Below are 56,525 nucleotides of genomic sequence, written 5' to 3'. Positions count from 1 at the left end.
GTCGTGGGCACCGAGCGATCCCAGCATGTGATGGGCGCCTGCATGGCGTCGGCGACGGCGTCGGCGACCCACTGCATCCGCTCTGCGGGATCGGGGCCCGGAACGAGGATCGCGAACTCGTCGCCGCCCAGCCGATAGGCCCGGCCGTCCGGAGCGCAGGCCTGGATGCGGCGCCCGACCTCCCGCAACAGTTCATCACCGCCGGCGTGGCCGAGCGTATCATTCACAAGCTTCAGGCGATCCACGCCGACGAGGAGCAATCCGAACGAGCCGACAGCCTCCGCCTCCAAAGAGGCGAGGTCGAAGCTCGCGCGGTTCGGGAGTTGGGTGAGCGCGTCGAAATAAGCGAGCCTGTGGTTCCTGGCTTCGACGGCGTGCCGTTCGAGCGCGATGGCGCACAGGTTGACGCACGTCTCGACGATGCCGGTCTCGATCGCGTTGGGGCCGCGCCGCTCGGAGTAGTAGAAGGCGAACGTGCCAATCACCTCTCCGGCGGTCCCGAAGATCGGACTCGACCAGCAGGCCAGCAACCCAATCGGCAGCGCAAGATGCCGATAGTCGTCCCACAAGGGATCAGTTGCGATGTCGGTCGCGGCGACCGGGCTCCGTCGATAGGCGGCGGCGCCGCAGCAGCCGACGGACGGACCGATCTCGAGGCCGGTGATCGCGTCGCAGTACGCCTGCGGCACGCTCGGCCCCGCGAGCGAGTTCAACCTGCCGGACTCGTCCACAGTAAGGATCGTGCAAAAACAATTTGCGGACAAAGCTTCGGCTTCGAGGCAAATCCGCCGCGCCGTTTCGTCCAGAGGCCGCCCCCGCGCCACCATCTCGAGGATCACGTTCTGCAGCCCGAGCAGCATCAATATGCTGGCCTTTCCTCTCCGGAACGCTTCACGGCCGAATTCTGCCGCGTCCCGATTAAATGCTCACCTTCATGCTTACGCTGTGCTCCCGCTACGGGATCTTACATCTCAATGTTACCCTCTAACAGACGAGATGTCAGGGTCGTTCCACCGGCGACGACGGCGGCGCGCGCGCTCTACCGGCCGCGTGGGGCGGCGCCGTCATAACCTTTGCAGGTTCCGCGGATCGTGCGGGCGACGTCGGGAAAGGCCGAGGCGTCGTCCGCGACGTCGCGCACGATCGCCCGGACGAGCGGATCGCCGCTCGGAGGCCGCCAGGTCTTGGCGAGCCGGAAGCGCTTCGCGACATCCCCCAGCGCCTCCTTCTCGGCTGCGACCCCTGCGCCGCGCGCCTGGACGCGTTCCTGGTGGAAAACCGCCGCTTCGACGTCCCGCTTGGGGGGAAGGCGCCGCGCGATCCGCACCGCGCTTTCGTCGGCCGCGGTGGCGACGGCGTCCGCGGCCGTGATCAGGCCGGGCGACATGTCGCGAGCGACCATCGCCCAGGGCAGGTCTCCGCGCACCATCACCACCGTGACGCGCGGCCGCTTGCAGATCGCGACGTAGCCCCGCGCGAGAAACAGCGCGGTCGCTCCCAGCACCTCCGGCGCGTCCAGCGTGGCGTAGGCGCGGACCTCGCTGGCGCCGTCGCCCTTCGAGACGACGAGATCCAGGGTCGTGTCGGACAGGTCCGGGGAGACGCGGCTGAGATGCAGCCGTCCCGCGGCGCTCGGCTCGTCGGCCCAGACGACAGCGACGGGCGCGAGGCACGCGAGCAGCAGGCAGCAGCGCGCCGCGCGTCGCGCGCTCGCAGATAAGGGGCCGGCCATTCGCCCGCCCGTCCGCATGCCCTGACGCAACATCCGTCCTCGCAATCTTGCGCTGCGTCCCCGCCGCGCCCTCGGCTCGAAGGAGGCGCTCGGGCCGTTTAGAAATCATTAGCATCCGCCCGCACGGATCCGTTCGTCCTTTGACCACCGGAGAACGAATCGCGCGCTGCCGCTTTGTTCTCGCGGACGATGCGACGGCGCGTCCCGACTCGCCGAAGGGAGCTTCGTCCAGCCGTCACGTCGGCGCCCGCGCGGCCTCGGCGAGCGGCGGGGCGGCGGATGCCGCCGCACGGCGGCGCAGAAGCGCGGCGACGAGGCCGCCGAGCAGCAGGAGGGCGGCCGCCGCGAGGGTGCTCATCGTGCCTATGGCCGGCACCATCGGGGTGTAGCCCGCGACCATCTTCGCGTAGAGCCATTCGGGAACGGTGGAGTCCGCGCCCGTCGTGTAGAGCGACAGCGGAAAGTTGCCCCACGACAGCAGAAAGGCGAACAGCGCGCCCGACCATACGCCCGGCCACAGGATCGGCAGCGTGACCTCGCGCAGGATGAACAGCCGCCCGGCGCCGAGGTCGGCCGCCGCCTCCTCGAGCGCCGGGTCGAAGCCGTAGACCTGGATCGCGATCACCAGCGTGACGACCGGGATGATCCACACCAGGTGCGCGAAGATCGCGGTCTGCCAGGTCGGCTGCACGCCGATGGCGTTGAACCACAGCAGCAGCGCAAGCCCGAGCACCGGCTGGGGGAAAAAGATCGGAAGCAGAACCAGCTTCTGATAGAGCCTCCTTCCCTTCCAGTCGTAGCGCGCGAAGGCGAGCGCGCCGAAGAAGGCGACGAGCACCGCGACCACCGTCACCGTCAGCGCGATCGCGAGCGAGGTCTTCACGATCGTCTGGACCTCGATCGAGGCGACGGCCCTGCCCCACCATTCGGTGGAGTATTTCGCAACGGGAAATCCGAAATACCGGCTCTTCGACAGCCCGGCGAGAGCGCCGCAGGCGATCGGAAGGTAGACGACGACGAGAACGAAGATCGTCCAGGCCCAGACGAAGGCGTTCGAGCGGCGAACGGACCGGTTCATCGCCTCACCTCCTTCCCAGGATTCGGTCGAGGTCGAGCTGCGACATCGCCACGAGCGCGAGCGCCCCGACGATGAGCGTCAGCAGCAGCGCGAGGGCTGAGCCGAGCGGCCAGTTCTGGGCGTAGGTGAAGGCGATCTCGATGTCGTGGGTGATGACGATGACCGACTGCCCCCCGAGCACCTTCGATTCGGCGACCGCCCCGACGGCCAGCACGAAGGTCAGCAGCATTCCGATGAGAATGCCGGGCATCGCAAGCGGCAATTCGATCTCGCGCCAGATCGTCAGGCGCGAGGCGCCGAGGTCGCGGGCGGCCTCGACCAGTTCTTTCGGGATCATGGCGAGACCGAGCGACATCGGGAACAGCATGAACGGCAGGTAGACATAGACCATGCCGAACAGGATCGCGGTCGGCGTGTAGAGCACCTCCGGCCCCGAGCCGCCGACAAGCTTGAGCGTGCCGTCGAGCACGCCGTTCTTGATGAAGAACAGCGTCCAGCCGTAAAGCCGGACGTTTTCCGACACGAACAGCGGGAAGACGAACAGCACGCCGACGAAGCCGGACCATCGGCCGAAGACCCGCGCGAGCCCCCAGGCGATGGGATAGGCGACCACCGCGAGGACGACGACGGTGAGGACCGCCAGGACGAGGGACCAGACGAACGACGTCCACACGGTGTTGGCGGGATCGAAGATCGCCGCGAAGTTCGCGAAGGTGAAGGAGCGGAACACGTCGAAGGTGCGGGGCGTGGCGAAGGCGTAGGCCGCGACCGTCGCGAGCGGCGCCACGAAGCCGAAGAGCAGCGTCAGCGCGACGGGCAGCGAGCAGAGCAGGCCGCGGGAGAGTTTCGGCCGACGCGCCGCGTTCGCAGGGGCGGCGCCTTGCGTAGGCTCGGCGGAGACGGCGATCGTCGCGTCCGCCAACGCCTCAGGCCCCGACCACGATGGCGTCGTCCGCGTCCCAGCCGATGGTCGCGGGCGCGCCGGCCTCTCCCCGCCAGGCGCTGGCCCGAGAGAGCTCGAGGAGGAAGGTCTTCTCGCCGACGCGAACCTGGTACTGGATCCGGGACCCCAGCGCGTATTCGTTGAACACGACGCCGCTCAGGCAATTGTCGGCCCCGCCGGGACCCGAGACGAAGCGCAGGAACTCCGGCCGGATCACGACGGCCGCCTTGTCCGCGGCGGAGAGCGCCGGCGGCACCACGAGCCTGAGGCCGTCGATCCCCTCGGCGCTCCAGACGCCGTCCCGCCTTACGGCGTCGACCACGTTCACCTCGCCGACGAATTCGGAGACGAACTTGTCCGCCGGCCGCGTGTAGATGTCCTCCGGCGTGCCCACCTGCACGAGCCGGCCGTCGCGCATGACGCCGATCCGGTCCGACATCACCATCGCCTCCTCCAGGCTGTGGGTGATGTACACGAAGGTCTTGCCGCTCTCGCGGTGCAGGTCCTTGAGCTCCTTCTCCATGGTTTTGCGGAGCTTGTAGTCGAGCGCGGACAGCGGCTCGTCGAAGAACAGGATCTCGGGGTCGTAGGCGAGCGCGCGGGCCAGCGCGACGCGCTGCCGTTCGCCGCCGGAGCAGGTCATGACGTTCTTGCCATAGTGGCTTTCGGGAAGCCGAACCATCCGCAGAAGCTCGAGCGCGCGGGCGCGGCGAGCGGGCGGCGCGATCCTCTTCACCTTGAGCGGGAACTCGATGTTCTCGCCGACCGACTTGTGGGGAAACAGCGCGAGCGACTGGAAGACGAGACAGGTCGGACGCCGGTTCGACGGCAGCTCGTTGATCCTTTGGCCGCGCAGCGTGATATCGCCCGAGGTCGGACTCTCCATCCCCGCCAGCATGCGCAGCAGCGTGGTCTTGCCCGAGCCGGAGGGGCCCACGATCGTCAGGAACTCGCCGTCGCGGATGTCGAGGTCGATGCGGTCGACGGCGACGAAGTCGCCGAACGCCTTCCGCACGCCGACGAGCTGGAGAATGGGGGGCGCCGCGCCGGGGACCATGGCGGACCCGGCGGGCGTGGCGGCGATCGTCATGCGGCGGCTCCGGCACGCATTGTCCGGGCGCTAGCGGCGGCGGAGCCGCGCCAAGCCGGGACCGTCATCCGGACGAGGCGGTTTCTGCGCACGGACCCGGCTCTCGCTCCGCTCGGCCGGGACGACGCCATCGCGTCGCTCAACCCTTGGCGCGCTTCGCGGCGGTCATGAGCTCGAGCGCCTTGTCGTAGTCCGGCACGATGTCGTACTCGGCGCAGCGCGCCATCTCCTCGGTGAGGCTCTCATACTGGATGGCGTCGAGCTCCTCCTTCGTGAACAGGTCGAAGCACGCCTTGTTTCCCATCTGCGCGACCGGGTTGAAGGTCCCTTCGGCGAAGGCCACGGTGTGGGCGACTTCAGGGTCCTGAACATATTTCAGGAAGTCCGTCGCGAGCGGCGAGAGCGCCGGATTGTTCACGGTCGAGGTGATCTCGATCCAGGCGACGCCGCCCTTGCCGTCGATCGGCCCTTTCAGCGGCGTGATCGCGCGCAGCTCCGGATGGCCGTCCGCGCGGGCGGGCGAGACGGAATAGGTGCCGCCCGTCAGGTGGAAGTCGATTTCGCCGGAGACCAGCGCCTGGTTCATCGCCGCGATGTCGCCGACCAGCTTGGCGCCGCCGAAGACCTGTTTCGCCGTCTCCGCGAACTTCGCCATCTCGGCGTCGTCATGCGTCTTGAACGGGTTGATCCCGGCGACGAGGAAGATGTTGAACACGTTCCAGTCGTCGGATTCGAGGATGCCGTATTTACCCTTGATCGAGGGATCGTTGAACAGATCCCAGCCCTGCTCCTCCGCGGTCTTCCGGCTGACCTTGTCGGTGTTCACGACGAAGCTGTAGGGGCCGAAGCGCTGGGCCATGCCGAGCAGTTCGGCGCCGTCGTCGCTCATCGCCCAGCGGTAGGGCGCCTTGAATTCGGGCAGCATCTTGTCGAAGAACGGCTCGAACTCGGCCTTCGGCAGCGGCTTGATCAGCCCCTCCGGGTACATCGCCTTGCGGGCCCAGGGATTGTTGACGTTGATGAGGTCCCAGACCTTGGTCTCGCCGGCCCGGAGCCGGTTGATCATGGTCGGGTCGTTGGTCAGGCTCTCCGCCTTGACCGTGGCGCCTTTCGAGCTGCGGAACGGATCGAGCACCTGGGCTGAATTGTAGCCCTCCCAGCACAGGATGTTCAGCTCCTTCTCGCGCGCCGCCCGGGCCGGCAGGGCGCCGAGAAAGGGCGCGGCGAGCGCCGCGCCGCCCATCATCTTCAGGGCGTCGCGTCTGGACAGCGTGGTCATCGGATCAGTCCCCCGTCATTCGCCGCTCGAAGCCGCGATCGCCACAGGCCAACGTTGCAAGTCCGTCATTCCACCCCGCGAGTATCGCCGGTTCTGTTGGGTTTACAACGCGCATTTAATGAGCAGGTCCGCACGCTCCGCGCTCAGTCCGGCGTCACGCGATCATCCCGACCCGGTCGGCCCGCGGGCGGAAAACGCCCGCTATCCGGCCGTCAGGACCGCGTCGAGCGCCTCGAGCAGCAGGTCCGCATGCTCCCGGTCGAAGATCAGCGGGGGGCGGATCTTGAGCACGTTGCCGTAGCGCCCCGCGGCGCCGATCAGGATGCGGCGGTCCCGCAGCGCGTTGATCGCGCGGCTGGTGGCGTCGGCGTCAGGCCCGCCATCGGCGTCGACGAACTCGACGCCGAGATAGAGCCCCGACCCGCGCGCTTCGCGAATGACGGAATGGCGTCGCATGAGCCCGCGCAGGTTCTCGAGCAGATAGAAGCCGACCTCGGCGGCGCTGCCGATGAGCTGGCGCTCTTCGATCTCGTCGAGCACGGCGAGCGCCGCCGCAGAGGCCACCGGATTGCCTCCGAAGGTGTTGAAATAGCCGACGCTGTCGGCGAAGCCCTGCATGAGGTCGCGCCGGGCGACGACGCCGCCGATCGGAATGCCGTTGCCCATCGGCTTGCCCAGCGTGACGACGTCCGGCGTCACCCCGTGCCGCTCGAAACCCCACATGCCTGCGCCCGTCCGCCCGAAGCCCGGCTGCACCTCGTCGGCGATGAACAGGCCGCCGGCCGCATGCGCGACGTCGACCGCGGCGGCGAGGAAGCCGGGCGGGTCGGCCGCGATTCCGTCGCTCGAAAAGATCGTGTCGACGAGGAAGCCGGCGAAGCCGTGCCCGCTCTCCTCCAGGCTCGCGATCGCGGCCGTCAGGTCGTCGGCGAGCCGGCGCCCGACGTCGCCGCCGCCGATCGGGGCGGGGATCGCGCGCACATGGGGCGCCAGCGGCTTGCCCGGACGCGACGAGGGCGAGACGTCGGCCACCGCGGTGGTGTTGCCGTGATAGGCGGCCTCGGTGACGACGAAGCCGCGCTTGCCGGTCGCGGTGGTCGCAAGCCGCAGCGCGACGTCGTTGCTCTCGCTGCCCGTGCAGGTGAACGCGACCCGATCGAGGCTCGCGGGAAACGTCGCGAGCAGACGCTCCGCGTAGGTGTGCACCACGTCGTAGAGATAGCGGGTGTGGATGTTGAGGGTCGCGGCCTGCGCCGCGACCGCCGCCACGACGCGGGGGTTGCAGTGCCCGACGGACGGCACGTTGTTGTAGACGTCGAGATAGCGCGTCCCGTCCGCCTCCGTGATCCACACGCCCTCGGCGGAGACGACGTGGAGCGGGCGGTCGTAGAACAGCACCGACGTCGGCCCGAAGGTGCTTTGGCGCCGGGCGACCAGCGAGGCCGTCTCCTCCGCGAGCGTCGCCGCCCGGCTGGCGTCGAAAGCGTTCAGCTTGAGGATCTGGCGGCTCGCGGTCATGCCCGTCCCTGCTCCTCAACCGCGCTGCGCGAGATGGCGTTCCGCGAGCTCGATCGTGCCCTGCGTGAAGGGTACGCCCATCGCCTGGGCGGTCGGCGTCTCCGCATGCGAGGCGATCCAGGCGGTCAGCTGCATGCGGCGCAGCATCAGGAAGGTCGGCAGCATCCGGACGTCCTTCGCGAGCACGGGCGCCACGGACGCGTAGCCGTTGAGCCAGGCCTCCTCGAGGTCCGGAATGAACGGCTCGTGCTCCATGAAGCTCACGGCGGCGACGAAATCGTACATGAACCAGCTGAAGCCGCAGTCGTCGAAGTCGATGACGGCGAGGCGGTCTCCGTCGACCAGAAGATTGGCGGGGCGGAGATCGGCATGGATCAGGCCAAAGGTCTCCGGAGAGGCGCCATAGGCGCCGACCTCGCGCCGCAGGAGGTCCGCGACGCGCTCCAGAACGGCGCGCCCCGCCGGGTCCAGCCCGAGCGCCGAGCGCCAGTCGCCCCAGAGCGGCCGATCGCCGATGATGGCGTCGAAATCCCACGTCTTGCGGCGGAAGCCGGGTCCGGGGGTCCAGCCGCGGACATGGGCGTGCAGCCGGGCGGTGATTTCGCCCAGAACGCGGTACCAGGAGGCGAGATTTTCGCCGGGCTCCGGTTCGCGGCCGGCCATGAATTCGAAGGCGGCGACGTAGCGGAGGCTGCCCTCGTCGTCGAAGGCTCCGAGCAGTTCGCCGTTCGCCATGCGGATGGGCTCAGGCGTCGCGGCCACCCCGTCGGCGCGCAGCGCGGCGATCCAGGCGAGCTCGGAGCGGATCTCCTCGAGCGAATGATAATCGGGCCGGTGGACGCGGAAGACGACCGGCCCGCCCTTGTCGCGGTCCGCGAGGAACGTCGCGTTTTCGGAGATGGTCAGCAGACGGAGCGGCGAGTCCGGGGCTAGCCCCCAACGCGGCAGGGCTTCGCGCAACCGCAACTCCAGCCGGGCGAGAAATCCGTCGTCGTACATAACGTCTTCCCGTCAGACCGACGACGACACATCCCACGCCGATGTGGCGAATGCAACATCGGCGTGGCTCATCTCCCACACCCGGAATCAGGCCGCGACCACCTCCACACGGCAGCGGTCCAGCGCCTCGGCGAGCGCGCCCCGCGGCGGCTCGTCGGTCACGAGGGCCGCGAGTTCGCGCCAGGACGCGTAGCGCGCGGCGAACATCCGATCGAACTTCGAATGATCGGCGACGACCATGGTCTCCGCGGCGCGGGAGGCGATCGTCCGGTAGACGGCGGCGATCTCGACCAGGGCGTCGGTCGGCCCCTCGCCCGTCACCCCGCTGGCGCCGATGATCGCGTGATCGGCGGAAAACTCGCCGAGGAAGCGTGACGTGTGCGCCCCCACCGTCGCGCCCTCGCTCGCCAGACAGACGCCGGGGGCCATGATGACCGTGATGGTCGGATTGACCGCCAGCGCCGCGGCCGCGCTGAAGGAATGCGTGATGACGGTCAAGCCCTTATGGTCGGCGGCGATGCGGCGGGCGACATGGGTGGTGGTCGCGCCCGAGCCGATCATGATCAGGCCGCCGGGCTTCAGACGGGCGGAGGCCGCGCGCGCGATGCGTTCGCGCTCCGCGACGAAAAGGGTATGCCGTTCGCCGACGGCGGGCTCCGTGCTCAGCGTCCTCACCGCCCCGCCATAGGTGCGGTTGATGAGGCGCTGCTGGGTCAGTTCGTCGAGATCGCGCCGGATGGTCTCGGTCGAAACGCCGAGATGGGCGGCGAGCTCCGCGACGCGGAGGCTCGGCGTGCGGGTGATCTGGCTGAGAATTTCGGAATGGCGGAAGGACTTGGAGGGTTTCATGCCGGACGCGTCGCAAGAGCAGGCGCCGGACGATAGCACGCCGGGCGCGGCGGCGCGGCTCAGGCGGACGGACCTGCCGGCGGCCGGCCGCCTGTTCGAGGTCCGATGCGCGCCCCCGCTTCTCGTGGCGTCGTTCGACCGGCCGCAGACGTTTCTGAGCTGGGCGCTCGCGCGGCCGGGCCGTCAGGCCGGGCGGCGCGTCGCCTGGCTCGAGGTCCGCGACGCGGACCTGCCGATCGGCCTTGATCCCGCCGCCCCGCTCGCGGCCCGGCTCGACGCCGATGGTCTCCGCGACGCGGTCGCCATGATGACGTCGCGCGACGTGCGAAAGCGCAAGGGGGCTTTCGCGGCGGCGGGAACGGTCTCCGCGCAGAGTCTCGCGACGACCGGCCTCTCGAACGCCGCGCGGGTCGGCGCCCCGTCGCGGACGTCGCCGCGCCTGGGCACGATCAACGTCCTCGCCGCCGTCTCCGTGGCGTTGTCGGACGCCGCGCTGATCGAGGCCGTCTCGATCGCGGCCGAGGCGCGCACCGCCGCCGTCATGGACGCGGGCTGGCCCGCGGCCGGAGGCGTCGTCACCGGAACCGGCACCGACTGCATCGTGGTCGCGGCGCCCGCCGACGGGGAGCGCGCAGCGTTCGCCGGACTGCACACGGACATAGGCCAGGCGCTCGGTTCGGCGGTCTATCAGGCCGTGCACGCCGGCGCGACGGAATGGGTCGCCGAGCAGCGCGACAAGAGCGGCTGAGCGGCGCCGGCCTCAAAGGTCGAGCGTCACCGACACCCGGGCGCGGGAGACGCAGGGCGCGATGTGATCCTGCCGGGCCGCGACCGAGATCGCCGCGTCCCGGTGGATGACGACGCCCTCGCTGTAGCCGCAGACGCAGGAGCCGCAGACCCCGAGCTCGCAGGAGGACGGCATCGTGATCCCGTGGTCGCGCAGCACGTCGAGCAGCGAACGATCCGCCGGCACGTGCAGCACCTCGCCGGTCGAGGCGAGTTTGGCGTCGAAGGGCTCCGGCTTGAAGTTCTCGTCGAGCGTCGCCTGGAAGGCCTCGGCGTGGACGAGATCCTCGGGCCAGCCGAGATCCGCGGTCGCGCCGCGCACGGCGTCGAGCAGCCGCTGCGGCCCGCAGACATAGAGGCAGGACGCCGCGCCCGGCGGACCGATCAGGGAGGCGTCGAACCGGCGCCCCTCTGCGGAGAACCAGGTCGTCAGGCGGTCCCCGCAGATCGCCCGAAGCTCCGCGAGCATGGGCGCGTCCGTCTCGGACGGCGCGCAGAAATGAACGGCGAAATCCGCGCCCCGCTCGGCGAGCCGCCGCGTCATCGCAAGGACCGGCGTCACGCCGATGCCGCCGACGACGAAGATATGGCGCTCCGCCGTCTGAAGCGGAAAGTTGTTGCGCGGCGCGGAAACGTGGACGATCGCGCCAGGCTTGAGCGTCTCATGGGCCCAGCGCGAGGCCCCGCGTCCTGCGTCCTCGCGCTTCACGGCGATCTCATAGGCGCCGCGGTCGCGGGGATCGCCGCAGAGCGAATATTGCCGGATCTTGCCGTCCGGCAGGCGCAGATCGACATGCGCGCCCGGCTCCCAGGCGGGAAGCTCGGGCTTCAGCGGATGGACCAGCCTCAGATGCATCACCTTCGGCGTGGTGAGCCGCGCGGCCTCGACGCGCAGCTTCATGATGATGCGGGCGGTCACGGGGCGGCGTCGTCCAGAAGCTCGATGGCGTCGCCCGGCCGGATGACTCCGCCGCGCTCGATGCCGCAGTTCAGCCCGGAGCGGTTGTAGAGCGGCAGGAACACCGGCGAGCCCAGCAGCTCCTCCAGATATTTGCAGGGGAAGTTGAGCCGCCCTCCCCGCAGGATGACCTCGCCGACCCGGAATCGCCGGCCGACGAGATGGTTCAGCGGCACGCCGCGGACGGTGAGATTGCGACGATGATCGCCCGGCGCGAGCGCGATCGCGCCCTGCTGGAGCGGCGGGTCGTTGCGGGCGAGCGCGTCGAGCGCCTCCTGCTCGATCAGCGTCACCTCGCGCGTGTCCGGCTTCGGCGAATAGGTGCCGGCGCCCTCGAAATAGCGGTCGCCGACGATGCCGCGGCCGGCGACGCATTCGGCCTCCGCCAGTTCCTCCATCTCGTAGCTCGCGGCCGGCGCCACATGAATGTGGAGCAGGACGCCGCGGAAGCCGGTCGCCCCGCCCGCGACGCCGCGGGCGACAGACCCCGCCGCGTGCTCGAAGGCCTCCACCATCTTCGGAGCCGTCCGGTCCGGCGGCGCTTCGCCGATGACGTCGCCCCGCGTTTCGTCGTCCCTCATGCTGTTCTCCCGGCGGCCTCCCGCCGCCTCGTGTCCTTTAAGCCCTGCGCGCGCCGGAGGATCGTCCGGCGCGGCGCCCCGTCAACCCGCGTCAGGCGCGGGCGATGTCGAGATCGCGTGTCTCCTTCGCCGCAAGCGTCGCCGCAAGGGTGATCAGCGCCAGCGCGATGAGATAGAGCGCGATCGGCCACGGCGCCCCCGCCCAGGCGAGCAGGCCGGTCGCGATCATCGGCGCGAAGCCGCCGGAGATCGCGGCCGCGATCTGGCAGCCGAGCGAGGCGCCGCTGTAGCGCACCCGCGTCCCGAACAGCTCCGGCAGGAACGCCGCCTGGGGCCCGAACATGGTGCCGTGGGTCAGGCTCATGATGACCGCGATCGAGATCACCACGATCGTCGGGTCGCGGGTCTCGAGCAGCGGAAAGACGACCAGCGCGCAGACGATGCTGATCGCCGCCCCGCCGAGATACATCGGCCGCCGCCCGATCTTGTCCGACATCCAGCCGAACAGCGGCAGCGTGCCGAGCTCGAGCACGGCTCCGAGCAGGATGGCGTAGAGGATGAGACTGCGCGGCAGGCCGAGCGTGCCGGTGGCGTAGACGATCGCGAACACCGTCAGCACATACACCCATGCGACCTCCGACACCTTCAGCCCGACCGCCGTCAGGAAGGTGCGCGGCTGCTTCATGATCACGTCGAGGATCGGCATGCGGGCGACCGTGTCGGTCTTCTTGACCTCGGCGAAGGCCGGCGTTTCGACCAGCTTGAGCCGCACGAACAGGCCGACGCCGATCAGGATCACGCTCAGCAGGAAGGGCAGCCGCCAGCCCCACGACAGGAAGTCCTCAGGCGGCAGCATCGTCAGCAGAAGAAAGGTCGCGGTCGACAGCGCGACGCCGGCGGGGAAGCCGACCTGCACCAGGCTGCCGTAGAAGCCGCGCTTCTTCGGCGGGGCGTGCTCGATCACCATCAGCACCGCGCCGCCCCATTCGCCGCCGATGCCGATCCCCTGCAGCAGCCGGAGCGCGACCAGCAGGATCGGCGCCCAGATGCCGATCTGGTCATAGGTCGGCAGCAGGCCGATGAGGAACGTGCCGCCGCCCATGATCAGCATGGTCAAAGTGAGCATGGCCTTGCGGCCGATGCGGTCGCCGAAATGACCGAAGATCGCCCCGCCGACCGGGCGCGCCACGAAGCCGACGGCGTAGGAGGCGAACGCCGCGAGCGTGCCCGCGACCGGATCCATGGTCGGAAAGAACAGCTTGTTGAACACGAGCGCCGCGGCGGTGCCGTAGATCAGGAAGTCGTACCACTCGACGACCGTGCCGAGCACGCTCGCCCACACGATGCGGTTCATGCGGGTCTCGTCGGTCTCGACCCTCGCGGCGCTCAGTCCGTCAGCGGTGGGCGCATCGGTCATTTCCGCCTCCTATCCATCGATAGTGGAAAAATCTCCACTATCCGGGAGGCAAGCGACGTGCCAAATTGCGGCCGCTCAATTTCGACGGGGCGTCGAACGGATCTGGCGCGTTTTCAATCGGAAGGCGCTGGAATCATCGGCGCCGGCGCGATGGGGATCAGCGGGTGCGCGAGCTGTCGATCACCAGGAAATACTGGCAGTCGCCCGGACCGACATTGTCGAAGGCGTGGTCGGCGTCAGCTTCGAAGTACAGGCTGTCGCCTTCGTCGAGGCGAACGGCGCGGTCGCCGACATGCGCCTCCAGCCGGCCTTTCAGGACGTAGATGTACTCGGAAACGCCGCGCCGATGGGCCACGAAACGCCCCGTGCCCCCGCCGGGCGGCAGCGTGTTCAGCACCCAGTCGATGCCGCGCCCGGGCAGGACGGGCGAGATGCAGCGTCTCAGGAACCCGGACTCGCCGTCCCGCAGGATCGGCTGGCGATCCGCGGGGATGACCAGGATCTCCCGTTCCGTCGGCGCCGCCATGAGGCGCGAGAACGTCACGCCGAGCGCTTCGGCGAGCCGCGACAGCACGGTGGTGGAGGGGACGGCCTCGGCGCGCTCCACTTTCGAGATCATCGACCGGCTGACCCCCGACAGCGCCGCGAGCCCTTCCAGCGACAGTCCGCGGTCCTTCCGGTGCCGGCGCAGCTCGGCCGCGAGGACCTCGACCTGCCGGCGCTCGGCCGGCTCCGGCCGGTCGTCCAGGCTGACATCGATGTCGTCGCGTCGGATGCTCATGCAGGGCACATGCAACGAGACGCGCCAACCGATCAAGAGGAGCACGCCATGCGCGACCGCGAAGCCGCAGCCCGCATAGGGATCATCCTTTACGACACGGTCGAGCCGATCGACGTCGGCGGCACGGTCGGGGTGATCTCGATGGCGCGCCGCATCCTGCCAAACCTTTCGGACGCGGTGATCGCGCGCGAGGCGGGACCGGTGCGGCTCGCCGGCGGGCTCGTCGTCGAAGCGCCCTATGGCCTCGACGACGCGCCGGACTGCGACGTGTTCGTGGTGTGCGGCGGCGCCGGCTGGCCCGAGGCCTCGCGCGATCCGCGGTTGATCGCCTTCCTCAAGTCGCAGCCGGCCGAGCGGCTCGCCTCGGTCTGCACAGGGGCGATGATCCTCGCGGCTTCGGGCGCGCTCGACGGGCGCACCGCCACGACGCGCCGCAACGCGGCGGGCGCCGAGCCCAAAGCGCCGCTCGGCCTCATCGCCGGTGTCGCGAACGGCGCGACCCCGGTCGCCGCGGCGGTGGCGGACGACGTCGTCGTGACCGGCGGCGGCGTCTCGCTCGCGATCGACGCGACGCTCTACCTCATCGGCAAGCTCTACGGAACGGACGCGCGCGACGACGTCGCCCGGCTGATCGAATATGATCGCGCCTTCGCCGCCAACGAAGCGGCGCTGGGGCATGTCGCGGCGTAGGGCTTTTTGGCCGGCGAAGCGCCTGGCTCAGGCCGGCGGCTTGAGGTCGCCCATCAGCGTCGGGAACAGCTCGGCGACGGTCGGATGGATCGGCGTCGTGCGCCGAATCTCGTCCGCGGTCATCCCGCCCTGGATGGCGTAGAGCAGGCCGTGGATCGCCTCGTCGCCGCCGACGCCCAGCACAGCCGCTCCGAGGATCAGGTCGGTCTCGGCGTCGACCACCGCCTTCATGAAGCCCTTAGTCTCGCCCTTCTCCCGCGCGCGGCCCACCCGGTTCATCGGCCGGGTCGCGACCTTGTAAGGCCGGCCGCTCGCACGCGCCTGCGCCTCGGTGAGCCCGACGCGGCCCAGCGGCGGGTCGGTGTAGAGGGCGTAGACCGGAAACCGGTCGCTGATCCGGCGGTCGTCGCCGTCGAGGAGGTTCGCCGCGACGATCTCGAAATCATTGTAGGCGGTGTGCGTGAAGGCCCCGCGGCCGTTGCAGTCGCCGAGCGCCCAGACGCCCTCGACATTCGTCTTCAGCTCATCGTCGACGATCACGTAGCCGCGCTCGTCGGTCGCGACCCCCGCTTTGTCGAGCCCGAGATCGTCGGTGTTCGGACGCCGGCCGACCGCGAGCAGCACGTGGCTGCCGGTCTCCACCGATCCGTCGCCGAGGACGACGGCGACCTCGTCGCCCTGCCGTTCGAAGCTCAGGCGGCCGGCGTCGAGACGGACCTCCACCCCCTCATCCTCCAGAAACGCCTGCACCGCCCCGGACACTTCCTCGTCCTCGCGGGCGATGAGGCGCGGCGCGGTCTCGATCACCGCGACCTCGGCGCCGAAGCGGCGGAACATCTGGGCGAATTCGAGCCCGATATAGCTGCCGCCGATCACGAGGAGTCGACGCGGCACGCTCTCGAGGTCGAGAATGGAGCTGTTGGTGAGGTAGCCGGTCTCCGACAGGCCGGGCATCTCGGGGACGGCCGCCCGGCCGCCGACGTTCAGGAAGATGTGCGGCGCCGTGAGGAGCTCGTCGCCCACCGCGACCTCATGAGGCGACGCGAAGCGCGCGTGGCCGCGCAGGAGGGTGACGCCGTCCGTGCCTTCGAGCCAGGTTTCGTTGTTGCGGCGGGACTGGCCCGCGATCTCGTCCTTGCGCGCCTTGATCCGCGCCATGTCGATCGTGACCGATCCGCCGACCCCAACGCCGTATTCGCCGGCGCGCCGGGCGAGATGGGCGGCGTAGGCGCTCGCGACCATCGCCTTGGTCGGCGTGCAGCCGACATTGACGCAGGTTCCGCCGACGAGATGGCGCTCGACGATCGCGACCGACCAGCCGGCCCCCGCCAATCGCGCCGCAAGCGACGGGCCGGCCTGTCCGGCGCCGATGACGATCGCGTCGAAGCGCGTCGCCATCAGAGCGAAGCCACGATCGCCAGGGCTCCCAGAACCGCGACCGCGTCCTCGATCACCGCGGCCGGCATATCCTTGCCGAAGGCTGCGGCGAGCCGCCCGCGCGCCGCCGCGCCGCCGAGCGTTCCGGCCACCGCGCCGACCACGCCCGCGATCCCCCCGCCGATGAGCGACCCGCCCGCGACGCCGAGCGCGGCGCCGCTGATCGCGCCGGTGACGATGCGCGCTCCGAACTGCTGCGGGACCTTCCGGCTGGGCGTGTTGGGCAGCTTGTCGGCGACCAGTTCCGCCAGCGCCAGAACGGTCAGCACATAGGGAATCCAGCCATAGCCCAGCAGCCCCAGCCAGGACCACGACAGATCGAGCCATCCGAAATGCGCGGCCCAGCCGACGGCGACCGGCGCCGTCATCGCGCGAAGGCCCGCGACCGCTCCGATCAGAAGCGCGGCGATGAAGAAGCCCATGTGATCGTTCCCCCTCGGCGCATCGTGGCCGCGCGGCGGCCGGCGTCAAGCGTGAACACGCAGGGCCGCCGCGTGTTTTTCGGCGAAGGAGCGGTATGATCCCCGCCAGGAGAAGGATCGCCCGCCGTGAAATGGATCTCCGCTTTGGCGGTCGCGGCCTGTCTCGCCTTCGCGACCGCCGCGGCCGCGCGGCCGATCGTGGTCGCGTCGAAGAGCGACACCGAAGGCGCGGTGCTCGGCTACATGATCCTGCTCGCGCTCGAACATGCGGGCGTGCCGACGCGCGACCGGGTGCAGCTGGGCGGCACGGCGGTGGTCCGCACGGCCCTGCTCGCCGGCGAGATCGACGTCTATCCCGAATACACCGGCAACGCGGCGAGCTTCTTCCGCCGCGAGGGCGACGCGGTTTGGAAGGACGCAGGCCGGGCTTACGCGGAGGCCCGCCGCCTCGATTACGAGGCGAACCGCGTCGTCTGGCTGGCGCCCTCCCCTGCGGACAACTCCTGGGGCGTGGCGGTCCGGCGGGACGTCGCCGAGCCGAACCGGCTGCGCAGCTTCTCCGATTTCGGCCGATGGGTGAGCGCCGGCGGCCGGGCGCGCCTCGCCGCCTCCGCGGAGTTCGTGCATTCCCCGTCCGCCCTTCCCGCCTTCGAGGCGACCTATGGCTTCCGGCTGAGATCGGACCAGATCGTCAGCCTCGCCGGCGGCGACACGGCGGCGACCCTCTCGGCGGCCGCCAAGGGCGTCAGCGGCGTCAACGCCGCGATGGTGTACGGCACCGACGGCGGCATCCCGTTCTCCGGTCTCGTGCTGCTCGAGGACGACAAGCGCGTCCAGCCGGTCTACCAGCCGGCTCCGACCGTCCGCCAGGCCGCGCTCGACGCCGAACCGCGCATCGCCGACGCTCTGCTTCCGGTGTTTTCGGGGCTCGACCTCGTCACCCTTCAAGGGCTCAATGGCCGCGTGCAGGTCGGCGGCGAGCCCGCGCGGACGGTGGCGGAATCCTATCTGCGGTCGAAGGGGTATCTGAGATAGCCCACAGCCCAGCCCTTTCGGTCGACGCGCCGAGCGCGGAGCGCAGACGCCGCGTCGACCGACTCGGCGCAGCCGTCGTCACCCTCGCCGCGATCGGCCTCGCCGCCGGCCCCTTCGCCACGCTGCGCCCAAACCGCATTCTCGACGGGACGCCGATCGGCCTGTTCGACGCCCTGCCGCGCGACGTCGCGGCGGCCGTCGCGGCCGTGGTCGCCGCTGCGGCCTGCGTCGCGCTGCTACGCACGGGCGCAGGCGCACGGCTCACGGCGGGGGCGGCGGCGCTGGCGGCGCTGGTCGCGGCGGTCGGGCGCGCGCCGGGCCACCTCGTCGCGCCGGGCGACGTGTTCGGCCGGGTCGGGCCGGGCTGGGGCTGGTGGCTCGCGGCGCTCGCCTTCGCCCTGCTCGCCGGCGACGCGCTGACGCGGCTGCGAATCGGGCCGGGGGCGCGCGTCATGGCCCTCGGGATCGCGGGCCTCGCCGCGGCCGGGCTGATCGCCGGCGGCGCGATCGACGATCTCTCGATCATGAAGGAATACGCCAGCCGGCCGGCGGCGTTCTGGGCGGAGGGGCGCACGCATGCCGCGCTCGCCTTCGGCGCGGTGGCGGCCGCGCTTTCGATCGGCGTCCCGCTCGGCCTCGCCTGCCACCGATGGAGCCGCCTGGCGACGCCGACCGTCGCGGCGCTGAGCGCGCTGCAGACGATCCCGTCGATCGCGCTGTTCGCGCTGCTGATCGCGCCGCTCGGCTGGATCGCCGCCCATGTTCCCGGCGCCGCGGCGATCGGCGTCGCGGGCGTCGGCGCGGCGCCCGCCTTCGTCGCGCTGACGCTTTACGCCCTGCTTCCGGTCGCTTCGAGCGTGATCGGGGGGCTCGCCGGCGCGCCCGACGACACGCTCGACGCCGCGCGCGGGACCGGCATGACGGAGCGCCAGATCCTGACCTCGATCAAGGCGCCGCTGGCGGCGCCGGTCTTTCTCGCGGGCCTGCGCGTCGTGACGGTCCAGACCATCGGCCTCGCCACTGTGGCGGCGCTGATCGGCGGCGGCGGCTTCGGGACGTTCGTGTTCCAGGGCGTCGGGCAGACCGCGATCGACCTCGTCCTGCTGGGCGCGGCGCCCACGGTCGCCATGGCGCTCGCGGCCTCCGTGCTGCTCGACGCGGCCGCCGAAGCGGCTGGCGGGCGGCCGCGATGATCCGGCTCGAGCGCCTCACCAAGCTCTACGGCGCGACGGCGGTGGTCGACGACGTCTCGCTCGAGGTCGCCGAGGGCGCGCTGCTCGCCATCGTCGGCGGCTCCGGCTCCGGCAAGTCGACGCTGCTTCGAATGGTCAACCGGCTGGTCGAGCCGAGCGGCGGCCGCGTGTTCCTTGCAGGCGAGGACACGGCCGCGATCGAGCCGCATCTTCTTCGCCGCCGCATCGGCTACGTGTTGCAAAATCACGGCCTGTTTCCCCATCGCACGGTCGCCGAAAACGTGGCGACGACCCCGCGCCTGCTCGGATGGGACAAGGCGAGGATCGCGGCGCGGGTCGACGAACTGCTCGCTCTGTTCGGGCTCGACCCCGCGATCTACGGGCGCCGCCGCCCGCATGAGCTGTCGGGCGGCGAACAGCAGCGGGTCGGCGTCGCCCGCGCGCTGGCGGCCGAGCCGCGGGTGCTGCTGATGGACGAGCCCTTCGGCGCGCTCGATCCCGTCGTCCGGGCCAAGGCGCAGGCCGATCTCGCCGCGGTGCGGCGCAGGCTCGGCGTGACCGTCATGCTGGTCACCCACGACATGGAGGAGGCGGCGCGACTAGGCGACGTCATCGCCGTGCTGGAGCGCGGCCGCCTGCTCCAGTCGGACGCGCCCGCCGAGATCATCGGCCGGCCGGCGACCCCGTTCGTGTCGGGGCTGGTCAGCGACGCCGAGCGGCCGTTCCGGCTGCTGGCCCTGCGCCCCGTGACCGCGGTCCTTGAGCCCGGCACGACCGAAGGTCCGCCAATCGCCGCGGACGCCGACCTGCGGCAGGCGCTCGCGGCGTTGATCTGGTCGGGGCGCTCCGCGGCGCCGGTCGCCGGCCCGGACGGCGCGGAGCTCGGCGTCGTACGCCTGGCGCGCCTGCTCGAAGCGGGCGCGGACGACGCTGCGTGAGCGCGGCGGGATTGACCATCCGGGTGGCGGCGGCCGCCCTGCTCGCGACGTTTCTGGTCGCGCCGGACCTGTTCGAACCGTTGCTGCGTCCGCTCGCGCCGGCCGGCGCTCCGGCGGTCTACGTCCAGTCGAGCCTCGCCGAACTCGCGGCCATCCATCTCGGCCTGACGGCGCTCGCGACGCTGGCGTCGGCGGTCGTCGCCCTGGCGCTCGCGACCTTCGTGACGCGGCCGGCGGGCGCGGAGTTCCTTCCGCTGTCGCGCAGCCTCGTCAATGTCGGCCAGACGTTCCCCCCGGTCGCGGTGCTCGCCGTCATGGTCCCCGCGGTCGGCTTCGGCGAGGCGCCCACGCTGATCGCCTTGTTCGTCTATGGCCTCCTGCCGATCTTCGAGAACGCCCTGGCCGGCCTGACGGCGACTCCGCGTTCCGTGCTCGACGCCGCCCGCGCCACGGGCATGACCGCACGGCAGGCCTTCCTCGAGGTCGAGCTGCCGCTCGCCCTCCCCGCGATCCTGGCCGGCGTGCGGCTGTCCGCCGTGATCGGACTGGCCACCGCGACGATCGGCTCGACGGTTGCGGCGAGGACGCTCGGCGAGGTCGTGATCGCAGGGCTCGCGTCGAGCAACACGGCCTATGTGGCGCAAGGCGCGGCGGCGATCGCCGCGCTCGCGATGCTGATCTCCGACGGCTTCGGCGTCGTCGAGCGTCAGGCGGCGCGTCGGCTTGGCCCGTCTCCGAGCGCCGCGTGAACGAGCGACTGCGGGCCGTCAGCTCGTCAGCTTCACGAGGATCAGGCTGAACGACGCGATGAAGAGGAAGGACGCGAGCCCGAGGAGCAGGGGGCGCACGCCTTTGGCCGTCAGCTTCCGGACGTCCGCGCTCAGTCCCATCGCGGCGAGCGCGACCGACAGCAGGAAGGCGGTCAGCCCGGCGACCGCCGCACGCGCCTCGGGCCCGATGTCGACCGCGCTGTTGAAGAGAATGATCGCGACGAAGCCGAGCACGAACCACGGCATGGGCGCCTTGCCGCCCTCCCCGCCGCTCCGTCCGCGGGCCATCAGCCCGAGCGAGACCACGACCGGCGCGAGCAGGATGATCCGCGACAGCTTCGCGACCGTGCCGAACTCTCCCGCCTCATGGCCCTGCGCGAAGGACGCCGCGACGACCTGCGCGATTTCGTGGATCGAGGCGCCGGTCCACAGCCCGTAGGCCTGCGCGTCGAGCCCGAGGGCGCCGGGCAGGACAGGATACAGCACCATGGCCGCCGAGCCGAACAACGTGACGCAGGCGATCGCGTAGGCGACGTCCTCGTCGCTGCCGCGCGTCACCGTGTTGGTCGCGATGACGGCGGACGCGCCGCAGATCGACGTCCCGGCCGCGATCAGCTGCGTGAGCTTGGCGTCGACGCCCATCAGGCGCCCGATCCAGGTCGTGAAGAGAAAGGTCGCGACCAGCGTGAGCGCGATCACGGCGACGCCGGCGGCGCCGATCTCCGCCGCCTGCGACAGCGTCAGCTGGAAGCCGAGCAGGATGATCGCAAACCGCAGGACGCGGCGGAGCGCGAAGGCCACGCCGGGCGCGGCGGGCGCCGCCACGCCGAAGGCGTTGCGCACGAACAGCCCGACAAGGATCGCGAGCGCCATCGGACTGAGCGCCGAGACGCCCGGGATCCCGCGCAGGGCGTAGGCCGCGGCGGCGACGGCGCCCGCCAGGCCAAGGCCCGGCCAGAGATCTCCGACCGCCCGCCTGAGCCTCCCGCCGCCCCCGCGGGACGCGAGGACCGGCGCGGCGCGCCCTTCCAATTCGTTTGCAGCCAGCGACATGATCCACCTCCGCAGTCAGAGATGGCGGTGAGCAAACGTTCGTTCAAATTGATTGTTTATCTCATATTGTTCACTTCTTACGATTGTTTTTCTCTGGCGGGGCAGGCGCGTCGATGAAGGTGCTCACTTCCACCGCGGTCTCGGCGATCGCCTCCTGGAGCCCGGCAAGCCTGCGATTCTTGTAGACCGCGGCGAACGGAATGACGGGCGGGCTCGGCCGGGCGTCGAGGAGTTTCAGCGTTCCGTCGGCGAGCTCCCTTGCGTAGCAGGAGGGCGGCAGAAGGCTGATCCCGACGCTCGCCGCCGTGAGCGTCGCGAGCACCGTCATGCTGTTGCAGAGATCGGGCCTCTGGGTCGATCCGCTCCGCGCGAGCCAGCTCGACACCGTGTCGAAATGATAGGAGTTCTCGCCGAGCGAGAGGATCCTGAGATCGGCGAAGTCGGCCGCCGACAGCGGACGGGGCGGGGCGACGAATTCGCCGCCGGCCATCCACTCGAACTGGACGGAGCCGAGCGGCCGCACGACGTAGCCGGGATCGAACGACGCGCCCGGAATGAGGGCGATGTCGAGATCGCCGCTCTGGAGCCGGCTTCTGAGCGGGGCCGTCAGCGCGATGTCAAGCTCGAGCGTGATCTTCGGGCAGCGCTCGTGCAGCGCTTTCGCAAGCAGAGGCAGCCAGGTCATCGCGACCAACTCGGCGACGCCGACGCGGACGACGCCCGACAGCCCTTCGCGCGGACCGATCTGCTGCCGGATCTCCGCGTCCAGCGCGAGCGCGCGCTCGGCGTAGGACACGAGCTCCCGGCCCTTCGCGGTCAAGGTCGCCTTGCGCTGGCTGCGGTCGAACAGGGCGGCGCGCAGGTCCTGCTCCAGCTCCTGGATCCGGGCCGACACCGTGGATTGCGTCGCGTTCAGCTTGGCCGCCGCAGCCGCGAAGCTGCCCAGCCTCACGATCTCGAGGAAGGTCTGCAATTGCCGGAAATTCATCGCATGCGGGCCCTTTGATCGATTTTATCGAAGACGCTCGATCGAAAACAATCGGTTTCCGCGGATATTATCGCCGCATAGGCTTTCGGCCAGCCGGACGCATCCATGATCCGGCCACAAGAAAAGCACTGCAGCCTTTCCGCAGACCATCGGAGAGCGCTCGCGCCGCCCCCTCTCGGGGCGTGGCGAAAGAGCGCCGTGATCGCGGCACCGTCGTACAGAGCGACGGTCCGTCATCCGACAGGCGGAGAGGCGTCGGGGATTTGGAAACGACAGTCCCGCAAGGGACGAAGGGAGGACATGATGGCTGCTCAGTCGGGAACGGCTGCCTTGAGCGACGCCGAGATCGGGCGTCACGCCCGCCGCGCGGTGATCGCGTCGACCATCGGCACGATGATCGAATGGTATGATTTCTACCTCTACGGCCTGGCGGCGGCGCTGGTCTTCGGAAAGCTCTATTTTCCTTCGCAGGACCCCTATTCGGCGACCCTGCTCGCCTTCTCGACCTTCTTCCTCGGCTTCGTGGCGCGTCCTGTGGGCGCTGTCATCTTCGGACATTTCGGCGACCGGATCGGCCGCAAGGGCACGCTGGTCGCGACCCTGCTGCTGATGGGCATCAGCACGGTCTGCATCGGTCTGGTGCCGACCTACGAGCAGATCGGCGTCTGGGGCGCGGTGGCGCTCACCGTCCTGCGCATGCTTCAGGGCATCGGCGTCGGCGGCGAGTGGGGCGGCGCGATCGCCGTCGCGACGGAATGGTCGAAGTTCGACAAGAGGCGCGGGCTCGCCGCGAGCTGGCCCCAGTTCGGCTCGCCGCTCGGCATGCTGCTCGCGGTCGCCGCGATCACCTTCACGTCCTGGGCCGGGTCTCCGGAATGGTTCGAGACGATCGGCTGGCGCATCCCGTTCCTGATCAGCGCTCTGCTCATCGGCGTCGGGCTTTACATCCGGCTCGGCGTGCTGGAGACGCCGGTGTTCAAGGAGATGCAGGAGAAGAACGAGGTCGCCAAGGCTCCGGTCGTCGACGCCATCCGCGGCTACTGGCGGCAGATCCTGCTGACCTGCCTGATCCGCACAGGCCAGCAGGCGCCCTTCGTGCTGTTCACCACCTTCCTCCTGTCCTACGGCACGAAGAATCTCGGGCTCGAAAAGCCGTTCCTGTTCAACTGCGTGCTGGCGGCGGCGGCTTTGTCGCTCTTCACGACGCCGTTCTTCGGCTACCTGTCGGACCGCATCGGCCGCAAGCGCATGTATCTGATCGGCGCCTTCACGATGATGGCGTTCGCCTTCCCCTACTTCTGGATGCTCGACACCAAGATCCCGATGCTGATCGTGTTCGCGGTGCTGATCTCTCTGCCGATCCACGACATGCAATACGCTCCGCAGGCCGCCTTCATCGCGGAAAGCTTCCCGCCGAGCGTGCGCTACTCGGGTTCGTCGATCGGCTATCAGCTGGCGTCGATCACCTCGGGGGGCCCGGCCCCGATGATCGCGGCCTATCTGCTGCACACCTATGGAACGTCGTCCGCGATCGCGGCCTATCTCGCCTTCATCGCGGCGATCAGCTTCGTCTCGGCGATGTTCCTCAGGGACCGGTCGAAGGAAGACTACACGACCAACGAAGGCTGGGCGCGCGGGGAGGCTCTCGCCTCCGGCGGCGCGGTTCCCGTCCCGGCGCCGGTCTCAGCGAGACCGTAGGGGGCAGGCTTCCGCTCCCCGTAGCGGGGGGCGGAAGCCGCAGGCGGGATGGTCGGCGGTCGCCCCCGCCGGCCGTCCCGCATCCTTTCGAGCCGGCTGGACGGCGAGAGCTCATCGATTTTCTCGACGATATCTGATCGAAAAGTCTCGTTTTCAATCGAAATAATCGACGTATAGCGTTGTTGCACGCTGAAGCGGCCCAGGACGGGCCCAAAGAAAAACGCCGCGGCGGCACAGCCTTCGCGCACAGATTTGGGAGAGCGAGATGCTGGATCGAACCCGCGGCGCCGACGCCGAACTGTCCCCGCTGGAGGACGCCAAGCGCAACCCGCTGATGCTCGGACTGTTCCTGCCGATCCAGTCCGGCGCGTGGAGCCCGTCGACGGCCCCGCGCGAGACCTCCTCGACCTTCGATTACAACGCCCGCTGCACGGTCATGGCGGAGCAGCTCGGCTTCGACCTCGTCTTCGGCCTCGCGCAATGGATGGGCAAGGGCGGCTACGGCGGAGAGATGAAGTTCCGCGAGATGGCGACCGACCCTCTGCTGGTCACCGCCGGCCTCGCCGCGATCACCAAACGCATCCTGCTCGTCTCCACCGTCCACATCCTCTACGGCTGGCATCCTCTCCATCTCGCCAAATTCGGCGCCACCATCTCCGAGATGAGCGGCGGCCGCTGGGGCCTGAACATGGTCACCGGCTACAAGAAGAGCGAGTTCGAGATGTTCGGGCTCGACCAGATCGAGCACGACCAGCGCTACGTCATGGCCGACGAGTTCGTCACCATGCTCGAGCGGCTCTGGTCGGAGGACGAGAACCTGACGATCGACGGCCGCTTCTGGAAGATGAAGGACGCTTTCATCGCGCCGAAGCCGGCCGGGGGCAAATGCATCCTGGTCAACGCGTCGTCGTCCGGGGCCGGCCTCGCTTACGCCGTCAAGCACTCCGACTTGATCTTCGTGACCAGCCCCGCCGGCGCCAATCTCGACAAGGCCTGCGAGGCGCTGCCGCCGCACACCGCGAAGATCAAGGCGGCCGCCCAGGAGATCGGGCGCGACGTCCGCACGCTGATCAACCCGCATGTCATCTGCCGGGAGACCGAGGCTGAAGCCTGGGCGCAGTACGACGCGATCCTGAAGCACGCGGACCCGGTCGCCGCTCAGAACTTCTACCAGACCTTCACCGGCGGCGATCAGACGTCCTGGAAGGCCGCGACCAAGGAGCAGTGGACCATCGGCGGCAACGTCCACATCGTCGGCACGCCGGAGCAGGTGGTCGACGGCTTCAAGCGCCTCAAGGCCGCCGGCTGCGACGGCGTGCAGGTCAATTTCTACGACTTCCTGCCGGACCTGAAGTTCTTCGGCGAGCGCGTGCTGCCGCTGATGCGCGAGGCGGGGCTTCGCGTCGAGACGCCGCTCGCCGCCGCCGCTTGACCGAATCCGCGTCACCCTCTGTCAGGAGGACCAACACCATGTGCGTTTCCGCTATGATCACAGCGACCGAACTCCGCTCCTTCGCCGGCCATTTCGCGACGGGCGTCGCCGTCGTGACCACCCAGAGCCCCGAGGGCGAGCTTTGCGGCGTCACGATCAACGCCGTCACCTCGCTGTCGCTCGATCCGCCGCTGTTCCTGATCTGCCTCGACCACAAGTCGAACACGCTCGGTGCCCTGCTCGCGAGCGGCCATTTCGGGCTTCATTTCCTGTCGCGCGACCAGACGGAAATCTCTAAGGTCTTCGCCTCAAAGCGCGCCGACAAGTTCGAGCAGGTCGAGCACTCGATCGGCGACAGCGGCAGCCCGCTGATCAGCGGCGTGCTGGCCGCGGCCGAGTGCAAGCTGTCGGAGATTTGCCCCGGCGGCGACCACACGATCATCATCGGCGAGGTCGAGAAAGTGCATGTGCACGGCGGCGAGCCGCTGCTGTTCCACCGCGGCGCCTACGCCGCGCTCGAAGGCGAAAGGATGGTTGCGTGAGCGTTCACGACGCATTGCCGGCGAAGCCGCTCGAGGGCCTCAGGGTCCTCGAATTCGCGCAGATCGCCGCCGGTCCGTTCACCGGCTGCCTGCTCGCCGATCTCGGCGCGGACGTCGTGAAGGTGGAGCGCCCCGACGGCGGCGACGGCATGCGCGGCTGGCCGCCGCTGCATGTCGGCGAGGACGGCGAGGACGTGTTCAGCGGCAACTTCACCTCGGTCAACCGCAACAAGCGCTCGGTCGCGCTCGACATCAAGGACAAGGCCGACCTCGCCAAGCTCTATGCGCTGGTCGAGAACGCGGACATCTTCATCGAGAATTTCCGCCCAGGCGCGATGCAGCGCGCGGGCCTCGGCTACGACCAGCTCAAGGCGCGCAACCCGCGTCTGATCTACTGCTCGATCACCGGCTACGGCCAGACCGGCCCCTACGCCCTGAAGGGCGCCTTCGACGTCACCGTCCAGGCCATGAGCGGCCTCATGAGCGTGACCGGCGAAGAGGACGGCCCGCCCGTCAAATGCGGCGTGCCGGTCGGCGACTTCGTGACCGGGCTCTACGCCGCCTATGTGATCCTCGCCGCCGTGATGCGGGCCCGCGCGACGGGCAAGGGCGCGCAGATCGACTGCTCGATCCTCGGCTCGCTGCTCGGCATCTCCGCGCTGCAGACGAGCGAGTATTTCGGCACCGGCAAGGCGCCGCGCAGGCTCGGCTCCGCGCATCCGCGCAACGCGCCCTACGCCGGCTTCCAGGGCTCCGACAAACCCTTCACGATCGCGGCCGGCAACGACAAGCTCTGGCGCGACACCTGCGCGATCGTCGGCCGGCCCGACCTGCCGGACGATCCGCGCTTCGCGACCCAGTCGCTGCGCGCGAAGAACCAGGACGAGCTCGCCGCGATCCTGCAGCCGATCTTCTCGACCCGCACTTCGGCGGAATGGCTCGTGGAGTTCGACGCCAAGGGCGTCCCCTGCGCGCCGATCAACGACTTCGCCGAGATTCTGGCGGACCCCCATGTCCGCGAAGCGGGGTGGGTGCAGCCGATGACGATGCCGAACGGGGCGACCGCCGAGACGGTGGGGTTCCCCATCGCCCTCACCGACTACGCATTCGAGATCACGCGCCAGCCCCCGAGGCTCGGCGAGCACAATGACGAGGTACTGAGCGAATGGACGGAACGCCGCTACGCGAAGGCCCTCTGAGGGTCGGATCCGCCGCGGACGGCGCGCTCAGGACGCTCACGCTCACGCGTCCCGACAAGGCGAACGCCCTCGACGCGGCGAGCGTCGAGGCGCTGACGCAGGCCCTTCAAGGCGCGGTCGCCGAGGGCAAGCCGGTCGCCGTCACGGGCGAGGGCCGCGCCTTCTCGGGCGGCTTCGACTTCACCGGCGTCGAGGAGCAGAGCGGGGGCGACCTGCTGCTGCGCTTCGTGCGCATCGAAGCGCTCCTGCAGGAGGTGCGGCACGCCCCCGTCGTCACCGTCGCGCTCGTCGGGGGGGCCGCGTTCGGCGCGGGCGCCGATCTGGCTGCGGCTTGCGCCTACCGACTCGGCTCGCCCGAGGCCAAGTTCCGCTTCCCCGGCTTCCGTTTCGGGGTCGCGCTCGGCACGCGCAGGCTCGCGAGCGTCGTCGGTCCGGACGCCGCCCGCGCGATCCTGCTCGAGAACAAGACGGTCGGCGCGGAGGAGGCGCTGAAGCTCGGCCTGCTCACGCATCTCGTCGAGCGCGCCGACCTGCTGTCGACGGCCGAAACCCTGCTCGCCGCGCACAAGGGCATGGCGCCCGCCTCGACCGCTCGTCTGCTGGCCCTGACCGCGCCCGACACGCGCGACGCCGACATGGCCGATCTCGTGCGCTCGCTCGCCCCCGAGGGACTGCATGAGCGCATCGCGGCCTATCGTGCCGGACACCGCTGAGGCGACGCGGGCTCTTCGCCTGTCCCCGAAGACGACGGCGGCGACGTCCGTGCCCGGCCGGCGCGCCGGCGTCGCCTGCCTGCTCGCCGCGACAATCGGCTGGGGCCTGAACTGGCCGATCATCAAGCTGCTGCTCGAAGACTGGCCGCCGCTGTTCGCGCGCGGCACGGCCGGCATGGTCGCCGCCTGCGGGCTCGCGCTGCTGGCGGCCGTCCGCGGCGAAAGCCTCGCCGTGCCGCGCGACGCGATCGCTCCGCTTCTGTGGGCGGCCTTCACCAACGTCTTCGCCTTCATGGGCTTTTCGGCGCTCGCGCTGCTCTGGCTGTCCGCCGGCGAGGGCGCGCTGCTGGTCTACACCATGCCGGTCTGGGCGACGCTGCTCGCCTGGCCGGTCCTTGGGGAACGTCCGAGCGGCCGGGCGCTGATCGCGCTCGTCCTGTGCCTTGCAGGGGTCGCGACGCTGTTTGCGGGCGGCGTCTCCCTGATCGATCACGCCAAGCTGCCCGGCGTCGCCTTCGCGCTCGCCGCCGCCGTGCTGTTCGCCTCCGGCGCCGTGACCTCGAAACGCGCGCTCGCGCTTCCCCCCGTCGCGGCGACCGCCTGGCAGGTCGCGCTCGGCTGCGCGCCGATGGTGGCCGCCGGCCTCCTCTTCGAGCGTCCGGACGTCGCCGGCCTCACCGCGGTCGGATTGGCCGCCTGGACCTATATGGTCGTCGCGCCCATGGCGCTCTGCTACCTCGCATGGTTCGGCGCGATCCGCCGCCTGTCGCCGGCCACCGCGGCCACCGGATCCCTGCTCGTGCCCGTCGTCGGCGTGCTTGCGGCCGCGCCTATACTCGGCGAGCCGATCACCGGCCGAGTCCTTGTGGCTCTCGCGCTCGTGGTCTCGGGCGTCGCCCTCGTCGTGAGCCGACCGAAGCCGGCCGGACCTTCGTAAGGCCTCCGGACGGGCGCGGCGCAAGTTGAAGTCTATCTCTCGATAGCCTCTTTCAAACGTAGATTCGGGCCCAGATCTTGGTGGATGTTGCGCAGATCTGCGAAATTGACGCTTCTGTTCCGGGCCCCCTCGGTCTAGACGTCCGCGATCCTGACCGCCGCAACCCTATGACGCCATGACCTTCGAACGCATGAGACTGACGTCGGGATGGCCCCGCACGGTGACCGCGAGGACCGTGCGGGCCGACGCGCTCGCCGGCCTGCTGGGCGCGTTGCTGGTCCTGCCGCAGGGCATCGCCTTCGCCACGCTCGCGGGGCTGCCGCCGCAATACGGCATCTTCAGCGCCATCGTGCCGACCATCGTCGCGGCGACCTTCGGCTCGAGCCTCCACGTCGTCTCCGGCCCGACCAACGCCAATTCGCTGGCGATCTTCGCGGCGATCACGCCGCTCGCCGCCGCGGGCAGCCCCGACTACATCGCGCTGGCGCTCGCCGTCACCATCATGGTCGGGATCATCCAGCTCTCGGTCGGAGCCTTTCGCCTCGGCAGCCTGACGGACTTCCTGTCGCCGTCGGCGCTGCTCGGCTTCACCAGCGGGGCGGCGACGCTGATCGCCTGCTACGCCCTGCCCGCCTTTCTCGGCGTCACCCTCAGGAACCCGCACGGGCCGTTCGGCGAAGTCGCTGCGATCTTCATGCGGCACGCCGCGGAGATAAACCCGTCGGCCGCGGCGGTCGCGGCGGCGACCCTCGCCGCGACCCTCGGGGCCCGCGCGATCTCGCGGCGTTCGCCGTTCATGCTGATCGGGCTCGCCGTCGGCTGGGCCGTGTCGGAAGCGCTGGCGCTGTGGCCGGCGGCGCCCCCGGTCGCGGTGGTCGGAGCGATCCCGGCCCCGCTGCCCGCCTTCGCGATCCCCATGCCTCCTCTCGAGGCGCTACCCAATCTCGTGCCGGTCGCCTGCGCGCTCGCGGTGATCGCGCTCGGCCAGTCCGTCTCGATCGCCAAGGCCGTCGCGGGCCGATCGGGCCAACGGATCGACGTCAACCGGGAGTTCATCGGCCAGGGCCTGTCCAACATCGCGGGCGGCTTCTTCTCCTCCTATTTGTCCTGCGGCTCGCTGAACCGCTCGGTCCCCAATCTCGAGGCCGGCGCGCGCACGCCGCTGGCGGCGATCCTCTCGGCCCTGTTCCTCATCGCGCTGGTGGCCGTGGCCACGCCCGTGCTGCGGCAGATCCCGACGGCGGCGATCGCGGCGCTTCTGATCTACACGGCCTGGAGCCTGCTCGACGCCCGCCGCTTCGTCGAGATCGCCCGCATCAGCCGCATCGAGTTCGCGATCGCCGCGACGACGTTCACGGCCATGCTCTTCGTGCCGTTCCACGTCGCCATTATGGTCGGCGCGGGCTTTTCGCTGGTCGCCTATCTCTACCGGACGTCGCGCCCTCACATCCACGCCCTCGCGCCCGACCGCTCGACCAAGGTCGGCCGGTTCACCGCGGTCGACAACCTCTCCGATCCCGTGGAATGTCCGCAGCTCAAGCTGCTGCGCATCGAGGGCGCGACCTATTTCGGCGCGGCGCAGTATGTCGGCGACCGGCTGCACGAGTTGCGCCTGCGCTCGCCCGGACAGAAGCACCTGCTCATCATGGCGAAGAGCATGAACTTCATCGACATCGCCGGCGCCGAACTCTGGGAGCTCGAAGCGACGCGGCGCCGGCTGATGGGCGGCGACCTGTACTTCCACCGTCCCCGCCAGGCTGTGCTGGACGTATGGGAGAAGACCCGCTTCGTCGACCGGCTCGGCCGCGACCACATCTTCGATTCGAAGACCGACGCGATCGCGACGATCTACCAACGGCTCGACCCGAAGATCTGCGCGACGTGCACGGCGCGGATCTTCAAGGAGTGCGGCCCCGCGCCGGCGGCGCCGGTCGCGCGCGAGCCCGGCCGGGCCGAGGCGCGGGCCGTCTCGCCCGCGGCGGCCGCCGCCCTCCCCGCCGCCGATCCCGCGCGCAGCTGACCGAACGTCGTCCGGATCGCGCCGCCTGAAGTCGCGCGGCGCCCGTGGCGCCGGGCCTAAGCCTTTGATCACTCGATCATTTCAACGTCTATAAGCGTCAGCCTATCGCCGTATGTAATCAATTGAATGGTTCTCCGGGACCATGCGGGCGAAGGTTTCGCGCGCAGCACGGTTATCGCGGCAGTAACAATACAACAACATAGCGAACCACGTTAGACATTACACTGACAGTTCGTGCCGCTCGGCTGCGCTCCAGAAGAATATATGGAGGAACCTAGCGCATGTCGGTCAACATCAGCGCCGTCGGACTGGAGCGGCGCGAATCTCAAGACATCATGGCCGGACGACGTCCGGACGACGACCCGGTCATCACCCCGGCGGCTCGCAACACCATAACTTTGGCTGCGACGCTCGGCTATCTGTTCGACGCCTACGCCATCAACATCTACGGCATGACGCTGGCGATGATCGCGCTGGAGTTCAACGCCAGCCTGCAGACGATGGGCGTGATCGGCTCGATCTTCATCGCCGGATACATGCTCGGGAGTTGCGTCTTCGGAATGCTCGGAGACCGCTTCGGCCGCAGAAAGACGCTGGGCTTCTCCATCTTCGCTTATGGCAGCGTGACGGCGCTTACAGGCTTCGCTACGTCGCCCGCGCAGTTCGCGATCGGCCGCTTCTTCACCGGCGTGGGCGGAGGCGGCGAACTGACGGTCGGCGTGCCCTATGTCATCGAGGCGTGGGACACGAAGCGCAGGGGCCTCGGCGCAGGACTGATGTTCGCCGGCTACGCGCTGGGCGTGGTCTACGCCGCGCTCGTCTCGGCGCTGGTGCTCGAGACCTTCGGCTGGCGGGCGATGTATTTTCTCGCGGTGCTGCCGGCGATCGTCATCCTGTTCGTTCGCATGCAGCTCGAGGAGAGCCCGGCCTATGTCGCGATGCAGACCCGGCTCGCCCAGACCAAGGAGGAGCGGCCGTCCTTCTGGGCGGCTCTGAAGCACAGCGCGACGCTGCGACGGCATCTGCTGCTGGGCACGCTGATCTACGTGTCGCTCGCCTGCATCTATTACGCCGAGACGGTGTTCGTGGTGCAGTTGATGGTGACCGTGCACAAGCTGACCAACGCCAGCGCGGTCGTCACGCTCGGGCTGTTCAACGTGGCGATGTTCGCCTTCTCGATCGCCGGCGGCATGCTCTCCGACCGGATCGGCCGCAGGACGGCGGGCGCGCTGACGATCGTCGCTCTCGCCGCGGCGCTGTGGGTGATGTTCTCCACAAGCTCCGTGCCGCTGTTCATCCTGTTCGGCTGCATCGCCTTCGCCGGGATCGGCGGCTCGTGGGCGATCGGCATGGTCTATGTCGCGGAGCTGTTCCCAGCTGAGATCCGTGGCTCCGGATACGGCTGGTCGGTCGCGCTCGGACGCCTGCCCTCGATCTTCGTGCCGGTGGCCGTGGCCTGGATCGCGGGCGTGGCGCCCGGCGGCATGAGCGACGCGATGAAATACTCCTGCGTCGTTCTGGTGTGCGCCTTCGTCGCCTATCTGATCGGACCGGAGACCGTCGTGCGGCGTGAGCGTCGTAAGGCCTGAGGGCATCGGCGCAGCCGAAGCACGTCGAACTAGCGGGGCCCGGCATGCCGGGCCCCTTTTTATGCCGGGTAGGATCGGACTAATGAACGGGCGGGCGCAAAAAAAGCGGCCGGCGCGAGGGAGCGCCGACCGTCAGACGACTGCGTAAGTTTTGAAGTGAACGTTCTCAGGCGGCCGCCTTTTTGCGGTCCTTGACGGCGAGGCCGAGGCCGCCGAACAGGCGGTCGGCGTTCTTGTAGGTCGCCTTCTCGTAGGACTCGCGCGACAGCCCAAGCAGCTTGAAGTCCTCGACGCCCTGCTTCATCGGCCGGAACGGGTAGGAACTGCCGAACAGGAACTGGTCGGCCATGAAGCCGTTGGCGGCCTCGACATAGCCGGCGCCGCCCGGGCAGAAGGTGTACATGTCCGGCGAGACGAAGACGTTCTCGTTACGGAACGCCACCGTCACGATCTCGCGGACATTCGGATAGAAGCCGTGGCAGCAGACGATCGGCAGCTTCGGGAAGGTCTTCGCGACGTTGTCGACCGCGTAAGGGTCGTTGAGGCGAAGGTCGGGCGTCGTGGGTCCTGACATCACGAAGGCCGGCACGCCGAGCTGTTCGCACACCTCGTAGAGCGGCATTAGCCGGTAGTCGTCGGCGCGCATCGGCGTGCCGTAGAAGCCGGCGTCGAGATTGAGGCCGCGCATGCCGAGCGTCTTGATGGCCCGCCGCGCTTCGGCGACCGCCGCCTCGCGGCCGAGCTCGATCGGGTCGACGGAGGCGATCGCGACCAGCCGCTTCTTGCCCTCCGCCGCGACGGCCGCGAGGTCGTCATTCGACACGCGGACCCCCGGCACGCTGCGCGCGACCATGACGGCGACGCTGATGCCGGCGTCGTCCATCTCGGCGACGACGCCCTTCGGGTCCTTCGCGCGGGTGAAGTGCTCGACGTCGCGCGAACCGACGCGCTTGTTCAGCCACTTCACGACTTCGAACTGAGGGGTGTTCGGCTGGGCGCCGAAGAACGCGTGAAGGAACGCAGGACGGTTCCTCATGTCGACGACCGGAGTCGTCGGATAAGCCTCGGACATGTGTTTCGCTCCACTTTGGATCGTTGGGTCGGCTTCTTGTGCGGCGGGCCGGAGCGCGGACGCCGGATTGGTCCCGGAACGCCGAGAGGTCGGAGGCCGTGGGCCGATACGCCTCAATATCCATGGCATCCGAGCCTCAAGGCCATTCGATTGTCTGCATCGTTTGATAGGACGCGATTATCACTTCGCGCCGTGCCGGCCGCGGAGCGGACGATGCCGAGGGCAATGGCGCGATAGGCCGAAACTAATTTACTCCCGCAACCAGCGGCTTCACCCTTCGGCCCGAAGCCGGCGCCCGAGAGCCGGCCACGACAGGGAGGGCGGGATGACGCCGTTTCAATGGAGCCGGGGCGAAGGCCTCGATCCGGCGCGGTTCGCGGAGGCCCGCAAGCAGCTGCTGAGCGCAGCCCAATGGCTGGCGCGGATCGAACGGAGCTACGGGTCGCCGGCGGCCGCGGGCGACCTCTCGCTCAGGTGGAGCGACGACCGCAACGTCATCGCCACTCACCGCTTCGCCGACGACATCGGGGTCGAACTCCAGATCGACGACCTGATCATGCAATTCACCGAGCGCGGCCAGCCGTCCGATCACGAGATCGACGTGGAGGAGCGCTCGCCGGCGCATGTCGAGGCGTGGATCCTGATCGAGCTGCTGCATCGCGGCGTCGACCGCGACCGCTTCTCCAAGGAGTTGCCCTACGACACTTCGGCGCTGATGAGCGGCGACGGCGTCGAATTCTCGCCGGGCGAGTACGAGGGCGAGCTCAGGGCGCTCGCCGGTTGGTTCCAAGACGCCGTGTCGGCGATCCGGAACGCCGCGCAGGGCGACGAGGGCGCGACCGTGCGGATTTCGCCGCGAGACCTGCGCGTCGAGCTGACCTCCCGCGGCCGCGCGCTGGGCTTCTCGCCAGGCGACGCCGAAACGCCGGAGCCGTTCTTCTACGTCGCCCGCGCGGAGGACCCGGCCGGCGGCGCCCGGACGACGCCGCAGGCTGTGCTCAAGGCCTCGGACATCCCTTCGAACGGAGCGGCCGAGGCGGTCGCCGCCTTTCTCGCCACGGACGACACGCCGACGCGCCACTGAGCGCGGTCGTCATGTCCGCTCGCGGCCCCCGAAGCCTGCGTCCGAGGTCAGGCCGAGGCGGCGACCGTGCGATAGGCCGGAATCCGCTGCTCCGGCTCCGCCGGCGCGGACTCCGCAGCCAGCGGACGCGCGACGTCGCTGAGCCGCGCGTCGAGGCCGCCGAGCTTGTTCATCTTCTTGACCGCTGCGACGAGGGTCGCCGCCATCGGCGTCATGATCTCGCCTTCCGCCCAGAACAGGCAGACGTCCTGGCTGACGATCGGCTCCACCAGCCGCAACGCGCGAGTCCCGCGGTGCAGCCCCGGCATGATCGTGAAGTGCGAGGGGATGATCGTGCAGAGATCGGCGAACTGGACCTGGAACATCAAATGCAGGATCGATTCGGATTCGACCTTCGCGATCGGGACGGCGCCGACGTCCTCGAACACGCGGTCCACGAAACGCCGCTCGTGCAGGCCCGGCCTCAGCATCGCGAGCGGAAGCTCCGCGGCCTCCTTCCAGGTGATCTCCGTGCGCCCCCTGAAGGCGTCGGTGTCGGGAACGAGCAGGCTGAGATTTTCGGTGTAGATCTTCAGGGTGTTGCGCCGGCCGAGCTCGGCGCGGTCGAAATAGGTCAGCGCGACGTCGAGCGAGAAATTGTTCAATCCCGTCTTCATCGCGTCGTTGCCGATGAACTGCACGTCCATCGCCACGTTCGGATGCTGCTCGCGCACCATCTGCAGCAGCAGCGGCAGCACCGGCGACATCGAGGGCATCGCGCCCATGCGCAGCCGGCCATGCAGATTCTTCTGCATCGCCGAGACTTCGTCGCGCATCGCCTCGCAATTGGCGATGACGTTGCGCGCCCATTTGGCGACGCGGTCGCCCTCCGGCGTCAGGCCGCAGAACCGCTGACCGCGGCCGCGCAGGAAGATCGGCACGCCGATCTCGAGCTCGAGCTGCTTGATTCCGCAGGAGAGGCTCGGTTGCGTCACATTGCATTTCTGGGCCGCGCGTCCGAAGTGACCTTCCTCCACGACCGCGACCAAATAGTTGAACTGGCGAAGAAACATTGCGCACTCCCTCCCAGGAGTTTCCGCGCGAAGACATCTCGACACGCGGTCGGCCGTAATCGGCTCTTTGAAATTAGTTTAGTTGAACGATCGGAATCCACAAGTCGATTGATCGTGCCTATGATCGAAATCATCGATCAAACTGATCGATTTCGTGACTTCAAACACGCGGCGCCGGTTTCATCTTCCGGTTGCATGAGCGTTCGGCGCCGCGGCGCTGGGCCCGCCCGGCCGTGAGCGCGCTCGCTTTCGCGATCGGCGCGATCGGGCTGCTCGCCGGCGTCATGATCGGCTGCGTCGGCGTCGGCGGCGTGATCGTGGTGCCCGCCCTGGTCTACGGAATCGGCATGCCGATCCAGGACGCGATCGCCTCGGCGATGATGGGCTACATCCTGACCGGCGCCATCGGCACCTTCGTGTATGCGCGCGCCGGATCGATCCGCTGGAAGCTGGCGGGCTGGCTCGCCGTCGGCGCCGCGCCCGGCGCGCTGCTCGGCGCCTGGGCGAGCAACGGCGTCGACCCGAGGCTCCTGGAGTTCGCCGTCGGCGCGCTCTCCCTCGCCTCGGGCCTGAACAGCGTCTTCGGCCGACGCCGCGGCGGGGAGGATGGTCGCACGCTGGCGCCGGCGGAGCTCGTCGCGGTCGGCGCCGTGACCGGCGTCCTCTCGGCGCTTACGGGAACGGGAGGCCCGCTGGTTCTGGTGCCGATCCTGCTCTGGCTCAAGCTGCCGACGCTCGCCGCCGTCGGCCTCAGCCAGGCCGCCCAGATCCCGATCGCGCTGCTCGCGACGGTCGGCAATTTCGCCTATGGCGACCCCGACGTCAGCATGGGCCTCGCGCTCGGGCTCGGGCTCGCGGCCGGAACCTGGGGCGGCGCCAAGATCGCCCACGCCTTGCCGCGGCGGACCCTCGAACGCGTCGCCGCGGTCGTGCTGCTGCTGGTGGGCGCGCTGGTCCTGGCGCGGCTCGGCTATCGCCAAATTGTCTGAGGCGCAGTCGTCTGGACTGCCGCCGGCTCCGCGGGGGCGGCCCGCTCAGCCGAACTTGTCGTAGCGGATCGACGACGGGCTCAGCCCGCCTTGCGCGATCAGCGTGCGCAGCGCGCCGTCGACCATCGGCGGCGGACCCGCGACATAGGCCATCACGTCCTCGTAACGGCCGACCATCGCCTGACCCGCGACCTCGTGCACGAAGCCCGTGGCGAGCTTCACGTCGGGATGGTCGGGATGGCGCGCGTCGCTCCCGACATCCTCGTTGGAGATGGCGAGCGTCACCTCGAGATTGCCGTGGCCGTCGCGCAGGCTGCGGGCGAACTGTTCGAGGTAGAATCCGTCTGCGAGCGTCCGCACGCCGAAGAACACGTAGCCCTTGCGGTCGCGGAAATAGTCGTGGGCGGCGGCGCGCGCGAGGATCGACATCATGCCCGCGATGCCGGAGCCGCCGGCGATCATGAGCAGATTCCGGTTCTCCTCGGGATGGAAGGTCGCGCGCCCGAGCGGCCCGAACAGCTTGATCCGGGCCCCTTCGGCCGCGCCGCCGTCGAACAGCCAGTCGCCGAATCCGCCGCCGGGCTTCCGCTTGACGACGAGTTCGATGCGATCCGCGCCGGGCCCGTAGTTCACCATCGAATAGGCCCGGGCGCCTTCGAGGCCGGGCGCTTCAACCACGACGAACTGGCCGGCGTCGAAATCCATCGGCTCAGACAGCGCGACCTCAAAGCGGGTGACGTCCGGGGTGAGCCGCCGGACGTTCTCGACGATTCCGGTCCGATGGGCGGGGATCTGGTGGCGGACGGGCTTCTGCGCGACCTCCGAAGGCACGCGCAGCACGCAGTCGCCGAGCGCGCGCGCCTGACACATCAGGACGTCGCCCTTGTCGCGCTTGAGCTTCGCGGCCCCCGGCGCGGCGTCCCAGCAGATCTCGACCTCGCCGCTCATGACGCGCGCGCGGCAGGTGCCGCAGGTGCCGGTGGCGCATTCGTGCGGCAGCGTCAGGCCGCTTCGAAGGCCGGCGTAGAGCAGCGTTTCTCCGGGATCGGACGCGAAATTGAACGCGCCCGACTTGGTCTCCACGGTCACCACGCCGGGCTTCGGCGTCGCGGACAGTTCGGGCGGGAGCGCGTCAGCTCTTGCTAAAGAAGTCATCGTCCATATCGTCTTCGTCTTCGAAGTCGTAGGTCAGCTCCTGGTCGATCTGAGCCAGAACCTTGCCGCCTTCTTCTTTCGTTTCGTAGGTCTTGAGCGGCTTTTCGGTTTCCCCGAGCAGCTCGAGCGACGCGAGATTCCAAGCCCAGAGATGCTTGGTGCAGGTCAGCACGCAGTTGGCGATCACGCCGGACTCCTCCAGCGGCTCCTCCATATGCGGACAGATCGGCGGGAGCGCCCGAAAGCCGGAGCCATAGTTCGCGACGACGATCTGCACCCCCGCAGCCTTCACCAGCTTCAGCGAGTTGGGCGCGACGTCAGCGGCGTCGCAGAGATAGGTCCAGCCCATTTCGTCCCCTTTGCTCTTCTTGTTGGGGGTGCGGACGTCGGCCGTGGGCGAACGGCCGACGTCCGCCGAGGTTCATGGCCGCGGCCCGGAGGGACTGCGACCCGAACCGCGCTCAGATCGGCCAGTGCGACCCCTTGTCGAGCCGCCTGTTCTCGAGCCTGGTCTCGCGGCTGAGAAACAGCGCGCGACCCTGCTCGATCCGGAACGTGTCGTAGTACTTGCCGACGAGGAACAGCCGGCTCTCGCCGGAGTCGATGTGCGAATTCGTCCCGTCGAGCATGTGTTGATAGACGACGAAGGCGCTGACAGCCTTCGCGGTCGCGCCGTCGTCGGACACGTCGACGGTGTAGACCGAGGTGTGGCGCGTCAGCGGCGAGTGGTCGGTGTTGTGCTTCGGCAGCAGCCGGATAAGGCTCTCCATGTCCTTCCGCGACGCGTGCAGATAGGTCATGTCGTAATTGATCTCGGGGCTCCACGACTTGATGTCGTAGTTGAAGTCGGCGTGGCACAGCGCCAGCCAGTCGTCCCACTTCTGGGCGTCGAGCAGGATCGTCGCGCGATAGATCGTGTCGCGCACGGCGTCCGCCGCCTCGCGCGCGATGGCGGGATCGACGCCGCCGCTCAAGGGCGGCGAGGCGACCTCGGTCTCAATGTGCATCACTCGTCTCCAGGGGCGTCTGAGGCCCTGTCGCGACCGCGCGCCGGGCCTTCTCGTGATTTTCGGAGGCGCGGGCGGGGACGTCCCCCACCCGCGCCGACCGTCATTCGATCACTCGGCGGCGAGCGCCGGGGCCGCGTAAGGCGCGTCGGGGTTGCTCGGCAGCCGGTTCATCCACTTGCCCCACTCCGCGTAGTAGTGGCGCATGCCGTTCTCGTCGTGGATCGTCTGGTTCTCCTGGCGGCCATGCAGGATGCGCCGCGACTCGGAGCCAGGCCGCATCGTCGTCCCCTGCCCCTGCACGCCGATCAGATCCTCGTGAAGGTTGCGGCCGAAAGGGCCCCAGATCGAGTTGTGGTGGTTGATCCGGGTCTGGCGCTCCTCGGGCGTGTCGCTCTTCAGCCCGAGCCCGCGGAACTCGATCATCAGCTTGTCCGGCCCGAGCGGCGTGACCACGTCGCAGCGCAGCGCCGAGCCCCGCAGGTTGAAGTTCATGCCCGGGAACAGGTCGATCATGTACCACTGGTTCGGCGGCAGATGCGGGAAGGACAGGCCCGCCCGGCTCTGGAAGCCCTCGTAGTTGTCGTAGTTCACCTCGAAGGTGCCCACCACGATATGGCCGTTGTCGAAGGACTCGTTCTTGCGAGCGAAGTAAGCGTCGTTAAATCCGGTCACGCGATTGTGGTAATGCATGAAGTCATGATAGAATTCACAGTTCGTATCATGCCAAAGCTTGTAGTTCGTGTCGACGATGGCCTTGTGATAGTGGAACACTTCCATCGGCTCGGCTTCAAGCGTCTTGCGGAGGCACTTGAACGGCTCGCCAGCCCAGTCTTCCAGAGACATCGGGTTGTCGTTGAGGTTGACCCACACGAAACCGCCGAACTTCACCTCGCAGCGCAGGCGGCGCAGGCCGACATTCTCCTTCGGGAGACGGTCCTGATAGCCCTCCTTCTCGCGGCTGATGTAGACGCAGTTGCCCTTCATATCGAACTGCCAGGCGTGGAACATGCACGTCATGCGCTTCGGGTTGCCGGAGGGCTGGCCCTCGAAGAAGCTGCCTGACGGCCGGCGCTCGATCAGCATGCCGCGATGCGGGCACACGTTCAGGAACGCCCGCACCTCGTTGTCCGGCCCCCGCGTCACGATGATCGGCTCGTTCGCGATGCTGGTCGTGCGGAAGTCATACGCCTTCGGCAGCTCGGACTCATGGCAGACCGGGATCCAGGCGTTCTTGAAGATCTTCTCGAGCTCCTCGTCGAAGATCGCCTGATCGGTGTAGACGCGGCTGTCGATCCACTCGCCCTTTTCGAGGGCCGGGTCGGCCATCCATTGCTTGTGGTTCCTGGCTGGCATCGTGCGTTTCCTCTGGTCCCTGACTCATTTGGCGGAGTAGCCCTTGGGGCTTGTTCGACGCCGGAGGCGCCCCGCTCTCAAAAGTGAGCCTGGACGATTGCCTCGCCGCTTCGATTGGCCAAATGAAACGTTCTTATAAGTTGATAGGCAGCGGCTTCCCTTTTGCGGCCGTTCGCGCGCCGGGTGGGGCGCGTGGAGGCCAGGAAGCCATGCCTCATAAATAGTCACGCCTCATTGTCCGGCCCGGACGATAGGATGCTGCTATCAACCCATTCGAAGGAACAATTTTACAGCGACGCCTTTGCAGCGTGCCATTCGTCCGGGCGCCGCGCTCAAAGCGTCGCCCCAAAACGATGAAGTCCGACCCGTCGACCGTGATCCGCTTCGCCAGAGAAAGCGGACGCTCCCGACAAGGTGTCGTCGAGTTCCTGGGAGGGAACATGGCCCGCAGAACAGCACTGGCGATGCTCGCCGCAGCGCTTGCCGCAGCGACCGCGATTCCCACCGCGTCCATGGCGGAAGTCAACTTCGGCAAGCCCGGCGAGAAGGTCGACCTCGTCGTCGGCTATCAGCCCTATTACACGGCGTCCTGGTCCGGCGTGGTCAACAACGGCAAGGGCTTCTGGAAGAAGCGCCTCCCGGAGGGCTCGACGGCGCAGTTCCAGATCGGGCTGCAGGGCGCGGTCATCGTCAACGCGATGACCGGCGAGAAGCAGCATATCGGCTACGCCGGCGACATGCCCTCGATCGCCGCGACCTTCCGCAATCTGAAGGACCGCGGCGGCACCGACATCCGCATCGTGGCGGCGATCGGCACGTCCGAGCAGCAGTGCAACATCTTCCTCGTCCGGAACGACGCTCCGGACTTCGCGAACGGCCAGGAGGCCGTGAAGTGGATGGCCGGCAAGCAGACGTCCGCGCCGCAGGGCGCCTGCGCCGACCGCTTCGCCCGAGAGGCCTTTGATCAACTGGGCGTGAAGCCGGCCTCCTATCTGAACCAGAACGTCGAGGTCATCACGACGAATTTCCGGGCCGGCAAGCTCGACGCCGCCGCCGCCTGGGAGCCGACCGCGAGCAAGATCGAGATGACCGGCATCGCGAAGCGCGTCGCAACGGGGCGCGACTTCCAGGCCACCGACGGCGCCTTCCTTCTGATGCTGGGCGACCTCATGAAACAGCGGCCGGACGTTGTGCGCGGCTGGCTCGAGGCCGAGCTCGATTCCGAGCTCTTCATGGCGGACATGAAGAACGCCGACGAGGTCGCGCGCCTCGCCGAAGCCCAGACCGAGCGGATGGACCGCAAGATTCTCTGGACCGCCCTCTATGGCGCGACCAACCAGAAGGACGTCGGCTCCACGAAGCTGCAGTTCGATTTCGTGATCACCGAGCGCGTCCAGAAGCTGCTCGACGACGCGACCGCCTTCCTGAACACGCTTCCGGCGAAGCCGGCGGCCGAACCGAAGATCCGCCAGGGCGGCGTCGACGATTCGATCGCGAAGGAGGTGCTCGCCGCGCGCGGCCTGACGAGCCCGGTCGGCGTGATCAAGGCCCAGCCGGTCGCCGAGTTCAAGGACTGACGGCGGCCCGCGGGGCGGCTTCGGCCGCCCCGCCGACGCACGACGACTTTCGAGAGATTCCAGAGGAATTCACCTATGAGCGTACTCGCGGATGACGCCTTCGCACGGGAGCGCCCCACGAAGGCGGCGCGGCGACAGCCCACAGGGCTCGCCCTGGTAAAGCACCGGTTTTCAAGAGGGCTGGCCTCGCCGACGCCTTATCTGATGGTGCTTGGGATCGGCCTCTGGGTCTTTCTCTACTGGCTGCTGTGCGAAGGGCTCGAGCTTCCGCGGTTCGAGAAGATCCCCGGGCCGGTCACCATTCTAAGCGACTGGCTGTCGGCGGACCCGAAGCAAGGCACGTCGATCTACACTCCGGAATACTATCAGCACATCTGGGTGAGTTGCCGGCGCATCGCGATCGCCTTCTTCCTCGCGACCCTGCTCGGCGTGCCGCTCGGCCTGCTGATGGGCTGGTCGAAGACCATCAAGGACTACACCTTCCCGGTCCTCGAGACGCTGCGTCCGATCCCGATCATGGCGTGGGTGCCCCTCGCGATCCTGATGTTCTCGGGCTACGAGACGCCCGTCATCTTCCTTGCGACGCTCGCCTCGTTCTTCGCCACCACGCTGAACACGATGCTCGGCGTGCAGTCGATCGACGAATCCTACTTCCGCGCCGCCGGCTGCCTCGGCTCGCGCAAGCGCGACGTGTTCCGCCACGTGGTGGTGCCGGGCGCGATGCCCTTCATCTTCACGGGGCTGCAAATCAGCATCGGCGTCGCCTGGTTCTCGCTTGTCGCGGCCGAGATGGTCTCCGGCGACTTCGGGCTCGGCTACCTGATCCTGTCCTCCTACGTGAACAGCGTCACGGTGCCGATGGTGATCGGCATGCTGACCCTCGGCTTCGTCGGCTGGTTCTCCTCCGCGCTCGTCCGCTGGGTCGGCGACCGGCTGATGTCCTGGCACGTCAAAGCCCTCGCGATGCAGGGCCGGTGAGGAGATGACCATGCGATCCGATCCTCTCACGGGCGGCCGGTCCGCCGCGCGCGGCGCCATCAGCATCCGCAACGTCACCAAGGTCTACGACCCGGACGGGGCCCAGGTGATGGCGGTCGACGACTGCTCCATGGAGATCGCGCCCGGCGAAGTCTGCATGATCGTCGGCCCCTCGGGCTGCGGGAAGACCACCCTGCTCAACGCCATCGCAGGTTTCCACTCGATCACCCATGGCGAGATCCTGCTCGACGGCGTGACCCTCTGCGGCCCAAAGAAGCCGCTCGCCGACCAGGGCTCGGACCGCATCGTCGTGTTCCAGAACGGCGCTTTGTTCCCCTGGAAGACGCTCGCGGAGAACGTCGCCTATGGCCCGATGGTGCAGGGCCGCTGGAGCAAGGCGGAATGCATCGAGCGGGCGCGGACGGCGCTGAAGGAGGCGGGTCTCAACGGGGTGGCCGACAAGTACCCCGGCGAGGTCTCCTCCGGCATGGCCCGGCGCGCCGAGATCGTCCGGGCGCTGATCAACGAGCCGAAGGTTTTGCTGCTCGACGAGCCGTATCGCGCGATGGACGCGCTGACGAAGTCCATCATGCACGAAGCTCTGCTCGAGATGTACGACCGCACGAAGGTGACGATCTACTTCATCACCCACGATCTGGAGGAGGCGATCTTCCTCGGCGATCGGGTCTACGTGATGACGACCCGGCCTTGCCAGGTGAAGAAGATCATCGACGTTAAGCTTCCGCGGCCGCGGGATTACACGATCCTGACGTCCGAGCCGTTCCGCCTGCTGGTCGAAGAGGCCAACGAGGCGGTCCACGAAGAAGCGATCAAGGCCTTCCAGGCCGGCGAACGCGAGATGGCGTGAGCCGCGGCTGAACCGCCGCCGCGCCGCCCGGAAAACACCCCGAGGACCTGACGACATGACCGCCGCTACGACCCTCGATCCCTCCATGGCCCCGACGCCGAAGGCGCTGAAGCGCCGTTCGAAGTTCGAGCGCGCGGTGTCCAGCCCCAAATTCTGGCGCGGGCTCGCCGGCCTGCTGGTCTTCCTCCTGATCTGGGAGATCGGCTCCTACGCCAAGAGCGGGCTCGGGATCGATATCCCGTTCTTCGGCAAACTGCCGGCCCCGACCGCGGTCGCGGCCGCGGCCGCGGAGGTCGTCGTGCAGTCCGGCTACTGGATGAGCTGGATCGAAAGCTTCAAGCGCGTCATCGGCGGCTTCATCATCGCCATGATCATCGGCATCCCCTTCGGCCTCGCGCTGGCGGTGAACAAGTACTTCCGCGACGTGTTCTTCCCGCCCTTCGAGGTCCTGCGCCCGATTCCGCCGCTCGCCTGGGTTCCGGCGTCGCTGATCTTCTGGCCGACGAATGAGATGTCGATCATCTTCGTCACCTTCCTCGGAGCGTTCTTCACGATCGTGATCAACGTGCTGGGCGGCGCCCGGACGATCGACGTTCGCTACCTGCGCGCCGCGCAGTCGATGGGCGCCAGCCAGTGGCACCTGTTCTCGCGCATCATCCTGCCGGGCACGCTGCCCTCGATCTTCACCGGCGCCGCGGTCGGCATGGGCATCACCTGGAACGTGGTGCTCGCGGCCGAGATGGTGTCGGGGGGCGGCTCGCAGGCCGGCGGCGGCTTGGGCTTCTTCATCTGGAGCTCGTACATGGGCGGCTCGATGGAGCAGATCATCGTCGGCATGATCTCGATCGGGATCGCCGGCTATCTCTCGAGCGCCGCGATCCGCGTCCTCGGCGAGAAGTTCATGCCGTGGCGGCGGGCCTTCTGACCGGCCGAAGCGCCTGTCCTCTCCCGCGTCCGCAGCCTTCAGGAGCATATGAGATGTCCGCCATCGCCGACCACGCCGCGAATGACACGGCTCCCGCCGGGATCCCCAAGAGCCGGGTCGAACTGAAGAACGTCAGCCGCGGCTTCGGCGAGGAGTGGGACCGCGAGGAGGTCGTCAAGAACCTGACCTTCGAGATCAAGCCGGGCGACCTGACCTGCATCGTCGGCCCCTCGGGCTGCGGCAAGTCGACGATCGTCAATCTCGTCGCCGGCTACGACACGCCCGAATCCGGCGAGATCCTGCTCAACGGCAAGCGCGTCAGCGGCCCCGGCAAGGACCGAATGGTCGTGTTCCAGGAGACGGCGTTGATGCCGTGGCAGACGACCTATGAGAACGTCGTCTTCGGCCCCCTGCTGCGCCATGAAGGCTCGCGCTCCGAGATCGACAAGGAGGCGCGCCGGCTGCTCGACAAGGTCGGGCTCGGCGACTTCAAGAACAAATATCCCTCGCAGCTCTCCGGCGGCATGCAGCGCCGCGCGGAGCTCGCGCGCGCGCTGATCAACCGGCCTCTGCTGCTCATCATGGACGAGCCGTTCCGCGGCCTCGACGCCATGTCGCGGCCGCTGATGCAGGAGTTCTTCCTGCGGCTGTTCGAAGAGAACCGCCGGACCAACCTGTTCGTCACCTCCGAGATCGAGGAGGCGATCTTCCTCGCCGACCGGCTGATCGTGCTGTCGAACCGGCCGGCGCAGGTGCGCGCGATCATCGAGATCCCTCTGCCGAGGCCACGCCAGTTCCACATGATGAGCTCGCCGGAAGTGTTCGAGATCAAGAAGCACGCGCTCGAGATCCTGCATGAAGAGGCCATGAAGAGCTTCGGCGGCGGATTCCACGCAGGCCCTGGCGACGGGCGGCCGCACGCCACAGCGTGACGACGTCCGTGAACCCGGGGCCGGCATGAGCGTGATCGACCTCCTCGTCGCACGGGAGACGATCGTCGCGACCGCGATCGCGGGCGCGCTGCTCGCGACCGCCGGCAGCCTGCGGACCGCCCACGGCCGGATTGGGCCAATTCCCTCGACGGCGCTGACGAAGGCCGGCTACGCGCTGACCGGCGCGAGCGTTCTGCTGCTGATCGTGGCAGGGTTCCTCTCCGGCCGCTGAGCGGCGCGGACCGGTCAGGGACGAAGGGCGTGAGGGTGCTGGTCGAGGCGGAACATCTCGTGAAGCGCTTCGGATCGACCGAAGCGGTCTCCGACGTCTCGTTCACGGCCGAGGCCGGCGCCATCGTGGGGCTGCTCGGCGCGAACGGCGCGGGCAAGTCGACGACCATGCGCATGCTGGTCGGCTATCTCGCCCCGGACGCCGGCGCCGCTCGGATCGCCGGTCGGTCGACGGCGGACAGCCCGCGCGCCGCCCGCGCCGCCATCGGCTATCTGCCGGAGCAGCCGACCGGCTTTCCCGATCTCACCATCCGCGAGTTCCTGACCTTCGCCGCCGAAGCGCGCGGGCTGCGGGGCGCCGCGCGCCGGGTTGGGGTCGAGCGCGCGGTGGACGCGGGCGATCTCGCCGACGCGTTCGACGCGACGCTGGGGTCGCTGTCGCAAGGGTGGCGACAGCGCGCATGGATCGGGCAGGCCTTCCTGCACGACCCGCCTGTCATGGTGCTCGACGAGCCGACGACCGCCCTCGATCCCGGCCAGAAGCGCCGCCTGCGCGCCCGTCTCCGCGAGGCGGCGGCGGGCAAGGCCATCCTGGTCTCGACCCATATTCTGGAGGAGGCCGAGACGCTCTGTGACCGGGCGGTGGTGTTCCGCGCCGGCCGCATCGTGGCCGACGGACCGGTCGCGGCGATGCTCGACGCGCGCGGACGCCTGCAGCCCGCCTATGAAGCCCTGGCGAGCTTCGGATGAGCGCGACGGCGCCGGCTGCTCCCCTGGCGCCGCCCTCATGGCCGCGCGCCGTCCTCGCGGTGTTCCGCCACCAGCTGAGGCTGCTCATCCACTCCCGGCTGACGCTCGCCTTCCAGCTCGCCTTTCTGATCGCCCTGCCGGTCGCGGTCTTCCTCGTCGGCGACTTCTTCGCCGCCGACAGCGCGTCGCTCGACCTCATGCTCGGCTTCCTGCCCTGGGTCGCGCTGGTCTTCGTGCCGGCGCTCGCGATGAAGACCTTCGTCGGACGCGCGCTCGACCGCGAGCGCGAATTTCTCATGACGCTGCCGCTGCCGCCGGGCGCCGTCGCGCTGGGCGCCTGGCTCGCGGGCGCCGTCGTCCTGCTCGCGACGCTCGCCTTCACCGCCCCCTTCGCGGCGACGGTCGCCTGGCTCGGCGAGCCGGATTACGGCGCGATGGCCGCGGGCTATCTCGGCGCAGCCTGCCTGCTGCTGTCCTTCTACGCCGTCGGCCTGTTCGCCTCGGCGGTCGCGGCGAGCGAGATCGGGGCCTTCGTGGTCGCCGTCGCGCTTCTGTTCCTGCTGCTGCTGTTCGGATGGGACGGCGTCGGCCGGCTCGCGCCCGGCGGCCTCGCGGCCGGCCCGCTGCAGGTCGCGGCGTTCGTCTCCCCGAAGTTCTGGATGGAGCGGATCGCGACCGGGGACGTCGAACTGAAGGCCGTCGCCTATTTCGCGCTTCTGTCGGCCCTTGCGCTCGCCGGCGCCGGCTGGGGGCTCGCCTCTCGGGCGGCGCCCGGACCGCGGCGCTCGCTCGGCTTCGCGGCCGCCGGCGTCGTGGCCGCGGCGCTCGCGGCCGGCCTGGTCGCGGTGATCCCCTCGCGACTCGCGCTCGACTTGACCGACCAGCGCGTCTTCACGCTGTCGCCGGGCACGCAGCAGATCGTGCGATCGGCGCCGGAAGGATCGCGCATAGAGCTCTACTGGAGCGCGAGCGGAGCGGACATCCCGTCAGCGATCCGGGCCTATGCCGACCGCGTGGCCGATCTCCTGAAGCTCGCGGCCGAGCGCTCCGGCGGGCGGCTGAGCTTTTCGGCGCAGGATCCGGAGCCGGACAGCGCCGTCGAGCGCCAAGCGCTGGCGGCGGGCGTCCAGCGCACGCCGCTGAGCTCCGGCGACGCCTTCATCCTCGGCGCGGCCTTTGTCTCCGGCGAGCGGCGCACGTCGATCGCCTATTTCGACCAGCGCCGCGAAGGCCTGCTCGAATACGACGTCGCGACGGCGCTCGCCGGCCTCGCCCGCACGCGCGTCCCCCGGATCGGCGTGGTCTCCCCGCTGCTGGCGCCCGGCGACCGGACCGCGACGGACACGGGTTTCAACGCGATCGGCGAGCTCCGGCGGGCCTACGACGTCGCGATCATCCCCGCCTTCGCCGACACGCTGCCCGAGGGGCTCGATGCGCTCGTCGTCATCGGCGCGACCTTCCTGAAACGCGAGATGCTTTACGCGATCGACCAGGCGGTGATGCGCGGCATGGGGCTGATCGTGATGATCGACCCCCGGCTGCGGCTGAGCCCTGCGAGCGACCGCGCCACCCCGCAACCGTCGACGGAGGTCGACGACATCTCCGATCTGCTTCTGGCCTATGGCGTCCGCTACCGGGGCGACGGCGTCGTCGGCGACGCCGGCCTCGCGACCCCCGTCGCGGACGCGACCGAAAAGACCGTGGTCTTCCCGTTCTGGATGCGTTTCGCGCGCGGGAACGTCTCGGCGTCGCACGCCGTGACCGCCGGGCTCGGCGACCTGATGTTCGTCGAGCCCGGCGCGTTCGACGTAGCGCCCGGCGCCGCGCTGGTCTCGACCACCGACGCCGCCGGCGCCCTAGCCCCCGCGGAGATGGCGAAGACGCCGGCGACGCTGGCCGCGGCGTTCCGGCCAGGCGGCGGCCGTCGCGTGGTGGCGGCGGAGGTCGACGGCCCATTCCGCAGCGCCTATCCCGCGGCGCCGGACGGCTCACCTGGCCGCTACGTCCGCGAGAGCGGGACGCCTGCCGCCGTCTTCGCGATCGCCGACGTCGACTGGATCCTCGATCCCTTCGCCTATGAGCCCGCGGGCGAGCCCGGCGCCGTCCGCAAGGCCCGCAACGACAATGTCGCGCTGTTTCTCAACATGGCCGAACGGGCGACGGGCGGCGGCGGCTTGATCGCCATCCGATCGCGCGGGCAGGCGCGGCGGCCATTGACCCGGATCGCGGCCCTCGCGCGGGATCTGTCGCAAGAGGACAAGGACGCGCGCGGCGCGGCGATGGCCCGAGTCGCGGAGGTCGAGCGGCGGATCGCCCAATTGCCCGCCGCGGCCGGCGTGTCGGGCGTCGCGGACCTGCCGGCGGACGTCCAAGCTCGCGTCATGGAGCTTCGGGCGGCGCTCGCGCCCGACCGCAAGATCCTGCGGGCGTTTCAGGCTCGCGACCGCGCCGCGCTCGAGACGCTGCGCGCCCGCACGATCGCGGTCAACCTGGCCGCGGGACCCGCTTTGGCGCTGGGTTTCGCCGGTCTTGTCGCGGTGGCCCGGCGGCGGCGACAGCGGCGGGCGGCGCCGGCGCTTTGACTGGCCCTTCTCATGGATTGGGACTGTTTATTTCCAACACGCCGGAGGGGCGCGTCTAATAGCGGCCTTGACCGACTTCCTCCCGCGCGCCGCCCGCCGGCAAGTCTCGCCCGCCAACCGCATCCGCATAGATCTGGCTTTCATTTGAATGCCAGGCCGGATCAATAAACCTACTCTGCAGACTTCATTCTCAATTTCAATATCGTCGCGCGACATTTACTTCATATTCAGACGTTCGATTGGTTCAATCGATTTTTCTTGTTGATAAAAACATCGTTTCGGAATGCGAATGAGTCTAATGTGACGATCGTGACTTCATTCGACTGATCTGCGTCGCCGCCTGTCGCGGCCTGGGATGTTCGGACCCGATATGACTTTGATAGCCGACGCTTTGGGGCATGCTGGCCGACTGTTCCGGCGGTCGACCCATGCCGAGCCGCGGGCGGCGGCGCGCCCGCATGGGCGACGTGATTTTCTTGAAGGGCTCGCAGGGCCGGCCGAGATCGTCGACACCCAGCCGACCGTCGGCGACGAGGTGAAATACACCACCTGCTACATGTGCGCCTGCCGATGCGGGATCAAAGTCCATCTCAAGGACGGCCGCATCCGCTACATCGAGGGCAACAGGGACCATCCGGTCAACAAGGGCGTGCTCTGCGGCAAGGGCTCCGCCGGCATCATGCAGCAATATTCGCCGGCGAAGCTGCGCAAGCCGCTGCTCCGGACCGGCGAGCGCGGCTCCGGCGAGTTCAAGGAGATCGAGTGGGACGAGGCGCTCGGCCTCGCGACCAAGTGGCTCGGCGACATCCGCAAGTCCGATCCGCGCAAGCTCGCGCTGTTCACCGGCCGCGACCAGAGCCAATCCCTCACCGGTTGGTGGGCGATGCAGTTCGGCACGCCGAACTTCGCGGCCCATGGCGGCTTCTGCTCGGTCAACATGGCGGCGGCCGGGCTCTATTCGATCGGCGGCGCGTTCTGGGAGTTCGGCGAGCCGGACTGGGATCATGCCCGCTACTTCGTGATGTTCGGCGTGGCCGAAGACCACGACTCGAACCCGATCAAGATCGGTCTGTCGAAGCTCAAGGCGAACGGCGCGAAGTTCGTTTCGGTCAATCCGATCAAGACCGGCTATTCCGCGGTCGCGGACGAATGGGTCGGGCTCAGGCCCGGCACCGACGGCCTGTTCGTTTTCGCCCTGATCCAGGCTCTGCTCGAGGCCGACGCGGTCGATTTCGACTTCCTCGCGAAATACACCAACGCGACCTGGCTCGTCGTGCAAAACCCCGGCGGGGCCGATCACGGGCTGTTCGCGCGCGACGAGGCCGGCGTGCCCCTCGCCTGGGACGTGAAGGCGGCAGGCCCGGTCGCGTCGAACCGCGCCGACATCTCGCCCGCCGTGGTCGGGACCTACGAGCTGCCGGACGGCCGCCGCGCGGTTCCCTCGTTCCAGCTGCTGGCGGAGCGCTATCTCGACCCGCAATATGCGCCGGAGGCAGTCGCGGAGCGCTGCGGCCTGCCGGCGGAGCGCATCCGCCGCATCGCCGCCGAGATCGCGGACGTCGCCTTCAAGCATCCGCTCGTGATCGAGCAGCCCTGGACGGATTGGGCCGGCCGCCGCCACGAGACCATGGTCGGCCGTCCCGTCGCCTTCCACGCGATGCGCGGCATCTCGGCCCATTCCAACGGCTTCCACACCTGCCGCGCCATTCATGTGCTGCAGATGCTGCTGGGCGCGATCGATACGCCGGGCTCGTGGCGCTACAAGGCGCCCTACCCGAAGCCGCTGCCCGGCGGTCCGCGGCCGGCGGGACGCACGACCGCCCCGAACACCCCGCTCGACGGCATGCCGCTCGGCTTCACCATGGGGCCGGACGATCTGCTGGTGGAGGCGGACGGAACGCCGAAGCGTCTCGACAAGGCCTATTCCTGGGAGGCTCCGGTCGCCGCCCACGGCATGATGCACATGGCGATCCACAACGCCTGGGCGGGCGATCCCTACCCGATCGACGTGCTCTTCATGTACATGGCCAATATGGCCTGGAACTCGTCGATGAACACGGCGGGAACCATGAAGATGCTGACCGACAAGCACGCGGACGGCACCTACAAGATCCCGAAGATCATCTATTCCGACGCCTACGCCTCGGAAATGGTCTCCTACGCCGACCTCATCCTGCCGGACACGACCTATCTGGAACGCTGGGACTGCATCTCGCTGCTCGACCGGCCGATCGGCAGCGCGCACGGACCGGCCGACGCCATCCGCCGCCCGATCCTGAAGCCCGACCGCGACGTGCGCCCGTTCCAGGACGTGATGATCGACCTCGGCGCGCGGCTCGGCCTGCCGGGCCTGACGAACGCCGACGGAACGCCGAAATATCCCGGCGGCTACCCCGACTACATCGTCAATCACGAGCGCAAGCCCGGCATCGGCCCGCTCGCCGGCTTCCGCGGCGAGGACGGGACCACGTCCGGCAAGGGCGCGCCGAACAAATCGCAGCTCGACGCTTACGTCGCGAACAAGAGCTTCTGGCGCATGGAGCTTCCGCACGACCAGCTCTACTTCAAGCACGCGAATAAGGGCTATCTCGAGAATGCGGTCAAGCTTGGCATGATCGACAAGGCCGACCAGATCGTTCTTCATCTCTACTGCGAGCCGCTGCAGAAGTTCCGCCTCGCCGCCGAAGGCCATGGCGCGATCCAGCCGCCGGAGCGCGACCGCGAGCGGGTGAGGACCTATTTCGATCCCCTGCCGATCTGGTATCCGCCGCTCGAAGAACAGATGATCGCGCTCGACGACTATCCGCTGTCGGCGCTCACCCAGCGGCCGATGGCGATGTACCATTCCTGGCACTCGCAGAACACGTGGCTTCGGCAGATCTTCTCGAAGAACTTCCTCTACATGAACCGCGAAACCGCCGAGAAGCACGGCCTCGCGAACGGCGATTTCGCCTGGGTCATCAGCCATCATTCGCGCATCAAATGCCCGGTGCGCACCATGGAGGGCGTGAACCCGGACACGGTGTGGACCTGGAATGCGATCGGCAAGCGCAAAGGCGCCTGGAACCTGCCGAAGGACGCCCCTGAAGGCACGGAAGGCTTCCTGCTCAACCACACGATCTCCGAACTGCTGCCCGAGACCAATGGCTACCGGTACTCGAACTCCGATCCGGTGACGGGCCAGGCCGCCTGGTATGACCTCCGGGTCCGGATCGAGAAGGCGGGCGCCGACGAGCAGACCAACGCGCCGAACTTCCCCGCGCTCGCGAAGCCGCCGCGCATGCCCGAGCGGCCGGACGTGCTGCGCTTCGAGGCGGGCGGCCGCGACAAGCCGTGGGACAAGCGACCGGCGACGACGCCTGGCCGGAGGACCGCGCCATGACCTGCCTGCCCGCGCCGATCGCCGGCGCCAAGAAGCTCGGCCTCGTCATCGACCTCGACACCTGCGTCGGCTGTCACGCCTGCGCGGTGAATTGCAAGGAGTGGAACGCAAGCGGCCATTCCGGGCCGCTCACGGACTATCAGGACAAGCCCGACGGCGTCTGGTTCAACCGCGTCCACACCTATGAGGCGGGCGAAGGCGAGACCTCGCGCACCGTGCATTTCCCGCGCTCCTGCCTGCATTGCGAGGAGCCGGCCTGCGTCACCGTCTGTCCGACCGGCGCCTCCTACAAGCGCGCCGAGGACGGCATCGTGCTCGTCAACGCCGACACCTGCATCGGCTGCAAGCTGTGCTCCTGGGCATGTCCCTACGGCGCCCGCGAGTTCGACGAAGACGACGGCGTGATGAAGAAATGCACGCTCTGCGTCGACAAGATCTACAACGAGAACCTGCCCGAAGAGGACCGCGTGCCGGCCTGCGTCGCGACCTGCCCGGCGAGCGCCCGCCATTTCGGCGACCTCGGCGACCCGACCTCCGACGTCTCGATCCTGGTCGCCGAGCGCGGCGGCTACGACCTGATGCCGGAGATGGGCTACAAGCCGGTCAACAAATATCTGCCGCCGCGGCCGAAGAAGACGGGCGGCTCGTGCGGCTCGTCCGAGACGATCTCGCTGGTCGACCTCGCCGCCAAGTCGGCCGCGACGTCCTCCGAGGCGACGGGTTCGGCCTTCCTGCGGTGGGCCGACCGCATCCTCTCCCGCTGACGGATCCGGGCCCATGCATCCCGCCTTTTCCGTCATCGTCTTCACCACCGCGTCCGGCGCCGGCTACGGGCTACTGATCGCCTTCGCGCTGCTGACGCTGCTCGCGCCCGGCGCGATCGAGCGGCCGTTCGCGCTGACGACGCTGATTCTGGCGCTCGCGATCGTCACGGCCGGCCTCGCCTCCTCGACCCTCCATCTCGGCCGGCCCGAGCGGGCGTGGCGGGCGCTGTCGCAATGGCGGAGCTCGTGGCTCTCGCGCGAGGGCGTGCTCGCCATCGTCGCCTACGTGCCCGCAGGCCTGCTCGTCCTCGCCTGGATGATCTCGCCCGAGCCCGGCGCGGCGGCGGGGCTGTTCGCCCTGCTGACGATTCCGGCGGCGCTGTCGACGACCTACTGCACGGCGATGATCTACGCCTCGCTGAAGACCGTGCACCAGTGGCACAACCGGTTCGTCGTGCCGAATTACTACGCGCTCAGCTTCTTCTGCGGCGCGCTGCTTCTGTCGGCCCTGCTTCATCTGTTCGGGCGCGGCCTCGCCGCGGTCGACGTGGCGGCGCTGCTGGCCGGCGGCGCCGCGCTCGCGCTGAAGCTCGCTTATTGGCGCTTCATCGACGGCAGTCCGGCCGAGAGCACGGCCGAGAGCGCCACCGGCCTCGGCGCCTTCGGAACGGTCCGTCTGTTCGAGGCGCCCCATACGGAAGACAACTATCTCATGCGCGAGATGGGCTTCGCGATCGCGCGCAAACACGCGGCGAAGCTCCGCGCGCTCACGCTGGCGGCTCTCTTCGGCCTCCCGCTTCTGCTGGTGCTGATCGGTCTGCTCGCCGGCGGAACCCCCGCTGCGGCGTTCGCGACGCTCGCCGTGATCTCGGCCGGGGCCGGCGTGCTCGCCGAGCGCTGGCTGTTCTTCGCCGAGGCGAAGCACACGGTCATGCTGTTCTACGGGGCGCGAGCGGCATGACCGACCGGCCGCATCCGTCCGGGCCTGCGCCGGGTCTTGGCGGGCGCCTCGCGGATGTCGGCCGCGCGCTCAAGCCGGAGTGGCTCTCCGCCGTCAACGCTAAGACCTTCAAGGCCGACGCCACAGCCGGCCTGACCAGCGCGACGGTGGTGTTGCCGCAGGCGGTCGCGTTCGCGGCCATCGCGGGTCTGCCGCCGCAATACGGATTCTACACGGCGATCGTCGTGCCGATCGTCGCCGGGCTGTTCGGCTCGTCCTGGGTGATGGTCTCCGGCCCCACGCTCGTCGTCTCCGCCCTGATGGCGAGCACGCTGACGCCGCACGCGCAGCCTTTCACGCCCGAATTCATCGCTCAGGCGATCTGCCTGACGCTGTTCGTCGGCCTGCTGCAATGCGCCTTCGGCGCGCTCAGGCTCGGCCGGTTCGTCAACTTCATCTCGCATTCGGTGATGATCGGCTTCACCGCCGCCGCCGCGTTGCTGATCTCGGTCAGCCAGCTGAAGGACGCGCTTGGCGTCTCGACCGAGCGCGGCCACAGCATCATCGAACAGATCGCGAACCTCGCCGGCGCCCTCGGCCAGACGAACCTGACGGCCGTTTCGATCGCGGCGGCGACGCTGGTCTGCCTGGTCGCGGTCCGCAGCGTCGCGCCCAAACTGCCCGCTTTCGTCATCGCGCTCGGGGTCGGAAGCCTTCTCGGCGTCGCGCTTGGCGCGGAGCGGCTCGGCGTGCGCATGGTCGGCGCGCTGCCTTCGATCACCCCCGAGCTCGCGCTCCCAACCGTGTCCTTCGCCTATGTCCAGGCGCTCGCCGAAGGCGGCTTCGCGATCGCGCTGCTGGGACTCGTCGAGGCGATCTCGATCGGACGGGCGTTCGGGCTGAAGCAGAACCGGCCGTTCGACGCCAACCGCGAGATCGTGGCCCAGGGGCTGTCCAACGTCGTCGGCAGCTTCTTCCAGTGCTACGCGGCGTCGGGCTCCTTCACCCGCAGCGGGGTGAACTACGAGGCGGGCGCGGCGACGCCGCTGTCGGCGATCCTGTCCTCGGCCTTCCTCGTCGCGATCCTGCTGGTCGTCGCGCCGTTGTTCGGCCAGGTGCCGATCCCGGCGGTCGCGGCCGTCATTCTCTACGTCGCCTTCCGCCTCGTCGACGTCGGCGCGATCCGCCACATCCTGGCGACCAGCCGCACTGAGACCACGATCACGGCGGTGACCTTCTTCGCCGGCCTGCTGGTCAGCCTCGAATTCGCGGTCTATGGCGGTGTCATCGTCTCGCTGATGATCTTCCTGTCGCGGACCGCGAAGCCCACGCTCTCGATCACGGCGCCGGACAACCAGCAGACGCACCGGCCGTTCCGGAATGCGGAGATGTACAGCCTGCCGGAATGCCCGCAGGCGGCCTTCGCCCGGCTCGAAGGTCCGCTTTACTTCGGCTCCGTCGACTATCTCGAGCGCGAGCTGAACCGCATCCAGCGGCAGCGCCCGCATCAGAAGCGGCTCGGCCTCGTCCTGCGCGGCACAGGCGACGTCGACCTTCCCGGCGCCGAGCTCATCATCGCGGAGACCAAGCGGCGGCGCGCCATGGGCGGCGACCTCTACGTGATCGCGCGCTTTTCGCCGCTCGTGCGGACGCTCGACCGGTTCCACGTGATCGAGGTGCTGGGCAAGGACAACCTCCTTCCGTCGAAAGCCGAGGCCATCGCGCGCATCGTGCCGGACCTCGATCCCGCGATCTGCCGGACCTGCCGCTCCCGGATCTTCCGGGAATGCCCGCCGCCGGAAGCGACGACGCCCCCCTCGCCCGCCGCCGGCCTCGCGTCCGCGGCGCCCGCCATCGGCGCCGCGCAGATCGCGGCGACCTGATCGAAAGGAGGTCGAGACCCAGCGAACGCGTGTCGACGTGCAGACGACCGGCGAATGAACGCCGGCGCAGGGAGGATACGACATGGGTAAGGGACTGGGCGTGGGCGCGCCGATGGACGCGCCTGCGATCGACCGCAAAGCTGCTCGGGGCGACGACTGCCCCTGCCGCGAGGGCATGAAGCCCCAGGTCGGACTGGGCCGCAGAGACCTTCTGCTTTCGGCGGCTACGGCGCTTGGCGCGAGCGCGCTTGTTTCGGGTTCGGCGCGGGCGGCGCCGGCGGGCGCGCCGCCCGGGGCGGTGCTCTATGAGGTTCCGGACGATCCGACGAAG

51 protein-coding genes and 1 pseudogene (1 of these 52 running past the window's edge) are annotated in these 56,525 nt (G+C 68.9%); 29 read left to right on the top strand and 23 right to left on the bottom strand.

The window, feature by feature from the left end; translation table 11 throughout:
* From ACO2RJ_RS19730 to ACO2RJ_RS19690, 9 genes are all read right to left on the bottom strand, one after another.
* Positions 1-860, bottom strand: the beginning of a protein-coding gene (locus ACO2RJ_RS19730; protein WP_423269887.1) for a putative bifunctional diguanylate cyclase/phosphodiesterase. Its footprint begins 967 nt before the window's first position; only the first 860 of its 1,827 coding nucleotides appear in the window; the start codon lies at positions 858-860; its stop codon lies beyond the left edge, outside the window.
* Positions 861-1,039: 179 nt separating this feature from the next.
* Entirely contained in the window at positions 1,040-1,732 is a 693-nt protein-coding gene (locus ACO2RJ_RS19725) for a hypothetical protein (RefSeq protein ID WP_423269886.1), read from the bottom strand.
* A 235-nt stretch (positions 1,733-1,967) separates the two neighbouring features.
* Positions 1,968-2,810, bottom strand: a complete 843-nt coding sequence (locus ACO2RJ_RS19720) for an ABC transporter permease (protein WP_423269885.1) — start codon at positions 2,808-2,810, stop codon at positions 1,968-1,970.
* Between the two features lie 4 nt (positions 2,811-2,814).
* Positions 2,815-3,732 (bottom strand): ABC transporter permease, encoded by a 918-nt coding sequence (locus tag ACO2RJ_RS19715; RefSeq protein WP_423269884.1) that lies wholly within the window; start codon positions 3,730-3,732, stop codon positions 2,815-2,817.
* A gap of 4 nt (positions 3,733-3,736) precedes the next feature.
* Complete coding sequence (locus ACO2RJ_RS19710; protein ID WP_423269883.1) at positions 3,737-4,843, bottom strand: ABC transporter ATP-binding protein; 1,107 nt, start codon at positions 4,841-4,843, stop codon at positions 3,737-3,739.
* Positions 4,844-4,982: 139 nt separating this feature from the next.
* Positions 4,983-6,122 (bottom strand): ABC transporter substrate-binding protein, encoded by a 1,140-nt coding sequence (locus tag ACO2RJ_RS19705; RefSeq protein WP_423269882.1) that lies wholly within the window; start codon positions 6,120-6,122, stop codon positions 4,983-4,985.
* 201 nt (positions 6,123-6,323) lie between these two features.
* The gene (locus ACO2RJ_RS19700; protein WP_423269881.1) at positions 6,324-7,640 is read right to left on the bottom strand and encodes an aspartate aminotransferase family protein; all 1,317 of its coding nucleotides are present in this window, start codon (positions 7,638-7,640) and stop codon (positions 6,324-6,326) included.
* Between the two features lie 15 nt (positions 7,641-7,655).
* A complete protein-coding gene (locus ACO2RJ_RS19695; protein ID WP_423269880.1) occupies positions 7,656-8,639 on the bottom strand; it encodes a phosphotransferase enzyme family protein in 984 nt (327 codons plus the stop codon).
* A gap of 87 nt (positions 8,640-8,726) precedes the next feature.
* Positions 8,727-9,488, bottom strand: coding sequence for a DeoR/GlpR family DNA-binding transcription regulator (locus ACO2RJ_RS19690; protein ID WP_423269879.1), 762 nt, complete (start codon positions 9,486-9,488; stop codon positions 8,727-8,729).
* Here ACO2RJ_RS19690 and ACO2RJ_RS19685 point away from each other — a divergent pair.
* Complete coding sequence (locus tag ACO2RJ_RS19685; protein ID WP_423269878.1) at positions 9,487-10,236, top strand: adenosylcobinamide amidohydrolase; 750 nt, start codon at positions 9,487-9,489, stop codon at positions 10,234-10,236. The genes ACO2RJ_RS19690 and ACO2RJ_RS19685 overlap by 2 nt on opposite strands.
* A gap of 12 nt (positions 10,237-10,248) precedes the next feature.
* Here ACO2RJ_RS19685 and ACO2RJ_RS19680 read toward each other — a convergent pair whose 3' ends face one another.
* From ACO2RJ_RS19680 to ACO2RJ_RS19665, 4 genes are all read right to left on the bottom strand, one after another.
* A complete protein-coding gene (locus ACO2RJ_RS19680; RefSeq protein ID WP_423269877.1) occupies positions 10,249-11,193 on the bottom strand; it encodes a PDR/VanB family oxidoreductase in 945 nt (314 codons plus the stop codon).
* Positions 11,190-11,813 (bottom strand): MOSC domain-containing protein, encoded by a 624-nt coding sequence (locus ACO2RJ_RS19675; RefSeq protein WP_423269876.1) that lies wholly within the window; start codon positions 11,811-11,813, stop codon positions 11,190-11,192. The genes ACO2RJ_RS19680 and ACO2RJ_RS19675 overlap by 4 nt, the downstream gene beginning before the upstream one ends.
* A 91-nt stretch (positions 11,814-11,904) precedes the next feature.
* Complete coding sequence (locus ACO2RJ_RS19670; RefSeq protein WP_423269875.1) at positions 11,905-13,230, bottom strand: MFS transporter; 1,326 nt, start codon at positions 13,228-13,230, stop codon at positions 11,905-11,907.
* A 157-nt stretch (positions 13,231-13,387) separates the two neighbouring features.
* Positions 13,388-14,011 (bottom strand): helix-turn-helix domain-containing protein, encoded by a 624-nt coding sequence (locus ACO2RJ_RS19665; RefSeq protein ID WP_423269874.1) that lies wholly within the window; start codon positions 14,009-14,011, stop codon positions 13,388-13,390.
* Positions 14,012-14,059: 48 nt separating this feature from the next.
* Between ACO2RJ_RS19665 and ACO2RJ_RS19660 the strand changes: the two genes are divergently transcribed.
* A complete protein-coding gene (locus tag ACO2RJ_RS19660; protein ID WP_423269873.1) occupies positions 14,060-14,701 on the top strand; it encodes a DJ-1/PfpI family protein in 642 nt (213 codons plus the stop codon).
* A 27-nt stretch (positions 14,702-14,728) separates the two neighbouring features.
* Here the strand turns inward: ACO2RJ_RS19660 and ACO2RJ_RS19655 are convergent, their stop codons facing one another.
* Both ACO2RJ_RS19655 and ACO2RJ_RS19650 read right to left on the bottom strand, forming a co-directional pair.
* Positions 14,729-16,099 (bottom strand): FAD-containing oxidoreductase, encoded by a 1,371-nt coding sequence (locus ACO2RJ_RS19655; protein WP_423269872.1) that lies wholly within the window; start codon positions 16,097-16,099, stop codon positions 14,729-14,731.
* Complete coding sequence (locus tag ACO2RJ_RS19650) at positions 16,099-16,560, bottom strand: DUF4126 family protein (RefSeq protein WP_423269871.1); 462 nt, start codon at positions 16,558-16,560, stop codon at positions 16,099-16,101. The genes ACO2RJ_RS19655 and ACO2RJ_RS19650 overlap by 1 nt, the downstream gene beginning before the upstream one ends.
* 126 nt (positions 16,561-16,686) lie before the next feature.
* Between ACO2RJ_RS19650 and osmF the strand changes: the two genes are divergently transcribed.
* From osmF to ACO2RJ_RS19630, 4 genes are read left to right on the top strand one after another with little or no spacing between them, the layout of a single operon-like run.
* On the top strand, positions 16,687-17,595 hold the full coding sequence (gene osmF, locus ACO2RJ_RS19645) for a glycine betaine ABC transporter substrate-binding protein OsmF (protein ID WP_423269870.1): 909 nt from the start codon (positions 16,687-16,689) through the stop codon (positions 17,593-17,595).
* Complete coding sequence (locus ACO2RJ_RS19640) at positions 17,592-18,788, top strand: ABC transporter permease (protein ID WP_423269965.1); 1,197 nt, start codon at positions 17,592-17,594, stop codon at positions 18,786-18,788. The genes osmF and ACO2RJ_RS19640 overlap by 4 nt, the downstream gene beginning before the upstream one ends.
* Positions 18,785-19,726 (top strand): ABC transporter ATP-binding protein, encoded by a 942-nt coding sequence (locus ACO2RJ_RS19635; RefSeq protein ID WP_423269869.1) that lies wholly within the window; start codon positions 18,785-18,787, stop codon positions 19,724-19,726. Before ACO2RJ_RS19640 ends, ACO2RJ_RS19635 begins: the two co-directional genes overlap by 4 nt.
* The gene (locus ACO2RJ_RS19630; RefSeq protein WP_423269868.1) at positions 19,723-20,475 is read left to right on the top strand and encodes an ABC transporter permease; all 753 of its coding nucleotides are present in this window, start codon (positions 19,723-19,725) and stop codon (positions 20,473-20,475) included. Before ACO2RJ_RS19635 ends, ACO2RJ_RS19630 begins: the two co-directional genes overlap by 4 nt.
* Before the next feature lie 18 nt (positions 20,476-20,493).
* Here the strand turns inward: ACO2RJ_RS19630 and ACO2RJ_RS19625 are convergent, their stop codons facing one another.
* Together ACO2RJ_RS19625 and ACO2RJ_RS19620 are read right to left on the bottom strand one after the other, a co-directional pair.
* Entirely contained in the window at positions 20,494-21,549 is a 1,056-nt protein-coding gene (locus ACO2RJ_RS19625; RefSeq protein ID WP_423269867.1) for a YeiH family protein, read from the bottom strand.
* Between the two features lie 70 nt (positions 21,550-21,619).
* Entirely contained in the window at positions 21,620-22,537 is a 918-nt protein-coding gene (locus ACO2RJ_RS19620) for a LysR family transcriptional regulator (protein WP_423269866.1), read from the bottom strand.
* A gap of 330 nt (positions 22,538-22,867) precedes the next feature.
* Here ACO2RJ_RS19620 and ACO2RJ_RS19615 point away from each other — a divergent pair, with 330 nt between their 5' ends.
* The 8 genes from ACO2RJ_RS19615 (at position 22,868) to ACO2RJ_RS19580 (ending at position 32,667) form a co-directional block, all read left to right on the top strand.
* The gene (locus ACO2RJ_RS19615; protein WP_423269865.1) at positions 22,868-24,235 is read left to right on the top strand and encodes an MFS transporter; all 1,368 of its coding nucleotides are present in this window, start codon (positions 22,868-22,870) and stop codon (positions 24,233-24,235) included.
* A 265-nt stretch (positions 24,236-24,500) separates the two neighbouring features.
* The gene (locus ACO2RJ_RS19610) at positions 24,501-25,667 is read left to right on the top strand and encodes an LLM class flavin-dependent oxidoreductase (RefSeq protein ID WP_423269864.1); all 1,167 of its coding nucleotides are present in this window, start codon (positions 24,501-24,503) and stop codon (positions 25,665-25,667) included.
* Between the two features lie 38 nt (positions 25,668-25,705).
* Entirely contained in the window at positions 25,706-26,209 is a 504-nt protein-coding gene (locus ACO2RJ_RS19605; RefSeq protein ID WP_423269863.1) for a flavin reductase family protein, read from the top strand.
* Positions 26,206-27,408, top strand: a complete 1,203-nt coding sequence (locus tag ACO2RJ_RS19600) for a CaiB/BaiF CoA transferase family protein (protein ID WP_423269862.1) — start codon at positions 26,206-26,208, stop codon at positions 27,406-27,408. The genes ACO2RJ_RS19605 and ACO2RJ_RS19600 overlap by 4 nt, the downstream gene beginning before the upstream one ends.
* Entirely contained in the window at positions 27,375-28,121 is a 747-nt protein-coding gene (locus ACO2RJ_RS19595; RefSeq protein ID WP_423269861.1) for an enoyl-CoA hydratase/isomerase family protein, read from the top strand. The genes ACO2RJ_RS19600 and ACO2RJ_RS19595 overlap by 34 nt, the downstream gene beginning before the upstream one ends.
* Positions 28,105-29,058 (top strand): DMT family transporter, encoded by a 954-nt coding sequence (locus ACO2RJ_RS19590; protein WP_423269860.1) that lies wholly within the window; start codon positions 28,105-28,107, stop codon positions 29,056-29,058. The genes ACO2RJ_RS19595 and ACO2RJ_RS19590 overlap by 17 nt, the downstream gene beginning before the upstream one ends.
* A gap of 220 nt (positions 29,059-29,278) precedes the next feature.
* Positions 29,279-31,078, top strand: coding sequence for a SulP family inorganic anion transporter (locus tag ACO2RJ_RS19585; protein ID WP_423269859.1), 1,800 nt, complete (start codon positions 29,279-29,281; stop codon positions 31,076-31,078).
* Positions 31,079-31,359: 281 nt separating this feature from the next.
* The gene (locus ACO2RJ_RS19580) at positions 31,360-32,667 is read left to right on the top strand and encodes an MFS transporter (protein WP_423269858.1); all 1,308 of its coding nucleotides are present in this window, start codon (positions 31,360-31,362) and stop codon (positions 32,665-32,667) included.
* Between the two features lie 166 nt (positions 32,668-32,833).
* Here the strand turns inward: ACO2RJ_RS19580 and ACO2RJ_RS19575 are convergent, their stop codons facing one another.
* Entirely contained in the window at positions 32,834-33,739 is a 906-nt protein-coding gene (locus ACO2RJ_RS19575; protein ID WP_423269857.1) for an amidohydrolase family protein, read from the bottom strand.
* A gap of 325 nt (positions 33,740-34,064) precedes the next feature.
* Here ACO2RJ_RS19575 and ACO2RJ_RS19570 point away from each other — a divergent pair, with 325 nt between their 5' ends.
* Entirely contained in the window at positions 34,065-34,823 is a 759-nt protein-coding gene (locus ACO2RJ_RS19570; RefSeq protein WP_423269856.1) for a hypothetical protein, read from the top strand.
* Between the two features lie 47 nt (positions 34,824-34,870).
* Here the strand turns inward: ACO2RJ_RS19570 and ACO2RJ_RS19565 are convergent, their stop codons facing one another.
* Entirely contained in the window at positions 34,871-35,875 is a 1,005-nt protein-coding gene (locus tag ACO2RJ_RS19565; protein ID WP_423269855.1) for a LysR family transcriptional regulator, read from the bottom strand.
* A 233-nt stretch (positions 35,876-36,108) separates the two neighbouring features.
* Between ACO2RJ_RS19565 and ACO2RJ_RS19560 the strand changes: the two genes are divergently transcribed.
* Entirely contained in the window at positions 36,109-36,864 is a 756-nt protein-coding gene (locus ACO2RJ_RS19560) for a sulfite exporter TauE/SafE family protein (RefSeq protein ID WP_423269854.1), read from the top strand.
* Between the two features lie 45 nt (positions 36,865-36,909).
* Here the strand turns inward: ACO2RJ_RS19560 and ACO2RJ_RS19555 are convergent, their stop codons facing one another.
* The 4 genes from ACO2RJ_RS19555 to ACO2RJ_RS19540 form a co-directional block, all read right to left on the bottom strand.
* The gene (locus ACO2RJ_RS19555) at positions 36,910-38,019 is read right to left on the bottom strand and encodes a 2Fe-2S iron-sulfur cluster-binding protein (RefSeq protein WP_423269853.1); all 1,110 of its coding nucleotides are present in this window, start codon (positions 38,017-38,019) and stop codon (positions 36,910-36,912) included.
* Positions 37,997-38,368, bottom strand: a complete 372-nt coding sequence (locus ACO2RJ_RS19550; protein WP_423269852.1) for a Rieske 2Fe-2S domain-containing protein — start codon at positions 38,366-38,368, stop codon at positions 37,997-37,999. Before ACO2RJ_RS19550 ends, ACO2RJ_RS19555 begins: the two co-directional genes overlap by 23 nt.
* A 112-nt stretch (positions 38,369-38,480) precedes the next feature.
* Positions 38,481-39,026, bottom strand: a complete 546-nt coding sequence (locus tag ACO2RJ_RS19545; RefSeq protein WP_423269851.1) for a nuclear transport factor 2 family protein — start codon at positions 39,024-39,026, stop codon at positions 38,481-38,483.
* A 111-nt stretch (positions 39,027-39,137) separates the two neighbouring features.
* Positions 39,138-40,382 carry an aromatic ring-hydroxylating oxygenase subunit alpha gene (locus ACO2RJ_RS19540; protein ID WP_423269850.1) on the bottom strand — a complete coding sequence of 415 codons (1,245 nt, stop codon included), beginning with the start codon at positions 40,380-40,382 and terminating at the stop codon, positions 39,138-39,140.
* A gap of 440 nt (positions 40,383-40,822) precedes the next feature.
* On the opposite strand from ACO2RJ_RS19540, the gene ACO2RJ_RS19535 reads away from it, so the two are divergent.
* The 13 genes and pseudogenes from ACO2RJ_RS19535 to ACO2RJ_RS19475 all read left to right on the top strand — a co-directional run.
* Positions 40,823-41,959 carry a nitrate ABC transporter substrate-binding protein gene (locus ACO2RJ_RS19535; protein WP_423269849.1) on the top strand — a complete coding sequence of 379 codons (1,137 nt, stop codon included), beginning with the start codon at positions 40,823-40,825 and terminating at the stop codon, positions 41,957-41,959.
* A 75-nt stretch (positions 41,960-42,034) separates the two neighbouring features.
* Positions 42,035-42,937, top strand: a complete 903-nt coding sequence (locus ACO2RJ_RS19530; protein WP_423269848.1) for an ABC transporter permease — start codon at positions 42,035-42,037, stop codon at positions 42,935-42,937.
* 10 nt (positions 42,938-42,947) lie between these two features.
* Positions 42,948-43,805 carry an ABC transporter ATP-binding protein gene (locus ACO2RJ_RS19525; protein WP_423269847.1) on the top strand — a complete coding sequence of 286 codons (858 nt, stop codon included), beginning with the start codon at positions 42,948-42,950 and terminating at the stop codon, positions 43,803-43,805.
* A 55-nt stretch (positions 43,806-43,860) separates the two neighbouring features.
* Positions 43,861-44,730, top strand: a complete 870-nt coding sequence (locus ACO2RJ_RS19520) for an ABC transporter permease (protein ID WP_423269846.1) — start codon at positions 43,861-43,863, stop codon at positions 44,728-44,730.
* Positions 44,731-44,783: 53 nt separating this feature from the next.
* Positions 44,784-45,662, top strand: coding sequence for an ABC transporter ATP-binding protein (locus ACO2RJ_RS19515; protein WP_423269845.1), 879 nt, complete (start codon positions 44,784-44,786; stop codon positions 45,660-45,662).
* Between the two features lie 25 nt (positions 45,663-45,687).
* Positions 45,688-45,894 (top strand): hypothetical protein, encoded by a 207-nt coding sequence (locus ACO2RJ_RS19510; protein ID WP_423269844.1) that lies wholly within the window; start codon positions 45,688-45,690, stop codon positions 45,892-45,894.
* Positions 45,895-45,923: 29 nt separating this feature from the next.
* Positions 45,924-46,643, top strand: coding sequence for an ABC transporter ATP-binding protein (locus ACO2RJ_RS19505; RefSeq protein WP_423269843.1), 720 nt, complete (start codon positions 45,924-45,926; stop codon positions 46,641-46,643).
* Positions 46,640-49,225: a Gldg family protein gene (locus ACO2RJ_RS19500; protein ID WP_423269842.1), complete on the top strand. Its 2,586-nt coding sequence runs from the start codon at positions 46,640-46,642 to the stop codon at positions 49,223-49,225. The genes ACO2RJ_RS19505 and ACO2RJ_RS19500 overlap by 4 nt, the downstream gene beginning before the upstream one ends.
* A gap of 370 nt (positions 49,226-49,595) precedes the next feature.
* Positions 49,596-52,607 carry a molybdopterin oxidoreductase family protein gene (locus ACO2RJ_RS19495; RefSeq protein WP_423269841.1) on the top strand — a complete coding sequence of 1,004 codons (3,012 nt, stop codon included), beginning with the start codon at positions 49,596-49,598 and terminating at the stop codon, positions 52,605-52,607.
* Positions 52,604-53,371: a 4Fe-4S dicluster domain-containing protein gene (locus ACO2RJ_RS19490; protein ID WP_423269840.1), complete on the top strand. Its 768-nt coding sequence runs from the start codon at positions 52,604-52,606 to the stop codon at positions 53,369-53,371. Before ACO2RJ_RS19495 ends, ACO2RJ_RS19490 begins: the two co-directional genes overlap by 4 nt.
* A gap of 13 nt (positions 53,372-53,384) precedes the next feature.
* Entirely contained in the window at positions 53,385-54,332 is a 948-nt protein-coding gene (locus tag ACO2RJ_RS19485; RefSeq protein ID WP_423269839.1) for a dimethyl sulfoxide reductase anchor subunit family protein, read from the top strand.
* The gene (locus tag ACO2RJ_RS19480; RefSeq protein WP_423269838.1) at positions 54,329-56,194 is read left to right on the top strand and encodes a SulP family inorganic anion transporter; all 1,866 of its coding nucleotides are present in this window, start codon (positions 54,329-54,331) and stop codon (positions 56,192-56,194) included. The genes ACO2RJ_RS19485 and ACO2RJ_RS19480 overlap by 4 nt, the downstream gene beginning before the upstream one ends.
* Positions 56,195-56,276: 82 nt before the next feature.
* Positions 56,277-56,525, top strand: a pseudogene (locus tag ACO2RJ_RS19475) (hypothetical protein); the annotation flags it as partial.

The sequence above is a fragment of the Hansschlegelia sp. KR7-227 genome (assembly GCF_049446035.1).
GTDB lineage: Bacteria > Pseudomonadota > Alphaproteobacteria > Rhizobiales > Methylopilaceae > Methylopila.
This window is presented reverse-complemented; position numbering and strand designations above follow the sequence as displayed.

What these genes read in the sequence shown, in the direction of transcription:
- ACO2RJ_RS19495 (WP_423269841.1), top strand. Translation starts at nt 49,596, where the DNA reads ATGACTTTGATAGCCGACGCTTTGGGGCATGCTGGCCGACTGTTCCGG.
- ACO2RJ_RS19610 (WP_423269864.1), top strand. Translation starts at nt 24,501, where the DNA reads ATGCTGGATCGAACCCGCGGCGCCGACGCCGAACTGTCCCCGCTGGAG.
- ACO2RJ_RS19695 (WP_423269880.1), bottom strand. Translation starts at nt 8,639, where the DNA reads ATGTACGACGACGGATTTCTCGCCCGGCTGGAGTTGCGGTTGCGCGAA.
- ACO2RJ_RS19635 (WP_423269869.1), top strand. Translation starts at nt 18,785, where the DNA reads ATGATCCGGCTCGAGCGCCTCACCAAGCTCTACGGCGCGACGGCGGTG.
- ACO2RJ_RS19540 (WP_423269850.1), bottom strand. Translation starts at nt 40,382, where the DNA reads ATGCCAGCCAGGAACCACAAGCAATGGATGGCCGACCCGGCCCTCGAA.
- ACO2RJ_RS19595 (WP_423269861.1), top strand. Translation starts at nt 27,375, where the DNA reads ATGGACGGAACGCCGCTACGCGAAGGCCCTCTGAGGGTCGGATCCGCC.
- ACO2RJ_RS19700 (WP_423269881.1), bottom strand. Translation starts at nt 7,640, where the DNA reads ATGACCGCGAGCCGCCAGATCCTCAAGCTGAACGCTTTCGACGCCAGC.
- ACO2RJ_RS19500 (WP_423269842.1), top strand. Translation starts at nt 46,640, where the DNA reads ATGAGCGCGACGGCGCCGGCTGCTCCCCTGGCGCCGCCCTCATGGCCG.
- ACO2RJ_RS19525 (WP_423269847.1), top strand. Translation starts at nt 42,948, where the DNA reads ATGCGATCCGATCCTCTCACGGGCGGCCGGTCCGCCGCGCGCGGCGCC.
- ACO2RJ_RS19710 (WP_423269883.1), bottom strand. Translation starts at nt 4,843, where the DNA reads ATGACGATCGCCGCCACGCCCGCCGGGTCCGCCATGGTCCCCGGCGCG.
- ACO2RJ_RS19565 (WP_423269855.1), bottom strand. Translation starts at nt 35,875, where the DNA reads ATGTTTCTTCGCCAGTTCAACTATTTGGTCGCGGTCGTGGAGGAAGGT.
- ACO2RJ_RS19580 (WP_423269858.1), top strand. Translation starts at nt 31,360, where the DNA reads ATGTCGGTCAACATCAGCGCCGTCGGACTGGAGCGGCGCGAATCTCAA.
- ACO2RJ_RS19545 (WP_423269851.1), bottom strand. Translation starts at nt 39,026, where the DNA reads ATGCACATTGAGACCGAGGTCGCCTCGCCGCCCTTGAGCGGCGGCGTC.
- ACO2RJ_RS19705 (WP_423269882.1), bottom strand. Translation starts at nt 6,122, where the DNA reads ATGACCACGCTGTCCAGACGCGACGCCCTGAAGATGATGGGCGGCGCG.
- ACO2RJ_RS19675 (WP_423269876.1), bottom strand. Translation starts at nt 11,813, where the DNA reads ATGAGGGACGACGAAACGCGGGGCGACGTCATCGGCGAAGCGCCGCCG.
- ACO2RJ_RS19570 (WP_423269856.1), top strand. Translation starts at nt 34,065, where the DNA reads ATGACGCCGTTTCAATGGAGCCGGGGCGAAGGCCTCGATCCGGCGCGG.
- ACO2RJ_RS19485 (WP_423269839.1), top strand. Translation starts at nt 53,385, where the DNA reads ATGCATCCCGCCTTTTCCGTCATCGTCTTCACCACCGCGTCCGGCGCC.
- ACO2RJ_RS19725 (WP_423269886.1), bottom strand. Translation starts at nt 1,732, where the DNA reads ATGGCCGGCCCCTTATCTGCGAGCGCGCGACGCGCGGCGCGCTGCTGC.
- ACO2RJ_RS19480 (WP_423269838.1), top strand. Translation starts at nt 54,329, where the DNA reads ATGACCGACCGGCCGCATCCGTCCGGGCCTGCGCCGGGTCTTGGCGGG.
- ACO2RJ_RS19605 (WP_423269863.1), top strand. Translation starts at nt 25,706, where the DNA reads ATGTGCGTTTCCGCTATGATCACAGCGACCGAACTCCGCTCCTTCGCC.
- ACO2RJ_RS19625 (WP_423269867.1), bottom strand. Translation starts at nt 21,549, where the DNA reads ATGTCGCTGGCTGCAAACGAATTGGAAGGGCGCGCCGCGCCGGTCCTC.
- ACO2RJ_RS19530 (WP_423269848.1), top strand. Translation starts at nt 42,035, where the DNA reads ATGAGCGTACTCGCGGATGACGCCTTCGCACGGGAGCGCCCCACGAAG.
- ACO2RJ_RS19535 (WP_423269849.1), top strand. Translation starts at nt 40,823, where the DNA reads ATGGCCCGCAGAACAGCACTGGCGATGCTCGCCGCAGCGCTTGCCGCA.
- ACO2RJ_RS19650 (WP_423269871.1), bottom strand. Translation starts at nt 16,560, where the DNA reads ATGGGCTTCTTCATCGCCGCGCTTCTGATCGGAGCGGTCGCGGGCCTT.
- ACO2RJ_RS19660 (WP_423269873.1), top strand. Translation starts at nt 14,060, where the DNA reads ATGCGCGACCGCGAAGCCGCAGCCCGCATAGGGATCATCCTTTACGAC.
- ACO2RJ_RS19515 (WP_423269845.1), top strand. Translation starts at nt 44,784, where the DNA reads ATGTCCGCCATCGCCGACCACGCCGCGAATGACACGGCTCCCGCCGGG.
- ACO2RJ_RS19655 (WP_423269872.1), bottom strand. Translation starts at nt 16,099, where the DNA reads ATGGCGACGCGCTTCGACGCGATCGTCATCGGCGCCGGACAGGCCGGC.
- ACO2RJ_RS19520 (WP_423269846.1), top strand. Translation starts at nt 43,861, where the DNA reads ATGACCGCCGCTACGACCCTCGATCCCTCCATGGCCCCGACGCCGAAG.
- ACO2RJ_RS19690 (WP_423269879.1), bottom strand. Translation starts at nt 9,488, where the DNA reads ATGAAACCCTCCAAGTCCTTCCGCCATTCCGAAATTCTCAGCCAGATC.
- ACO2RJ_RS19620 (WP_423269866.1), bottom strand. Translation starts at nt 22,537, where the DNA reads ATGAATTTCCGGCAATTGCAGACCTTCCTCGAGATCGTGAGGCTGGGC.
- ACO2RJ_RS19670 (WP_423269875.1), bottom strand. Translation starts at nt 13,230, where the DNA reads ATGACCGATGCGCCCACCGCTGACGGACTGAGCGCCGCGAGGGTCGAG.
- ACO2RJ_RS19510 (WP_423269844.1), top strand. Translation starts at nt 45,688, where the DNA reads ATGAGCGTGATCGACCTCCTCGTCGCACGGGAGACGATCGTCGCGACC.
- ACO2RJ_RS19720 (WP_423269885.1), bottom strand. Translation starts at nt 2,810, where the DNA reads ATGAACCGGTCCGTTCGCCGCTCGAACGCCTTCGTCTGGGCCTGGACG.
- ACO2RJ_RS19550 (WP_423269852.1), bottom strand. Translation starts at nt 38,368, where the DNA reads ATGGGCTGGACCTATCTCTGCGACGCCGCTGACGTCGCGCCCAACTCG.
- ACO2RJ_RS19575 (WP_423269857.1), bottom strand. Translation starts at nt 33,739, where the DNA reads ATGTCCGAGGCTTATCCGACGACTCCGGTCGTCGACATGAGGAACCGT.
- ACO2RJ_RS19490 (WP_423269840.1), top strand. Translation starts at nt 52,604, where the DNA reads ATGACCTGCCTGCCCGCGCCGATCGCCGGCGCCAAGAAGCTCGGCCTC.
- ACO2RJ_RS19685 (WP_423269878.1), top strand. Translation starts at nt 9,487, where the DNA reads ATGCCGGACGCGTCGCAAGAGCAGGCGCCGGACGATAGCACGCCGGGC.
- ACO2RJ_RS19555 (WP_423269853.1), bottom strand. Translation starts at nt 38,019, where the DNA reads ATGACTTCTTTAGCAAGAGCTGACGCGCTCCCGCCCGAACTGTCCGCG.
- ACO2RJ_RS19665 (WP_423269874.1), bottom strand. Translation starts at nt 14,011, where the DNA reads ATGAGCATCCGACGCGACGACATCGATGTCAGCCTGGACGACCGGCCG.